We start from the raw sequence: 51,473 nt of genomic DNA, 5'->3' as shown, positions 1-51,473 counted from the left end.
CGCAGCCTCCGAGTCGGAGCCGGGGGAGGTGTGGGTGTCAGTTCTGGTTTGACCTTGGGCGCCGGAGTTGGGGTGGGCCTTGGAGTTGGCCTGGGTGTTGGCGCTGGGATGGGCGTTGGAGTCAGCCTAGGTGTCGGTTCCGGGGTAGGTGTGGGTGTCAGTTCTGGAGTGGGCGTGGGCACAGGGCCAACGCTGATCCTTTCAGGAAAGTTCCCCTGGAAGCGGTTGTTGGCCAAGTAGGCAGCAACTACTGTCTCCGGAGTGCCAGCTACCACTTGAATCCCTACCCCCATGCCTTCACCGCGGGTTATGAACGTATTGTCGGAAATAGTACGAGCTTGGCTTCCTTGCAAAATGCGGATACCAACACTGCCAGCTATTCTGCCAACACCGATCCTATTAAATTGGATGGCCGGTGCCGACCCCGCTCCATCCAGCTGGATCCCAGTTGTGCCGTCGGTAGCTGCTTGCCGAGCCTGCACTGGCGCAGCAGTTGCAGCAGTGTCTGGATCCCCTTCAATCTGGTTGTTACGGAAAACCCCGCCAGAGTTGTCGCTATAGCGAACAGCCAAAGCCCGCACAGCCTGCAGGAGGATTGTGCTGTTTTCAATGGTAGGGTTACTACCTGGCACAGTGCCTATACCCACACCACCAGCTTTGCTGACGGTGGATGAGATGCTCGCGACCCGGCCATTGCCAGAGATCTGCACACAAGGATCCGAAAATTGCCGGCAAAAGATCTGAGCCAGCTGGCCCAGAACCCCCTCCAGAACCGCAGCATTGCCATTGACCAAGATGTTGGAGCGGGGATCGTTGAGAGTTACCTTGCTCGGCTGAAAGTTGCCGTTGTTCACCTGAACGCGCCCACCTTCTAGCACCACATCCACCCCCTGTAGGCTGGTTTGGCTAGCTACAATCAGGTCGAAGGGTCCGGTCAGGATCTCGTAGGCTGCGGAGCTGGTGATGCGAATCCGTCCGCCGTTGGTGCCGTCGCCCCCATCTAGGGCCAGGTTGCCCTGCAGCCTCTCTCTACCTGCCCCCAAAATCTGGATCAGCACCTCTAGTCCTGCTGTGGCATTTTGCAGCCGCTGCGCTTCTGCAACGGCATCAGCCACCTTGGTAAAGGGGCCCCTGGCCGGATCCACTTGCAGGACGACAGATCCACTACCTGGCGACGGCAGAGGGGGAGAGTTGCCTGTGCCTCCTCCACAGCCAAAAGCGATCCCTGCCAACAGAGTCAGCAAAAGGGAACGAACTGGCCAGATAGATTGGGATACTGGGCCGTTTGTAGGACGAAGTCCTTCCATCGGTGGAAGATCCTTGGCAAGTTCCCATCAGTCAAGCCTATCAGAACTGAAGACACCCAGAGCCCCGATAGACCCCTGGGATCAATCTTCTCAAGCAGAGCCTCCTAAAGGGGATCTTGGCAGAGGGTCTGCAGTCAGTAGGGAAATTTGAAGTTCTAGCGTTGTCGGCCAACCACGACCACTTGCAAGCAGCCCAGAGCAGATGCTGAGCCGGTATATCCTAGGAACGGATCCAGATAAGTTACAGGTCAGCCATGTTCTCTTTCATTCGCCCGGTCGCGCGCAACAGCTGGCTGCCCGCTTAAGAGATCCTGGGGCTGCCCCGCTGCAACTCATCGATGTGCGAGAACCGGTAGAGCCAGAGCTAGCCAACCTCAGTGCCCTTGGCTTTAGTACCGAGAGTAGCGCGAGCGGATTCTGGCAGAGCTTGACCGAGATTGCTCAGCTCTCGTCCTCTGCACCCACAACATTAGCGTCGGCATCCACGCCTGGGCTCTTGAGGTAGATCCCAGCCTGCCCCTTATTGAGTTCTACAGCGTCAGGGATTCCACCTTTTGCTCCAACAACTGGGCTAGATCTTGCAAGAAGGCCGCGGCGTGGGCGCCGTAAATGACGCGGTGGTCGCAGGTGAGGTTAACCTGCATTTGGGAGCGAATGGCAATGGCTTTTTCCGGCGTAGCCACCACGGTGGGGCGAGCAGCGCCAATGGCCAAGATAGCCCCTTGGTTGGGGGGCAGGATGGCGTCGAAGCGATCCACCCCAAACATGCCCAGGTTGGAGAGGGTGAAGGTGCCACTGTTGTACTCTTCTGGCTGCAGTTGCTTGCGCCGCGCTCGCTCCACCAGCTCCTTCCAACGCCGTGAGAGTTCGTACAGGTCAACGCGGTTGGCTTGCTTGAGCACAGGGGTAATTAGGCCCCCATCCTCCATGGCCACCGCCACGGCAATGTTGATGTCCGCTTTGTAGTGGATCCCGTTTTCTGTGTAGCTGGCATTGAGGAGGGGGTGCTTTTCTAGAGTGAGGGCCACAGCTTTGACCAAAAGGGCGGTCAGCGTTACCCCCTTGGGCTTCACCTGTTGGTAAAGCTGATCCAAGCTGTCGGTTGTGATGGTGTAGCCGACGTGGAACACTGGCACACCCAGGCTGGCGTTCATGTTGCGCACCACCGCCGCCTGCAGGGTGCTCAAGGGAACCACTTCTCCCAAGGGCGCAGAGACAGGGGGAGGAGCAGCCGAGGAAAAAGCTGCCGCCGGGGCAGAGGCAGCCTGAGCTGCGGCCCGCTCCACATCTTCCGCTACGATGCGGCCCCCTGGGCCAGAGCCGCGCACAGTGCGCAGGTCAACCCCCAAGCTTTCTGCCAGTTTCTTTGCCCGTGGGGAAGCCAGGATCCGCTGGGATCCGGCCCCGTCGGAGCCAGTTGAGGGTGCGGAGGTGGAGATCGCTGCAGGGGCAGAGGCTGGCCGTTGCACTGGGGGGACAGAGGCTGCACTAGGCGTAGCTAGTGGCGCAGCACCCTTAGAGAGGGCCTTAGCTCTCTCTTGAGCCTCGGCCACCTCTGCTTCGGTTTCGGCAATGAGGGCAATGGGCGTGCCCACCGGCGCCGATTCCCCTGCCGGTACCAGGATGCTGGCCAGAATGCCGCTGTGGAAGGACTCCACATCCATGTCCGCCTTGTCCGACTCCACCACCAGGATGTTTTCCCCTTTCTCCACCCGGTCGCCGGGGTTTTTCAGCCAGGCAACGATCTTGCCCGTTTCCATGGTGGAGCTGAGGGCCGGCATGGAAAGTTCGTGGATCATGGCGGGGATGGCAACACAGCAGAGAAGATTGTAACCCAGCCAACGCGATCCCAGCGCAGCCCCCTGAGCCTATTGGGTACCATCGCCTTCCGCCTCAGCCACCACCAACAGAGTTTTCAGCAGGGAATCCGGGTTGAGGCTAATGGAGTCGATCCCTTGCTGCACTAGGAAGCGGGCAAAGTCAGGGTAGTCGCTGGGGGCCTGGCCACAGATGCCAATCTTGCGCCCGTGGCTTTTCACGGTCTGGATTACCTGGGCGATCATCCGCTTGACCGCCTCGTGGCGCTCGTCAAAAAGATGGGCCACCAGGGCGGAGTCGCGATCCAACCCCAGGGTGAGCTGGGTGAGGTCGTTGGAGCCGATGGAAAAGCCGTCGAAGATCTGGCAGAACTCGTCGGCCAGGATGACGTTGCTGGGCAGCTCGCACATGACGTACACCTGCAGGCCGTTTTCCCCTCGCACCAGGCCGTGGCGGGCCATCTCCTCCAGCACCTTGTGCCCTTCTTCGGGGGTGCGGCAGAAGGGGACCATCAAGATGACGTTGGTCAGGCCCATCTCGTCCCGCACCCGTTTCATGGCCCGGCACTCAAGGGCAAAGCCGTCGCGATAGCGGGGATCGGTGTAGCGGGAGGCCCCCCGCCAGCCAATCATGGGGTTTTCCTCGTGAGGCTCGTAGCGGGATCCGCCCAGCAGGTGGGCGTATTCGTTGCTCTTGAAGTCCGATAGCCGCACGATCACCGGCTTGGGGTAGAAGGCAGCGGCGATGGTGGCCACTCCCTGGGCCAGCTTGTCCACAAAGTACTCCGGCTTGTCAGAATACTGGGCGGTGAGCTCTGCCAGGCGCGGCTCCTCCTTGACCGCCTCCTCGTAGTGAACCAACGCTAGAGGGTGCACCTGGATGTGGTTGGCGATGATGAACTCCAGCCGCGCCAGACCTACGCCATCGCAAGGGATCTCGCTGAGGCCAAAGGCTTTTTCCGGGTTGCCCACGTTCATCATCAGTTGGGTGCGGGGGCGGGGCAGCTCCTCGAGGGGGATCTCTGTAACTTCATAGGACAGCAAGCCAGGATAGACGCGCCCTTCCTCCCCTTCGGCGCAGGAGACGGTGATGGGATCGCCGGAGCGGAGTACTTGCGTGGCGTTGCCGCAGCCAACAATGGCCGGGATCCCCAGCTCGCGGGCGATGATGGCCGCATGGCAGGTGCGCCCCCCTTGGTTGGTGACAATGGCGCTGGCCTTTTTCATGATCGGCTCCCAGTCGGGATCTGTTTTCTCCGTCACCAGCACCTCGCCCGCTTGGAACTGATCCGAGCGGCGCACATCCAAAATGACCCGAGCTGTGCCCTGGCCAATGGCCTCCCCCACTGCTCGTCCCCGCACCAGGGGTTCTGGGCGCGCCTGTGGCTGCGTCAAGCGATAGGTCTTGAGGCGGTTGGCCGCCTTTTGGGACTGCACCGTCTCGGGGCGGGCCTGGACGATGAACAGCTCGCCCGTGATCCCATCTTTGGCCCACTCGATGTCCATGGGAGTGAAGCGGCCCCGCAGCGCCGAGTAGTGCTCTTCGATAAGGCAGGCCCAGCGAGCCAACTCCAGGATCTCGTCGTCCTTGAGGGCATATTGCCGGCGCAGGCTTTCGGGGACGGGTACGTTTTTGGTGAAACGGGATCCCTCCTCGTCGTAGACCAGCTTCAGGGCCTTGCTGCCCAGCTTGCGCGAGAGGATGGGCCGCAGCCCCTGCTTCAGGGTAGGCTTAAAGACCACGTATTCGTCGGGGTTGACGATCCCTTGCACCACGTTTTCCCCCAGGCCATAGGCCGCGGTGATCAGCACCGCATCTTTGAAGCCGGTTTCTGGGTCGATGGAGAACATCACCCCCGAACAGGCCAAGTCCGAGCGCACCATCTTCTGTACCCCCACCGAGAGGGCCACCTGAAAGTGGTCAAAGCCCTTGATCTGGCGGTAGGAGATGGCCCGGTCGGTAAACAGGCTGGCAAAGCAGCGGTGGCAGGCATTCAGCACCGCCTTTACTCCGTGCACGTTGAGGTAGGTCTCCTGCTGGCCGGCAAAGCTGGCGTCGGGCAGGTCTTCCGCCGTGGCGCTGGAGCGCACCGCCACATCGGTGTCAGGGCCGTAGCGCTCGCACAGCTTCTGGTAGGCTTCGGCAATGGCCTGCTCTAACTCCAGTGGGAAAGGTGTCTGCAGGATCAAGGTGCGGGCAGCTTTGCCCCGCTCGCGCAGGTTCCGCACATCCTCGATGTCTAGGTCCTTGAAGATCTCCCGCAGCTTCTCCTCGAGGCCGCCAGCGGCAATGAACTGGCGGTAGGCATGGGCGGTGGTGGCAAACCCCAGGGGCACGCGGATCCCTTTGGGGGCTAGCTGCTGCAGCATTTCTCCCAAGGAGGCGTTTTTCCCGCCTACCTGAGCAATATCCCGCAGGCCCACCTCTGTGAGAGACAAAACCAAGGGCGGCTCTGAGCCAAGCTGGCGTTGAGGGGGTTGCTGAAGCTGGGACCCCAGCGCTGCTCCATCCAACATGCCTTGCCTCCTTGTACCCAGCGGACCAACTGTGTAATAAGTGTTGCAACACTTGCGTGTAGCAAGAAACTTTCCCCAGCCAGAATCTGGACCGGCTTTAAGGGGCTATACTCCCACTGTACTGAGGGTTTTTCTCTGGTTAAAATCCCGGCACAGCCCCCTAGAGAAACCTGAGAAGGAGACGACACAGAGCCAATCCTGCCAAGATCCTGCTGAGAAAGCTGACACAAATCTTCGACCTTTTTTACCTAATGCAAAAGTAACCGCTCTGCCACAATGTTTTCAAAGCAGCAGTTTGCGGAAACAGGGCAAATGGAAGACCCCAGAGATCCAGTGGCAGAAATTCGCCGGGTGACGGTGACGGAGAAACAGCAGGGCTTGCGGCTGGATCGCGGGTTGGCAGAACAACTGCCCGATCTATCTCGCTCGCGCCTGCAGCAGCTCATCCGCCAGGGCCAGGTTTGGCTCAATGGTCAGCCCTGCCTGGATAAGGATCGCCCCCTGCAAGCGGGGGATCAGATCGAGGTGCGGATCCCGCCAGCCACCCCAACCTCGTTGCAGCCGGAACCGATCCCCTTGGACATCCTCTACGAAGACGAGGATCTCCTTGTCATCAACAAGCCGCGCGGCCTGGTGGTGCATCCTGCTCCCGGACACGCCAGCGGCACCCTGGTGCATGCGCTGCTGGCCCATGGTTCTCACCTTTCGGGGATCAACGGCGAACTGCGTCCGGGGATTGTCCATCGCCTGGACAAAGACACCACCGGCGCCTTGGTGATTGCCAAGCACGATCAGGCTCACCAGCACCTGCAGGCCCAAATTCAAGCCAAAACTGCCCGGCGCATCTACCTGGGAGTGGTGTTCGGGCGTCCTGCCCAGAGCCAAGGCACTATTTCTGCCCCCATTGGGAGGCACCCGGTGGATCGGCAGAAGATGGCCGTCCTGCCCCCCGGCCAAGGGCGAGCAGCGGTAACCCACTGGCAGGTGCTGGAGCGCCTGGGCAACTACACCCTAATGCAGTTTGAGCTGGAGACTGGTCGCACCCATCAGATTCGGGTGCATGCCGCCCACCTGCACCTGCCCATTGTTGGGGATCCCCTCTACACCCGGAGCAAAACCAGCCCCGTCAAGCTAAGCGGCCAAGCTCTCCACGCCTGGAAGCTCTCCTTTGTTCACCCACGCACTGGCCAGCCACTGCAGTTTACCGCTCCCTTGCCAGAGGAGTTTGAGCGGCTGCTGCGGCAGTTGCGCAGCCAGGTTGGCTAAGGGAGAGGCAAGCAGGATTGCAAAAAGCTAGGGCACGGAGCTCGGCGTTCTTAAACAGAAGCTAACCCAGCTTTCACCAATCCACAACCTCCGTTCGGGGGCAAAAGTGCTTGACTAAAGGCAACTAGCCATTGTTGCGGATCCCTTTACATTTGCCGGCGTCGCTGAGGTTAGCCGTATGAGTTCCCTGAGCTCCCGTCGTTTTTTCCTGCAGTTGTTGATGTTTGGGGGTGGGGCAGCTGCCCTGGCCGCCTGTGGGGGCACCTCCAGTTCTTCTATCCCGCCGCTGGGAGAGCCGGGATTTCCCCAAGGGGTGTTTGCCGGGGATCCCACCCCCGAAGGGGCGGTGCTCTCGACGCGGGTGGTGCCGGCTAGCAGCGTGGATACGGTGGCGGTGACGCTGCAGGTGGCGGAAAATGCTGGGTTCAGCCCCATTCTGCAGCAGGTTTCCCTCACTGCCCGCCGCGTGGCCGGTCGCAACTACCGCACCGAGCCAGGCGACTACATTGTCCGCACCGTCGTCACCGGCCTAAGACCGGCGCAGCGCTATTTCTACCGTTTTGTTAGCGAGGGGTTTACCAGCCCCGTGGGCCAGTTCCGCACCCTGCCAGCTCCAGGCGATGGGCGGCCCATTCGTTTCTTGCACATTAGCTGCGCCAACGAGCCTCCTTTTCCCATCGGGGCGGCCCTGCTGGCAGAGGTCAACCGCGGCGACATCGATTTCATCGCCTTCAACGGCGACACCGTTTACGCGGATCGCTTCTGGCTGGGTCTGGATCCGATACCAACGCTTGAGTTTTACCGCAGCCTCTATCGGGATCAGCGGGATCCCAAATATGCCGGGCCGGAGTTTGCCCAGTTGTTCAGCCGCACGGCTTTTGTTTACAACTGGGACGACCACGAGGTGATCGACAACTACAGCGGCCAGAAGGCCCGCGGCGGTCGCGCCGTCCAGCTCAACGACGCCACCGGGCAAACCCGCGATGTGGAAGATTTCAGGGTGCTGGGCTACCAGGCCTTTTTTGAGTACAACCCCATCACCCCCAACTTGACGGATGTGCCGGGGGTGGATAGCCGGGATCGGCTGTTTCGCAGCTTCCGCTACGGGGCCAATGCCGAAGTCTTCATCCTCGACCTGCGCCAGTACCGCGACTTGGCCGCTGTGACCCCGATCCTGCCCATCTTGCCCCCTGGCCTGACTCGTCAGCGCTTTTTGGAGCTGGCCGGCATCCGCCTCACGCCCGAGCAGGAGACCCTTTTCTTTGGCCCGCCGGGATCCGAGCAAGCCCTGTTTAACCTGCTGCGCCGCACGCCGCGCACCCTCTTGGGAGAGCCGCAGAAGCAGTGGCTGTTCAACGGCCTGCGCAACTCCACTGCCACCTACAAGTTCATCGTCAGCGAGTTTCCCATCACAGTGACCTATTTCCGCTCCAACGACGTGTGGGAGGGCTATTGGCTGGAGCGGCAGGAGGTGATCGACTTTATCGAGCAGAACAACATCCGCAACGTGGTGTTCCTAACCGGCAACAACCACGCCGGTTTCATCGGCCAGGTCAACCCCGGCAGCAGCAACCCCATTTGGGAAGTATGGACTGGCCCCACGGGACGGAGTGTTACCGCTTTAAGCATCGATGAAGAAGGGAATCGCCTTGGGATCCCCAACGCCAGCCGCCTCTACTACCGGATTCTGAATGGCTTTCTCGCCCCTGTGAACCCTGCCAATCCAGAGGTGAGCGGGATCCCTGGCGTCACGACGGGCAACCTGCGCTTTTTGGAGCTGGCGGTGCCCAACTACAACGTCATCGAAGTCTCCGGCAGCCGCTGCACCATTCAGATCAAAGGCCCCACCGGCAGCGTGCTCACCGATCCCCTGGGACGGCGGGGGGAACTGGTGCTGCCGCAGTGAGAAACATCAAGGGCTTTGGGCAGATTTTCTCAGTCTCATTCTGATCGAAATTCAGGGATCCCTGCGCAAGTTGGGATCCCTTTTTTTGTAGCTCTTTTTTGCAACTTGTAAGGAAGATGCTGGATGTGATCGCAATCAACCGGGAAACGAAAATCTCAATGCTAGAGTGTGGGCAGGGGCAGGGATCCCTGTTGCGGCAAAAGAAACTTCATGGAAGGAGGAAAATCCGATGGTTTCTCTGCGGGGCTGGCTGGCAGCGGGCATGATCGGGGCGGCTGCGATCCTGGGTGGTGCCAAAGCGTGGGGCCAAAGTAGCCTGTGGTTACTAAACGGGCAATCGACCTGGGTGAGGGGCTACTTCTACCGGGGCGAGAACATCTGGGCCCAGTGCGATCGCGATTGCCACGACGTGGATCTGGTGCTTTACGATCGCAACGGTCGGGTGGTAGCCGAAGATACGCTCTTGGACGATTTCCCCATCGTCCAAGCTCCCTACGAGGGCGACTTCGCAATCCAGGTCATCATGGCCGGCTGCCGCCACCCGCTTGGCTGTGCCGTCGTCGTCGATTCTGACTACGGCTTCTAGCGCTTCCTTCACCCCTAGCCCCTCTCCCTCTGGGAGAGGGAAAGATGTGCGCCATGCCGTGGGTATTTCGGTTCAGATTAGGACAACTGAATGCGGCTGGCTAGGCTGGTTTGTGGCTGGCTTCTTGCACTTTGGCGTGGGTAAATTTGCTCAGGCCGTGGATAGTTTTTTCCCAGTAGAAGGGCTTGGTAAAAAGCTGCCACAGGGCCATATAGGCTGCGATGGAGTGCAGTTGCCAGTAGATGGGGTTGAGAAGGGCATAGAAGGCCAGATCGTAATAACCCCGCCGAAAAACGGCCACCAAGTTGAGGTAGATCCCGATGGCATTGCCCACCAAGAGGTTAAACAGGCCCAAGTAAATTAGCCAACTGGGGAAGATATTCTGCAGCCAATGGGCGCGGGTAAACAGCCAGTAGAAAAACAGCAGCCACATGATGGGGCTGGTGAGGAAGGTGAAGAAGCTGCCGCCGATAAAGAATTGGTAGGCCAGCCAGTTTTTAAGGCCCAGTTTGCGCAACGAGCGCAGGGGGTGGCGGTTGTGGACTAGCCAAGTCTGCATGTAGCCCTTGATCCAGCGGGAGCGCTGCCGGATCCAGTTTTTGAGGGCGCAATTGGCCTCTTCGTAGGTGGTGGAGTTGATCACCCCCACCGTGTAGCCGTGCTGGCTGGCGCGAATGCCTAGATCGGCATCTTCGGTAACGTTAAAGGGATCCCACCCCTGCAGCTCCCGCAGGCGGTCGGTGCGGAAATGGTTGCTCGTGCCTCCCAGGGGGATGGGCATTTTCAGAGTTTCCAAGCCTGGCAGGAGGTAGTCAAACCAGTAGGAATACTCCAGCGTAAACATGCGGGTGAGGAAGTTCTCGTTGCGGTTGAAGTAGTTGAGGGCAGCCTGGACGCAGACCAAGCTGGGATCCCCTTTTCGGAAGGCAATGACTGCTTTTTTGAGTTGGTCGGGGTCGGGGATATCCTCAGCGTCGTAGATGGTGAGGTATTCGCCGCGGGCAAAGGCTAGGCCATAGTTGCAGGCTTTGGGCTTGGTCTTGGGCTTGCTATCCGGCACGATGAGCAGGCGCACATAGCGGGGGGGCTTGGCGGCCCGAGCAGCTTCGATGGTGGCCTGGTCGTTTTCCTCCAGTAAGATGATCACATCCAAGCGCTCATGGGGGTAGTCCAGCTTGGAGAGGGAGTTGATGAGAATTGGCATCACTTCTGGCTCTTTGTAGACCGGCACCAGGATGGTATAGATAGGCAAGTCGTGATCATCCAAAGCGGCCACTTCCTCATCGGAGATCTGGTGGAAGCGATCGGCGGATCCCACTAGGCTGAGCAGCAGTTTGAACAGGATCGAAGCGACGTAAAAAAGATTGATCAGCAGCACCAAGATCGTTAGAGTCGTCCAGGGAGCAGTGGCCAACCCCCACAGCAACAGCAGCAGCAGGCCATAGCCGACCGCAATTTGGGAGGGGGTAAACACCCGCGAGGCCGATTCCTCCGGCAGACGGGTCAGCAGCTTGTAGACTGCCTCTTGGCTGAAGCGGGATCCCTGGTCTTGGCTGAGCAGTTGCGTGATATCCTGCTCGGTGCCCAGAACTTTTTCAATTCGCAACCCTGGCCGCCAGCTGTAGAGCAGCTCATCCACCGCCCAGTCCAGGGGGTCATTGACCATCACGGTGAGGGTGTTCTCATCCGTCCAGGTCAAGGGGTAGAAGAGGTGGCGCATCATCAGCTCGGGCTCGAACTGGCGGCTCAAGCTCTCGTCGCGGTAAAGCAGCCCTGTCCCCATCAGCTCCGAGACGGAAGGATAGCCCAGCAGATGGGCTAGGATGCTGAGATACTCGGGAGTCGAGAGATAGCTCAGACGGGTCAGCACTTGCCCCAGGTTGGATCCAGTGCGGCGGCGGATGTCCAAAGCCTGCTGCCACTGCTCCAGAGTGAGACGACTGCCCAGCAGTTCGGCGGCCAGCTTGCGCTCAAGGATGACCGTCAGGATCTGCTTTTCAGTGGCCGGGATCTCCCAGAGTTTTTCTGCTTCCGGGCACAGGCGTTTCACAGCCTGCCAAACGCCGGGGTAGCCCGGCTCTTCAGTGGCCACGACAACGGTTTGCGGGTTGAGCCAGCCACAGGGCAAAAAGCGCACCGGCACCAGATCGATAGGCTCGATCAGCCAAGGCAGCTCTAGGTCGAGGGGATGCTCGAGCAACCAGCTCCTCAGCTTGGGCCGATCCAAGATCTGACAGCAGAGGCGAGCAAACTGACGGGGGTGCATGGCCCGCAAGCTCCAAAGAGCCCTGGCCAAAGAGCAGCCCACTGCTTCGCGGTACTCCTCGGCTTCCGCCAGTTGCTGCCGGGTGAGGTAGCCTGTCTGCACCAGCCAGGACTTAATCGACTGCAGCATGGCCTCTAGGTTGGGGTTCGGCTTCAGTCTGGCTTAAGCGCAAGTCCGTGACTAGCCCCCTACGAGGGGGTTGGCGGCTCAGGTCGCCGGGCCAAACGTCGATAGGTGTCCCATGCCCCCACAGCCAGCAGGATGGCCAGCAAAAGCACCAGCCAATAGCGGTACTGCCACAACAAAAGCTGCCAACTGAAGCGACCGGGGTAGCGCACCCGATAGCCTTGGGGTGTGAGATCCCAACTCTGTACCTGGGTGAGCTGGGGGGTGGCAGCGTAGGCAGTGAGCACATTTCCCTGCAGTTGGTTGGCTAGGCGACTGCGCGGATCGGCAAGGCCACGGCTGAGGCGTTCTGCCAAAGCTGGATCGGATCCCCACCAAGACAGCCACAGGGTGGGCTTGCCCTGAACCAAAAAGTACTGCAGCAGGCCAAGGTTTTCTTGTGGTTGAGCAGCCAGGGCCACCTGCTGGTTTAAGGGATTGAGGATCTCAAACTGGGATCCCAGCCGAATGGGGCTATTCAGCTCCACCTGCTCCGGGGCGGCTACCAGGATTTGCCAAGCGAAGTTTCCGCTCTCCAGTTTGCCTCCCTCTTTGGGCAGAAACTTCACGGCGGGCAAAAGCGGTCGGGCGGCCAGCCGGCTCAGGGCCCCAACCAAATAGGCAGCAGCCGGCAGCAACTGCGGATCCCCCAGCCCAACCCGTCCGGATCCCTGCAGCACCGCTGGGATCTCCTGCAGCTCGCCGCTAGGGGCTTGGTAGCCGCTCCAGAGAAGGCCAGAGCTATCGGAACGCACTTGCAAAGTCAGCGGGGTCAGGGATCCCTGGCAATTACCGGGGCTGGCGCCATAGTCAAAGCGGAGCTCCAGTTGATTAAAGCGGCGCAGCAGGCGGGTGGGCAGAGTAACAGTCTCGTTGAGCTGGGTGCGGCCTGTCAGGTTGTAGGTGCGCAACAGAACGCCATTCAAGAACACGTAGCCCGTCAGGCGATCCCCGGCCCGGCCATCCACTGGGTTCATGATCACATCCAGTTGCGCTGCCAGATCCCGCGGGCGCCCCCCCAGTTGAGATAGGTTGAAGTTGAACACCAACGACTGGCTGCCAAACCCCCGCAGCAGGGGATCCACAATCCCCAGCTCACGGAAGCTGAGGCGGTTGGTTCTGAGGGCCTTCTCCAAATCGGCTACTGCTGCCACCTGGATCCCTCGGCTCACCAGACCTGCCCGCTTCCACTCTTCATAGAGGGCAAGAATGGCCTCGCGGCGGGCGGCTATCCGTAGGCGGGATCCCTCGGGGGTAATTTCATGCTGCAAGTGGGGGGTGAAATTGGCCGGTTCTAGGGTAACCTGAGCTCCTGCAACCGGGCGGTTGCTCCAGAGAATAGGGGTCTGGGGAAAGAGGTGGGAAAGCAAACTATAGAGCCAAAGGGCCGCTTCTGCGGCTTCAGGAGTGAGGTTGGCTGGCACCACCAGAGTAAGCTGAGGGTATACCAGGCGCAGAAAGCCAGCCACCGTGGTATCCGGAACGCGGGGCACCAACTCAAAGAAACTGTCCCGCCCCACCGTCAGCAACAGATTGCCGGTGTTGAGATCGGCGCAGATGTCATCGCTGATGCTCAAAAAAGGCTGGACGGAGACAGTAATAAAGCGCTCCCCAGGGGGCAGAGCTGGGATCGGCACCCGCACCACTGGCTCTTGCCGCAAATCTCCCACCAGAAAGATCCCGACCAGCTCGTCGTTAATGAGCACCCGCACGGTGGAAGTCGGCTTCAGCACCGGTGAGGGCTCCAGCCGCAACTGCACAAAGCTGGCCTCGGGGTCAAGGCCGTTGAGGGGGGCAGGGACAGTAACATCCAGGCGCGGGTCGGATCCCTGCAGCAGCACCGAGCGCTCGTAGCCTAGCCTTTGGAACGAAAGAGGCTCTGCTTGTCCTGCCTCTACCGGCACGCAGCACAGCAAACTGGCAACGAGCAGCGCCCATTGTTTTCTCTTCTGGCTCACCCTTTTCCTTGTTTGTTTGGATCCCTAGACATGCACAGACAAAGCCTAGCGCTAAGGTGGGAGCAGCCGCCCAGGCTTCAGAAGTTATTAGCCGGTCACAAGAGAGCTTTCTTGTCTTGGGCCTACCCTATGAGCGAGCGTAGTCGTCCTCGAAGCGTACAATATCGTCCTCTCCCAAATATTCCCCGTTTTGCACCTCGATGACGACCAAAGGGGTAGTGCCAGGGTTTTCCAGGCGGTGCTTGGTACAGGGGGGGATGTAGGTGGACTCGTTGGAGTTGAGTAGCATCACCTCTTCGCCCCGCGTGACCCGCGCCGTACCCCGCACCACAATCCAGTGCTCGCTGCGGTGGTAGTGCATCTGCAGGCTGAGGCGATGGCCAGGCTTGACTTCGATGCGCTTGATCTTATACATCGGCCCTTCATCCAAGACCCAGAAGGCTCCCCAGGGTCGGATTTCTGCCTGGGAGGGCAAAAGCTCCAGCGTTGGAATTGCCGCGTCGTCCCTGTCCCGCGCAGACTGTAGCATTGAGGTCACACCCTGTTCCCGTTCAAAGACCTTCCTATCTTCACCTGCAGCCCAGCAACTTTTCATCGACCATTTTGCTGAACCCAATACGCCAAAGTGCGTAGAAGAAACGCCTCAAAAAAGGGAAAACTAGTCTAGCTTTGTAGGGATCCCAAAACACGTCCATCGATCCCAAATAGTTTTTCTGAAACTTGTTGGCATTAAGTCACTCCTTGGGATTCGATGAGGTGTTCAAGTCTCCTAGAACTAATTGTGAAGTTTAGCTAAGTTTGTTCGTGAAGCATCTATGTTTGCAACTCAGCTTAAAGCCTTCTGGAGGCTCTTTGCGCCCATCGGGATCCCGTTGCTGCTCCTAGCTGGCCTTTTGTGGGGGCTCAAGGAAGGCTGGGGCTGGGTAAGCCTGGAGATGCAGTTTCTTGGCTACAAGGGATCCGTAGCCGCCCTGGGGCCGGATCCGCGCCTGCCCATTGTCGGCACCACTTTCCCCCCCTCCCTGGTGCTGGCCACGGCCATTTTGGGGCGATCGCCGCTGTTGCTGCAGGCCATTTTGGGAGCCCTGTTGTTGGGCTGGATGGGGCAACAGTTGCGCCGTCTGCCCGCCGGCCTGGGGTGGCGCTGGCTGTGGGGCTTGTTGCTGCTACTGCAGCCGGCTTTGATCCTGATGCTGCTGCGTAGCCCCACCTGGACAGCTACCTCGCTTTTGCTGGGGGTGAACATGGCCTTGTTGTTTCCCCTGGCCGATGAGAAACAAGCAGTGGAGAAGGATGAGCTGCCCGTTACGCTGCGGCTGCTGCTCATTGGCCTGACCTTGGGGCCTCTGATGGTGCTGCGCTGGGAAAGTAGCTGGCTGCTGCCCTGGCTGGCGATAGCACTGCTATTGGCTTTTCGCCGCGAATCCTGGGGGTTTCGCTGGGCTTCGCTGCTGGTGGCAGGGTTTATCAGCCTGGCCCTGATGTTGAGCTGGCTGTATGTGAATTGGCTGTCGGTAGGGGATCCCTGGGCTTTCACCTACCAGGTGGGCAGTGGCCTGCGGCTGCCCCAGTTGCGGGAAGACTTACAGCAGGTAGGTGGCTGGCGGGGGCTGCTTGAAGCGGGAAAGTGGCTGGCGCTGCTGGCTCCTGCCTATTTGCTGTTGGGGATGGGATCCCTGTTGGGTCACGGTTTGGGCCGTCGCGTCTGGGCCTTGGTCTGGGGGATGCCGCTGGTCATCCTGCTGGCTTCTCTAGGGCAGGGGCTGTTTTTGCGGGAGCTGAGCCGCTTTGGCCTTTTCTGGGTGCCGCTGCCTTTGCTGATGGGCGCCTACTTGTGTCGCGGAGCCGGCCCCGGCTGGGCTAAGCGCCTGTTGATCACTGCTCTCTTGGGGTTGAACTGCCTCACTGCCGGTTATGGGGTGAGCCAAGAGCCGGGTTTCCTCATGCCCCTGGTGGCTGAGGAGCGGGATCTCTGGGAGCGGCTGGTGGCAGGGGTAGTGCCCCTTAGTGGCGAGTTGGAAGCTGCCCAAAACCTGTATGAAGTAACCTCTGCTGGGCAAGCCCTAGAAGACTGGCGGAGGCTGCGGCAGGAAAAGCGCCAGGTTGGGCAGTATCTCTATCGCCACCTGTTGCCCGGCGAGAGGGTGCTGGTGGACGACGACATCCACTTTGAGGCTATCTTTTGGGCAAGGGATCCCCGCTCTTTCCTTACTCCTCACCAGTACGAGTTTGCCCTGGCCCTTCAGCATCCCCAGGAAAGGGTGGACTACCTCTTGGTAGCGGGGCTGGCGGATCCCTTGCGGAGCGCCGATCGCATCCTGCAATTTTGGCCTGAGCTCAATTTTGAGGGGCTGCCGGGCTTCAGGGAGGTTTATAGCTCCCCCCAAGTGCGGCTGTGGGCCCGCCAGGTAAAGCTTGAGGAGGAGACGGAATGAGCTGGAGACGACGATGGCCGAGGCGACAGGTGCTGCAGATGGGCGGAGCGCTGCTAGCTGCCTATGGAGTTGCCGGCTGTGGTCAAGGCTCCGAAAACGTTGCCCTTGGGAACCTGAACTTGTCAAAGCTGCTGGCCCGCTGGGAAGTGGGCATCGGGGCAGATCCCGGTCGCTTCCTCTGGGAGATTGAGTCGGATCCTCAGGTGGCGGCGGTGGCGCGGGGCTGGGATCCCCATTTCCTGAGCGGCTGGCTCAACAGCTTTGACCACCGCCAGGGGGATCTCTCCTTCTGGCGCAACTGGCACCAGGCCGGGCTTCTGCGGCAGTGGTTTGAGCGGGGCTACAGCCTGCACATCATCACCTGGGAAGACGACACCCACCGCCCCTGCGGCGACTACCACATCTCCCAGCAGTTTATCCAAGACGTAGCTGAGCTGGCGGGGTATATTGCCCAAGCCAACCCCCAAGGCCGCCCCACCTACTGGAGCTTGGCCACCGAGTTCTCCTACTGGCGCATCCCTGCCGATACCTACAACGCCGACACTGCCCCCTACTACCAGGCTCTCATGCGCAACGTCCTAAGAGCTCGCCAGGCCATCAAGGAGCGTTTGCCAGAGGCCGAAGTGGCCCTCTGCTGGGGCGGGTGGATTGCCACCTTCGACGATCCCCAGCGCGGGTCGGGGCGCAGCATGGTGGAGCCCTTTGCCGAGACCATGAGCCAGATGGACGGGATCGCCTTCCAGTCCATGCGCCAGCGGCGGCCAGGGGAGTTTAACCCGGAGCTGAACGGCCCGGATCCGGGCAACCCGGAGCAGATCCGTCTCTGCTGCCGCCTCTTTGCCCCCATCCACCGCAACTTGATGCTGGCCCACTACGAGCCCTCGATCAAGGACAAACATCCCAACGGCGGCCGGGCCGACACCGTCCAGGTGGATTTTGAGATCATGAGCCGGCCCGACTGGCTGCAGGAGGTGTCGCAACTGGGGCTGCGGCGCCTGTCCCTGATGCACTACGGCCTCTACAAAGGGGATCCCTATGGAGCGCTGACGGCAGCGCGGCAATTTCGGGCCCGCGTGGGTTTGCCGGCTGTGGCCCAGGGGGTGTAGGGAAAGCCCTGTGGGCGACGGCCCAAAGCGGCCTTCTGCCGATACAATCCCCCTCGGCGGCGCTGCTGTTGCCGGGAAAAGAAGAGAGGGATCCCTAGATGAAGCCTTTTGCAATTACCAGAAGCTGGCTGCTGGCCCTGGGCCTTGCCCTGGGGGGGTGGGAGCTGCCGGCCTGGGCGGGCTGTGGCTTTCCGCGCGGGGCAGGTCAGACGTTTTTTTCCCTCCAGCCCGAGGTGTACCAACCCCGCACCCGCTTTGACCAGGGGGGACGCCTGCAGCAGGCCCTTTCCGAGTACGGCGAGACCCGCCTCAACCTGTTTGCCGAAACCGGCCTCAGCGATCGCCTCACCCTCAACCTCAACACCAGCTATGTTTTTTTGGAAAATCGCTTTGCTAGCGGCGACCAGCTTGTAACCCAGCGCAACCAGGGCCTGCGGGATCTGGAACTGGGCCTGCGCCATACTTGGGGGAACGGGGATCCCTTCTTCTCGGCTCAGCTAACGGCCTTGATCCCGCCCGGATATGCCACCGAAAATACCCCCCTGCCCTTGGGGTACGGCGTCTTCGGCTATGATCTCAAAGTTGGGGCGGCAGCCAATGTCGAGCTGGGATCCCTGCCTGCCTTTTTCGACTCCTGCCTTACCTTGCGGGATTACCTAGGCTATCCGGGCGACCGCCTCAAAGCCAACTTGACCTTTGGAGCGGATCTCAGCCCTGAGGTGCAGGCCATTGTGGCTCTGGATGGCGACTTTACCCTCGGCAACGGCGCCCCTTTGCTCTTTGGAGATGTGGCAGTGCAGGATCCCGACTACGATAGCCTCAAGCTTTCCGGCCAGCTCAACTGGCGACTAGAGGGAGGGTTAACGCTGGGCCTAGGAGGGTTTCAATTCTTGACTGGTCGCAACACCAACGCCGGCGGCGGCTTCACCGGCTATGTGTGGCTGAGTTACTAAAACCCAACAAAATATTGCAGGATACCCGCCTCGGTAACAGGGATCCGCAGCGCCAGATCTAGGATGAGTCTTGGCAGCTGTTGGCCAGGAGAACGGATCCCATGCCTCGCTTTGAAAACATCATTGCCGCCATCGACGGCAGCGGCCCCACCGAGCAGATGGTGCATACTCTCCTGTCCTTGCCGGCCTTTGCCCAGTGCCACGTGACGCTGCTGCATGCGGTGCCTTCCCAGACTTCTGCCGAGGAGATGCGGGCTGCCTGGCAAAAGGGGCAGGAGCTATTGGCCCAGACGCTGCAGACCTTTCCCCCGCGACCTGGGCTGAAGATCAGCACCCAACTGGTGGAAGGGGATCCCAAGGTGGTGGTGCTGCAGGTGGCTGAATCTCTACCCAATCCACTGATTGTCATGGGATCGCGGGGGCGCAACCGCATCATGGCCATTTTGCAGAACTCGGTGAGCCAATACGTGTTCCAGCTTGCCTCCTGCCCCATGCTGCTGGTCAAGGACGACGCCTACGTCAAATACCCCAGCCACGTCATGGTGGCCCTCAACAACTCCCCCGCCGCCCAGGCCGCCTTTGCCACGGCCCTGGATCTAGTGGCCGGCATCCCGGGAGCCCAGATTTTCCTAGCCTCTGTGCAACTGGATGCCGATGCCCAAGCGCGGGACGAGGTTCTGGATAAAGCCATTGCCACTCTCAAAAGCCGCCAAATCAGCCATCGGGTGTTCACGGCGGTCGGGGATCCGGGCACCGAGATTGTCCGATTGGCGGAAGAAAGCAAGGCCGACCTGCTGGTGATGGGATCCCCAGATCGCCGGCCCAGCATTGCCCGCAGTATCCCCGACTTGGATCGGCTCTTGGGACGATCTGTCTCCGACTACGTGCGGGTGCATATCGGCTGCCCAGTGCTGATGGTGCGCTCTGTCCAAGACTGACCTAGGGCAAGATGGAGCGGTGCTCCGTCACGCGGTCGCTCTGCTGCTGGCGATCTGGGCTGACGGCCCAAGCCTCGAAGATTAGCTCAGGGACGCCGGGAGGGATGGTCATGCGGGTGAGAGCTTGCCACTGCCCCTGCTCGTTGCGGGAGAAGTCCAGCAACCAACGAGGGCCATCCACCAAAGAGCGGGTGCGGCCATGCTTGACCCAAAACTTAATCCACAAGGGAGGCTGCTCGCTCGAGCTACTGGCAGAATTGAGCGAGGCGGGCAAACGCAGCACTACGTCAAAATTGTCACCTGCCCGCAGGTGCTCGGGCACCAGCAGTTGGGGCGCTGGGCACACGCCTGGGGGCAAAGGCAGGGTTTCCGGGTTTTGGTCAGTCACAGCTAAGGGTGGGGTGGGCTGGATCTCGGTTTGGGCTGGCAGGACAGCCTCTTTGCCAGGCGGCTCAGTTGGAAGAGTCCCCACCCCAGGTTGGGCGTTAGCTTTGGCTGCAGCCTCTGCTGGGGAGGCAGGGGAGGCTGGGAGTTCTTCTGGCGGAAGCGGGTCGGGAGCTTCTTTTCCCCCAGAGGCGCTGCGCTGCCAGATGCGCAACAACTTCTGCAGGGTGCGCTCGGGGGAGAGCAAGGTTGTGGTCGAGGCAGGGCTGGCCTCAGGGATGGGTGGCTCTTCTTCCTGGGGCAAAGAGGGTGGCCCTTCCCCCTGGCCGCGGCAGCGAACAGAGAAGGGGGCTCTCAGCAGCTCTGGATGCTGCCAGGAGGAGGGAGCAAGGCACACTTCTCCCCGCAGAGGGCGAGCCCAGGGCTGGCTGGGTAGGGTGAGGGGAATGCTAAACACTGCCGTTCGCGCCTGTCCTGGGAGTTGAATCTGCCGTCGCCCTTGGAAAAGGGGATCCGGGCTCCCCTCCTGCCAAAGCCGTACCTGCAGTTCGCCGCTGCAGCCAATTCGCCCCGTCAACACCAGTACTTCCTCAGGGGATCCCTCCAGTTCGCTGTGCATGAGGGAAAACAGCTCGGGTGGGGGGGCAGGCTCTTTGGGCTGAGGAGCGGATTCGGGCTCTGTTGGCTGGGCCACCAAGGCGGCTGCTGGTTCTGACTGAGCCGGGGCAGGCACGACCTGGAAACGCAGACAATTCTTCAGCTCCTTCTCGCCAAACAGCTCAGCTATCAAGTCGGCATCGCGGCAGTGCAGTTCCCAGGAACCAGGGGCAAGACGAGTGGCCGGCAAGACAATGGCAATCCCCTCCTCGTTGGTGCGCACCGAACGGGTTTGCAAGAGTTCTCCCTTCGAGGCCTTCGCCTCTGCTGGGGCTTGTTCATCCTCTGCTGCCAAAGGGCGGTGGCGAACTTCCACAGTAATGGTGAAGTAGGGCTGGGGACAATGGGCCAGGACAGTGTACGTGTCTTCCTCCAGAACGGCTCCTTCGGCTGGTACTGGCTGCCATTCTTCTTGTCCGTTGCGCCGTACCCAAAAACTCAGCATTGTGCGGTCACCTCTGGGAGAGCAAATACTTCACCAGCTCAGCTTGCAGGAGGGTTTGCTGCTGTCCTGTGGGCAAGTGCTTCAGCTGCACCTCGCCGGCCACCGCTTCCGCATCTCCCAGGACCACAGCCCAAGTGGCGCCGCTGCGGCTAGCCCGCTTGAACTGCTTGCTAAAGGGGCTGCCGCTGAGATCCAGCTCGGTGCAAAAACCAGCTTGGCGCAGGGCCTGGGCAACCTGAAGAGATTGGGCCTCTGCCTTGGCTCCGCGGGAGATCACGTAGACGTCCAGCGGCCTGGCCACCCCCTCTAGCTGCTTCTTTTGCAGCAGCAACACCAGCCGCTCCATGCCGATGGCCCAGCCTACGGCCGGGGTCGGCGGTCCGCCCAGCTCTTCCACTAGACCGTCGTAGCGGCCGCCCCCGCAGACAGTGCTCTGGGATCCCAATTCCGGCGAGACGATCTCGAAAGCAGTGTGGGTGTAGTAGTCCAAGCCGCGCACCAGGTAGGGATCCAGCTCATAGGGAATGTCTAGGGCTTTGAGATGAGCTTGCACTTGCTCGAAGAAGGCGCGTGAGTCCGCGCTAAGGTAATCGGGCAGCTTGGGCGCTTTCTCAACAATGGCGCGGGTGTGGGGATCCTTGCTGTCGAGGATGCGCAGGGGGTTGCGGCCAAGACGCTCCTGGGAGTCCGGATCCAGCTCTTCCTTCAAGGGGGTGAGGTAGTCCACCAGGGCTTGGCGATAGGCCAGCCGGTCCTGCGGATCCCCAAGGGAGTTGAGCCGTAGGGTGAGGTTTTCCGCCCCCACCGCCCGCAGCAGATCCCAGGCCAGAGCGATAACCTCGGCATCGGCGCGGGGATCGCGGCTGCCCAGGAGCTCCACCCCCAACTGATGGAACTGGCGTTGCCGCCCCGCTTGGGGACGCTCGTAGCGAAACATCGGCCCACAGTACCAGAGGCGCTGCACATCGCCCGCCATCTGCAGCCCGTGTTGGATGTAGGCCCGCACCACACCAGCAGTGTTCTCGGGACGCAAGCTCACCTCCTGCTCACCGCGGGTGCTAAAGGAGAACATCTCCTTGCCCACCACGTCGGTGGCACTGCCGATGCTGCGGGCAAAAAGCTCCGTCAGCTCCAAAATGGGGGTGCGGATCTCCTGGTAGTTAGCCCGCCCCAAGATCTCGCGGGCACTGGCCTCCACCTGCTGCCACAGCCTTACCTCCTGAGGCAGGATGTCGCGGGTACCCCGCACCGCGTGGATTTTTCCCATGTCTGTTCCTCTCGCCCAGAGCCCCGCCCTGGGAAGCAAGGGTTCGTGTCAATGCCATAATATCGCCCTGCTGGCGGGGGGCAGAGCTAGCCTCGGCTCAAGGGCTCAAGCTAGCGTAGAAAGCGGCAACTTGGCTGGCAGCGGCCACCGCCGCGGTGGTGGATCGCAGGATCGTAGGGCCCAAAGAAACAGGCACTCCGCCGTGGGCTTCCGCTTGGCGGCGCTCCGTCTCTGTCCAGCCACCTTCTGGGCCAATAGCCAGCGCCACGACGGCACCCCTTAGAGGCGGCAGGACTTGCAGCAGCGGGGGGGCGTTTTGGCGGGCAACCGCTATGCCCCACCAGTTGGCCTTGAGCTCAGCCAGCCAGCGGCTCCAGGAAGTAGGCAGGTCAATTTGAGGCCAGTGCAGCCGCTCACACTGTTCTGTTGCCTCCCGCACAATTTTTTGCCAGCGTTCCTGCCGCCCCGATCCCGGCTCCACCACGCTGCGCTCCGTCAGCAGAGGGGTAATGCGCGCTACCCCCAGCTCGGTAACCTGGCGAAACACCTCGTCAAATCCCGGCCCCTTGACCACTGCTAAGCCCAGATGCAGGTAAACGGGCAATTCCCGCGGCGGGGCCTCTACCTCAGCCACAATTTGGCATTTCTGGGGCTGCCAATGGGCCAGCCACAGCTTGCCGGAGCCGTCCAAAACCAAAAAGGGATCCCCCCCCCGAAGGCGGTGCACCCGCTGCAGGTAGTGCCGCTGCGGGCTGGTTAAATAGATCCCACCGGTGGGATCCCGCTGGGCCGGGTCGATAGCTAGGCGGGGCAGGGAACTTAGAGAGCGCGTGCGTTCAGACAGCACCACTCCCCCCGTCGCCAAAGGGCTGCAACCAACCACTCGTTGGCCTCCAACATCTCCGTAACCAACCTGGCCTGCTCGAGGAGAATGCCGCTGAGGATAAGCCAGCCCCCTTTCTTCACCACTAGGCCAAACCCCGGGATCATATCCAGGATCACGTCGGTCAGAATGTTGCACACCAGTCCATCCACCATCTCCGGAATGCGTTCCAGACTGCCCTGAGCCACCTCGATCCGGTCTGTAAGGCCATTGAGGTCGCGATTGTGGAGTGCTGCCTGCACCGCCAGCGGGTCAACATCCACAGCATAAACCCGCTTGGCCCCTAAGAGGGCTGCCGCCACCGACAGAATGCCCGAACCGCAGCCCACATCGGCTACCGTCACCCCCTCTGTACCCGCTCCTAGGCGCATCTCCAGGGCTTCCAGGCAAAGCTGGGTGGTCGGATGGGTGCCTGTGCCAAAGGCCATGCCCGGATCCAGCTGCAGCAGGAGACGGCCAGGGTGAGGGGGTGGATCCAGCCAGGCTGGACAGATGAGCAGCCTCTCTCCCACTGGCTCAGGCCGCCAGTGTTGCTTCCAACTGTTGCTCCAATCCTCTGCTTCCATTCGTTCCCAGTGCAGCTTGGGAAGGGGCTGGCCGGCCACGAGGGCATCTTGCCGCAGGCGCAGCGCCAGAGCCGCCAAGTCCAAAAGAGTGGCGCGGAAGCAGGGCAAATAGGCGTGAATGCTAATTTGGTCTTCGCCATAAGCCTGGCTGGCCATGCCCTGACAGCCAAAGCTCTCCAGCCGCCAGAAGATCTGGTCTTCCTGCACAGGGGAGGCGAGGATGTGGAGATCCCACCAGGCTCCACCCGGATCCGGCACCTGGGCAGAGGAACGCGAGGAGGGATCGGCAACAGTCCTGCTCACGGCGGGAGTTCTTGAACGGGAAAACAAAAAGGCTGCCAAAGGGATGCCGTTGGCTTGGCCAAACCAGTTCTTGTTCTAATTTAGGATCACCCGCTGCCCTGCAGCTCCCCCTGCTGGGGGGTTTTTGATGCCCTCCTTGATCCCGTGAGATAGAGTTTAATTGGACGCGCGCTTTGCCTCCCCTGAAAGCTCCGTGCGGGTGAGTGGAGTCGGGTTGTGCTTTGTCGAGCGGAAGGGGTGAGAGAGATGGCAGCTGAGCAGTCAGCAGAACAAGACACTCCACCCTCCCTCGAGATGGCTGGGGAAAGTGGGGCTGAGGCTCCCCCTTTGCCCAGGGTCGGCCCTGCCAAGAACTCGATCCCGCTGACCCGAACCGCTCTGATGCGGCGCTTCAACGAGAGTTTTCCACCTTTTTACAGCCAGTTTGTTAGCAGTGAGATCCAGGTGCAAAACTTGCGTCTGGCCTATGCCCTTTATCAAACCCGTAGGGCAGTGGTGCAGATGCAGGACGAGCGGGGCAAGACGGTGGTTTGTCTAGCCTATCGCAACCGGCCTTCTCTGCTCAGCGACCTATTTGGGGTGCTGACGGCCTTCAAGCTTTCGCTGCACGGCATCCATCTCTACGGGCAGATCTACTCGCCCCACTTGGTATTTATCCGCCTCACGGTCTCCCGTGATGGCCACAGCCTTTCCTCTCAAGCCAAGCTCAACCTAGAGCGAGCCATTCACGAGTGTCTGGCCGGGGTGTTTCCTGTTCACGAAACCCTGGCGCTGGAGTTCGATCTCAAAGCCAGCCTGAAAGACGTACAGGTTTCTTTTTACTTTGACCCAGTGTTTCACCTGCCCACGCTGTTGGTGGATGTAGACAACCAACTGGGCGTGTTTTACCGGGTGATGAGGGCCCTGGCGCAGGAGGATTTAACCGTTGTTAACCTCAATTTGATGTTTCGCCGCAACCGAGCGCGCTTTATTTTCTACTTGCTAGGTCCCGACTCAACTCTAACCATGCCGGAATTCCTGAGGCAAAAATTGGCCCTGAACATCCAGCAGCGGCTGCAGGGGGATCCCGTCTAGATCTGCACAGGATTGGGAGGCGAATCGAAAAGGACGGTGCTCAGGTAACGCTCAGCCCAGGCGGCGCCAAAGGCTTTTTCCAAAACACGGCGGGTGCGGTCGTTCTGCTGTTGTTGGCTGCAGTAGCGCTGCTGCCCTTGGTAGTGGAGCAGGATCTGCTGGGGATCCGTCTGCGGGGAGATCTGTTGCGCCAGGTGGCAGTGAATCTCCAGGTAACGGCAAGCAAAGTGCAAAAAGCGCTCGGCCTCTGCTGCATCGCTAGGACGTATGAATAGGCAGTAGGGGGAAAAAATCGTGCCCCAAGGTGGCAACTGGCGCCGGTGTTGGAAAGGGGCTAAATGAGCTCCTACAGCTTCCAGCTCCCGGATGTAGGGATCCGGCAAAGTGGGAGTGACCGGTGAGAGATCGACGATGGCGGCGCTCACCTGGCCGCGACCAGCCACAATGTCACAGCCAAACAGGGGCAGCGGGTACTGCGGCTGTGGAAACATAACACAGTGGAGGATATCCAGGCTTTGGCCAGCCCGGGCCAGCTCCAGGTGCAGCTTGCGGAAGGGCCCCCCCTGGTAGCAGCGGTTTTCAATCTGCAGTTTTTCGCCCTCTAGGCGGCCCTCCACGTAGCTCAGATCCTCTGGCAGGTCGTAAGGGGCCAGGGCAAAGTGGGATCCCCATAGCTCTAAAATCGCCTCCGAGAGGCGCTGGATGAGGGGATGCAGTTGAGCCTGTAACGCAGGAGCCGTGAACACGGAAGGGGTGGGATTCGAACCCACGGTGGCCTTGCGGCCACAACGCTTTTCGAGAGCGCCACAATCAACCACTCTGTCACCCTTCCAGTTTGCATAGCGCTTTACTATCTTAGCGGCAAACGGGCTATCCTGACCGGATCCTCGCCCCCAGAATGCGGAGGATGCGACTCGATGAGATCATAGGAAGTATGGCTGCCCTCTCCATTCACCACTTCCGCCAGGCTAAGCAGACCGGTCAACCGCTGGTGGCCCTCACAGCTGCCGACTACGTCACAGCCCAGATTTTGGATCAGGCTGGGATTGACCTAATCCTGGTGGGCGATAGCCTGGCTATGACCAGCCTGGGCCATAGCAGCACCCTGCCCTTGACCCTGGAGCAGATGATCCACCATGCCCAGGCGGTGCGCCGCGGCGTAGAACGGGCCTTTTTGGTGGCCGACTTGCCTTTCTTGAGCTACCAAGTCTGCAAAGAACAGGCCCTCTTCTCGGCAGGACGGCTGATGAAGGAGGCGGGGGTAAATGGAGTGAAGCTGGAAGGGGGCTACCCGGCCATGGTTGAGACGGTGGCCTTTCTGGTGCAGCGAGGGATCCCCGTTCTAGGCCACATCGGCCTCACGCCCCAGGCCAAACACCAGCTGGGGGGCTACCGCCAGCAAGGGAAAACGCCGGAAGAGGCGGAGCGGCTGCGCCAGGAAGCTTTAAACCTAGAGCAAGCCGGGGCTTTTGCTCTAGTTCTAGAACACATGCCGGCGGACTTAGCTGCCCAAATTACCCAGCAACTCCGGATTCCAACCTTGGGAATTGGGGCTGGCCCAGGCTGTGATGGCCAGATCCTCGTCACCCATGACCTCCTAGGCCTAAGCGAGCGGATCCCACCTTTCGCTAAGGCCTACGCCAACTTAAGACAGGTAATCCGGGAAGCAGTGGAAGCTTTTGCTGAGGATGTTCGCCAGAAAGTATTTCCCCCCTCTTATCCCTGTGGCCAGACTGTGTTATCCAACAAATAAGGAAGCAGAGCTAAGCAAAGACCCCGTAAGGTAACCCTGTGATTCCGGCTGGACTGAAACGCTACGCCGTTCGCTACCCTTCTATGCCCCTGATGGTTTATCGGGAGCTAGCTGCCCACTTGGCTTGTGTTCCCGGGGTAGAAACACAGCTGGAATGGAAAAAAGATCCTAGCTTTAACTACTCCGCTAGCCAAATAGAGGCGCTGCACATTTACCAAGGGCCAGAGGCTGATATAGAGCAAATTCAGCGTATCCTTGACCACTACGGCTCATGGCAGTATAGCCCTCTAGAGGACTAGTTTCCTCTGCTTGCCGAACAGGGATCCCAGAAAGGGATCCCTGGCCTATTTTTAGCTGGGAAAGTTCTGGGGCAGGAGTGCCTCGGAGGGTTACTGGCTTTGAGCTGGTAGGTGCAACTTACGGGCCAAGCCTAGCTGCGCCAGCACCCAAATGACCCAGTAGGTCATGTCAATTTCCCACCAACGCAAGCCTGCTTTTACACACTTTGGATCAGCGTGGTGGTTATTATGCCAGCCTTCGCCGTAGGTCAAAAGGGCAGCCCACCAAAGGTTGCGGGCATTGTCGTTGCTCTCGAAAGTTCGATAGCCCCAAAAGTGACTGGCCGAATTGATCAGCCAGGTGCAGTGCAGCAGCAGCACCGTCCGTACAAAAATGCCGTAGATAACGAACGACCAACCTCCCCACAGATAGAGCACGGCAGCTAGCGGCAGTTGCAGCAGCAACCCATATTTGTCCAGCCAGCGGTAAAAGGGATCCCGAGCCAAGTCGGGTGCAAAGGCAAAATACTTCTCAGGGTTGAAAAATTCTTCCCGCTGGTAGATTAGCCAAAGCATGTGGCTCCACCAAAAGCCTTTGCGGGCCGAGTAGGGATCCTTTTCCTCATCCTCAGTAAATGCGTGATGCTGGCGATGGCCACCTACCCAAAAGATTGGCCCTCCTTGAAGAGCCAGAGTACCGAGCGTAGCAAAGACGTATTCCAGCCACTTAGGCACTTGAAAGCTGCGATGGCTGAGAAGGCGGTGATAACCCAAACAAATCCCCAAGCTGCCAAAACACCAGTGGAAAAATAGGGCCACTCCCAAGGCAGGCCAAGAGAAGAAAAGAATGCCGCCCACCAAAGCAATGGCGTGGAGAACTAGGAAAAAAAGAGCGAATTCCCAAGCAAAGCGGAAAGACTTTTGGGATGCGGAGCCGTCGGAGTTGCCCAAGGACTTGGGGGAAAGAGAGATTGCCATGAACTAGATAAACCTCAAGGTAGAGAAGTAAAGTGGCGCAGAGTCCAATCGCTCCCTGCACAGTTGTCGCCCCCAGCACTAGGAAACGCAGTGTGCCTTCCCCACCCTTGCCAGGGCAAGTTTTAGCAAGGTAGGCGGACAGCAGCAAGAGGGCAACAGAGCAGACGATGTCATCTGGCCTGAGGTTAAGCTTAACGATATTTCACCCCAAGTGCAAGCGATACTTGCAGATTGCTTCTCGTCTTCAGGATCTTCTCTTGGCTCCTTACCCCATCCCCTACCATGGCACGTCCTTCTTCCCGGCAAAGGCTGCTAAAGGCAGCTCGAGAGCTATTCGTCCGACAGGGCATTGCCCAGACTACCACCCGCCAAATTGCAGACTTGGCGGGGGTTCACGAAGTAACCCTGTTTCGCCACTTTGGCAGCAAGCAGGGACTCCTCCTAGCCGTATTCGGTGAGCTGGGAGTTTTCTCCGGGATTGCCGACTTACCCCTGCCGGCGGCTCCTGCCACCTTCCAGAGCTCTGAGCTGCAAGCCATTCTCCTGCGCTATGTCCAAACCTGCTTCCAGGCTCTAGCCAATAACCCTGAGCTGGTGCGCTCATTGGTGGGAGAAGCAGGCTTCTACTCCGAGGAGCATCGCCGCGCCTTGAGAGCAGGCTTCCTGCAGGCCCAAGAGCAGCTAGCCGGCTACCTGCAGCAGATCCCCAGCCCCGAACTCCAGGCAATTGACCCGGAGCACCTTCACGCAGCTGCTGGGGTTCTCCACCTGATGATTCTGGGGACAGCTGTGTTGGCCGTTACCGCTGGCTTGCCTGCCGACGACGGTAACCAGCCCTCCTCTAATCCAGGGGACAAAGGCACTTCTGAAAATGACATCAGCGCCGCCTCTCTTCTCGATATCTGTGTAAAGCTGTGGATGGCGGCCTTGAGGGGGATGAAGGAAACCTAAAAAAAGAGAAGAGATGAGGAGGTTGTAAGCCGGGTTCTGTAGTGGGGTACTCCGAAGAGCAGCCCCCACTGGCGGCCATCTCTCTGGGAGTGATGTTGCCATCACCCTCTAGCGGCTCACCACCACCGAGACCACCCTTCCCCAACCACTTGGCTGAGTACCGTGACCTCGGTGCAGCCGACAGGGGCGAAGAACAGCCATAGTCCTGCGGCTGCGGCCTTGCTTTCCACCGGGGTTTACCGAGCCAGCGCCTCACGACGCTGCTGGTGGGCTCTTACCCCACCTTTGCACCCTTACCTGTGCTGGACTCCCAGCCATCGGCGGTATGTTTCTGTGGCACTATCCTCGCGGTTTCCCGCACTGGGCTTTCCCCAGCGGTGTGTTCTTCTGAAAGCCCGGACTTTCCTCATCCTGCTGTCTAGTGGCGACAGCGAGGACGCGGCCGCCTGCCCCTCCTATCTCTTCATTTCAATTCAATCCTACCGCATCCCCCTAGCGTAGAAAATCCCTCCCTGGGCCTACAGTTCCTTGTCGGGGAAAGCGCTGCATCAGCTCTTGGACAGCCTCGGCATGGTAGGAGCTGCGGGTAAGCGGGGAGGACACCACCTGCAAAAAGCCCAGCTCTTCCCCCACCCGTCGCCAGTGGTCGAACTCCTCTGGGGGCACGTAGCGCTCCACCGGCAGGTGCTTGGGGCTGGGCGCCAGGTATTGCCCAAGAGTGAGGATGTCGCAGCCTACCCGGCGGAGATCCTGCATCACCTGCAAAATCTCTGCCGCAGTTTCTCCTAGCCCCAGCATTACCCCCGACTTGGTGTAAAGGCCAGGATCCCACTGCCGCGCCAATTCTAGCAGCTTAAGGGAGCGCTCGTAGTTCCCCTGGGGGCGCACCCGCCGGTAGAGGCGGGGCACGGTTTCGGTGTTGTGGTTAAGCACCGTGGGGCGGGCAGCGAGAATCTGCTCCAAGGCCTGCCAGTTGCCGCACAAGTCCGGGATCAAGACCTCGATGGTTGTCTGGGGCATGCGGCGGCGGATTTCGGTAATGCAGGCAACAAACTGGCTGGCTCCCCCATCGGGGAGATCGTCCCGGTTGACGGAGGTAATCACGGCATGACGCAACCCCAGCCGTTGCACAGCCTCTGCCACTCGCAGCGGCTCGGTGGGATCCAAAGGCAAAGGGCGCTTGGTGAAGTCGATATCGCAGTAGGGGCAGGCGCGGGTGCAGGCTGGGCCCATGATTAAGAAGGTGGCGGTGCCGTTGGCAAAGCACTCTCCTAGGTTGGGACAAGAGGCCTCTTCGCAGACGGTGTTCAGACCTAAGTCCCGCAGCAGCTGTTTGACGGAGCCTACCCGCTGAGGTGCCTTGGCCCGCAGCCAGGCTGGTTTGCCACTAGGGGAAGCAACGGCACTCAAAGAAAACCCTCCAACTAGCCACCAACGGCAACTCGTGTATCTCTTAGCTTATCCGCCTTGAGGGCAGGGCAAAAGCCCGCAAGCACTTTGATTACCAACTTGTACTAGACTAGGGTTGGCCGATACGAAGCCAAGGGCTTCGTCCCGCTACGCGATTGCCAAGGCGGTGCAGCTTGCTGAGGGGGCCAAAGCGGGGGCAGGTAGCGCCTTTGCAAACCTTTTCATAGGTATTCCCTGCTTTGGTTGGCGGGAGTACCAAGGCATACTGGAAAGCGAGTGTCGAGCGATAGGGATCCCACATGGTTGTTGCTGCTCCTCCCTCTCTGGAACAACTTGCCATCAACACCATTCGTTTTTTGGCGGTGGATGCTGTTCAGAAGGCCAACTCCGGCCACCCTGGCCTGCCGATGGGGGCAGCACCCATGGCCTATGTGCTTTGGCAGCAGTTTCTGAAGTTCAACCCCCGCAACCCCAAGTGGGTGGATCGGGATCGCTTTGTCCTCTCGGCAGGCCACGGCTGCATGCTGCTGTATGCTCTGCTACATCTGACCGGCTTTGACGTCAGTCTTGAAGATCTCAAGCAGTTTCGCCAGTGGGGATCCAAAACCCCCGGCCACCCGGAAAACTTTGAAACCCCTGGCGTGGAGGTGACTACGGGCCCTCTGGGGCAGGGGGTGGCCAATGCAGTAGGGCTGGCCATTGCTGAAGCTCACCTTGCGGCCCGCTTTAACAAGCCTGGCCACACGATTGTTGACCACTACACCTACGTGATCCTGGGCGACGGCTGCAACATGGAGGGGGTGGCCTCGGAAGCGGCTTCCCTAGCTGGCCACCTCAAACTGGGCAAGCTGATCATGCTCTACGACAGCAACCACATCTCCATCGATGGCAGGACGGAAATTACCTTTACCGAAGATGTGGGCAAACGCTACGAGGCCTACGGCTGGCATGTGCAAAAAGTGGAGGACGGCAACCACGACCTGAAAGGGATCGCCGACGCTATCCAGGAGGCCAAAGAAGTTACCGACAAGCCTTCCCTGATCATTGTCGAGACCACCATTGGCTACGGCTCCCCCAACAAAGCTGGCACTGAGAGCGTCCACGGAGCACCGCTGGGGCCAGAGGAGGTGAAGCTCACCAAGCAAAACCTGGGCTGGCCGCTGGAGCCTGAGTTTTACATTCCCGACGAAGTGCTGGCTCACTTCCGCCAGGCCATTGAAAGAGGGGCCAGGGCCGAGGCCGAGTGGAACGAGCGCTTTGCCGCCTACGAGAAGGCCTACCCAGAAGAGGCTGCTGAGTTTAAACGGATCATGGCGGGGGAGCTGCCTGTGGGCTGGAAAGAAGCCCTAGCGCCAATTGCCGAAATCGGCAGGGAGTCCACCCGCAATCTCTCAGGTCTTTGCCTTAACGCCTTGGCCAAGGCGGTACCTGAGCTGCTGGGCGGATCTGCCGATCTGGCCCACTCCAACATGACTTACTTGAAGGGGATCCCAGAATTTCAGGCCGGCTCCTACCACGGGCGCAACTTCCGCTTTGGAGTCCGGGAACACGCTATGGGAGCTATCGCCAACGGCATGGCCCTGCACGGCGGCCTTATCCCCTACGACGCCACCTTCTTGGTTTTCAGCGACTACATGCGGCCGGCCATTCGCTTGTCGGCCCTCTCGCGGGCGCGGGTGCTCCATGTGATGACCCACGACTCCATTGCCCTGGGAGAGGACGGCCCCACCCACCAGCCTATTGAGACGCTGGCCTCCCTGCGGGCTATCCCCAACCTCTACGTCATCCGCCCTGCTGATGCTCGCGAGACGGTAGGAGCCTACCAAGTAGCCCTCGAGTCCAAGTCCACCCCCTCGGTGCTGGTGTTTACCCGGCAGGCGGTCAATCCCGTGGAAGGTACCTCCGTGGAGGGAGTGGCCAAGGGAGCCTACGTGGTGGTGGATGCCCCCAACCCGGAGCTAATCTTGATCGCCACCGGCTCAGAGCTGGAGCTGGCGGTGAAGGCTGCTGCCCAACTGAAGCAGGAAGGCCGGGCGGTGCGGGTGGTCTCCATGCCCTGCATGGAGCTGTTTGAGGCCCAGCCTCAGAGTTACCGTGACTCTGTCTTACCCCCCAGCGTTACTAAGCGCATCTCCATCGAGGCGGGCTCCACCTTTGGCTGGCACAAGTACCTGGGTTTTGAGGGGGTAGCCATTGGCATTGACCGCTTCGGCGCTTCTGCCCCTGGCCCCGTGTGTATGGAGAAGTTTGGCTTCACGGTGGAGAATGTGCTCAATACTGCCCGTCGTCTCCTAGGCTAACCCTTGATACGCCCAGCAGGGATCCCTAGCCTGTAGCGTATGAGCGCCTCAAAGCTAGGCAAAAGCAAGGGTGGGAGGGTAGCAGCTCTATTGGCTGGCGGGATCAGTGGAATGCTGCTCCAGGGATCCCCCTGGGTTGCCGCTCAGCCTGCCCTCCAAACGGTGCCGCTGCCGCGCCTGCCAGTGGGTGTGGATCAAGCGGTCTTTGGCCGGCCAGTGGCTCGCTTCAACCCCACCCCACCTGTTGAGGTGGTAGTCCGCAACCGCACTGGCCTGCCTTTGGAATACGGCTTTACCGATCCGCGCCAGGGTATCTCGGAACTGCAGCCGGGCGAAACGCTGCGCTTGAGCAGCCCGACCCTCCCCAACTGCCTGGCCATCAACACACCCATGTTGGGGCCGGTGGGCTACCAGGTGAGTGTGGATCCCGCGAATGTCATCACCGTGGAGGTGCGCCTAGTCAACGACGTTTCGGGCGATCACTGCCTAGACCTGCAAGAGACAGGCGCCATCTTTGTCAATTGATGTTGGTGGGAATCCCTGCATCTCCAGAGAGCAAAGCCCCCCAGAGGCTCAAGTGTATTGACAGAGGTTGCCAGCTGGAACAGGATGCAGAGAGGAGGCTGGGATCCAGCTTCTGGCTAGGCAGGGGTAAAGCTGCCCCAACTCAACTTTTCCTTTGGACGGTCTCATGAGCAATCAGTGGTGTCCCCGGTTTCGCAGGGTTCTGGTGGCTGGCGCGGCGATTGTGGGGTTGGCAAGCTTGCCAGCAAAGGCCCAGCAAGTTACGGATCCCAGCCCGGCTCAGGCGGCCACCGATGTTGAGCCTACCTCTCCAATCTCGGCTTCTTTTCGCAGCCAAAATGGGGTCAGCGTACGCCCGGAAACGGTGAGGGTTTTCCTGAATGGCAGAGAGGTTACCTCGGAAGCAGTGATCACGCGCGATTTCTTTACCTACCGTCCCCCTCAGCCCCTGCCGTCAGGGCGTCACGAAGTCTTGCTGGAGTTCACCAACACCCAGGGAGTGACCCGCCGCGTCACCTGGAGCTTTACGGTGGGCAGCCCTGTCCGTGCCTCCATTGATCTAGTAGATCACAACGCCGGCCATCGCCCCCTGTCAGCAGGCGAGATCTTGCTGGTAACCGTTAAAGGCACTCCCTCTAGCCGAGTAACCGTTTACCTCGTTCAGGATGGACGGCAGGTGCAAACTCTACAGGCCCGGGAAGTTTCCAGCGGCACTTACGTGGTCAACGTCCTCGTTGAACCGAAAGATGCTACTCGCGAAGGGATCGTCATTGCGCGTTTGGAAAACAACGGCCAGGTGCGCTTTATGACTGCAGAACAGCCAGCTCGCTTGATCGAGGGGGCTGGCGGCGGTATCCAGCGTCTTGCCGCCCAAGAAGTTTCCGCAACTGCCCCTGTCCCCAGCCTAGTGCCCCAGATTACTAACTTGCGGGACGGGGATCGGGTTGCCGGCCCTTCCTTTACGCTGCAAGGCACTACGGCTCCCAATGCTTCAGTGCGGGTAACGGTAACGGCCTCAACTTCAGTGGGGGGCATTCTCAGCGCTCAGCAGACGGTGATGAACCAAACTGTCCAGGCCGATAGGCAGGGCCGTTTTACCATCACCGTCCGACCCCCCATTCCGGCCGCCGGCACGGTGTATCCGGTCAACCTCACGGCTACTTCTGGCAGCCAAACTAGCCCGACAGTAACCCTGCGCCTTACCCAGCAGTAGCGATCCGGCCTATCGTTTGTCTCCGCTAGGGGGAAGGTCAGTCCAGGTCTTTAAGCCCTGCCGTTGGTGGCGAGCCCTGAAGGTCTTGGGTAAGGGTTGGGGAGAGGGAAGAGCGCTGTTGCCAGCGCCACAGAAGGGCGGCCATAACCACAGCAGGGGAAGCAATCATGGTGACCATTACCGGCAAAGTCTTCGGCAAGGCCAGGTAGGGGCCACCGTATTTGATGGCGGCGCTAATAGCAGCAGCAGCTACCATCAATTTTAGGGCCGACCCAAGGGTCTTGGGCTGCATAGCTCTGCCACTCCCTTGCCATCTGGACGCCAGCTCTCACAGGCTAGGCTAGCATTCCCTGCAGGGCACTTTCTGGAGACGAAACAGCGCTAGAGGCTCCGCTGGGTCATGACTCGGCAACTACCGGGATCCCGTCCAGGGCGGGTGATTGCAACCGATTTGCGGGAGGAGATGCAGCGCTCCTACCTAGAATACGCCATGAGCGTGATCGTGGGGCGGGCCTTGCCAGATGTGCGGGATGGCCTCAAGCCAGTCCATCGCCGCATCCTCTACGCCATGCACGAGCTGGGCCTGACGCCGGATCGCCCCTACCGCAAATGCGCTCGGGTGGTGGGGGAGGTGCTGGGGAAATACCACCCGCACGGGGATCAGGCAGTTTATGACGCGCTGGTGCGCATGGCCCAAGACTTTTCCAGCCGCTATCCCCTGGTGGCGGGACACGGCAACTTCGGTTCGGTGGACAACGACCCGCCGGCAGCCATGCGCTACACAGAGTGCCGACTGTCGACCCTGAGCCACAGAGTGCTTCTGGAGCAGCTCTCGGAAGAGGTCGTCGATTTTGCCCCCAATTTCGACGGATCCCACATCGAGCCGACCGTTTTGCCAGCCCGCCTGCCCATCTTGCTCCTCAATGGCGCTTCCGGGATCGCCGTAGGCATGGCCACCAGTATTCCGCCCCACAACTTGGGAGAAGTGGTGGACGGCCTGCTGGCTCTGATTGACCGTCCCAACCTCAGCGCCGAGGAGCTGTTGCGCTGGATCCCGGGGCCGGACTTTCCCACCGGCGGCCAGATTGTCGACAGCCAAGGGATCCGCGAAGCCTATCTCAGCGGGCGTGGCTCCATCACCCTGCGGGGAGTGGCCCACTTTGAGGAGGCTCAGCCGGGCAAAGGACGCCACCGGCGGCCCGCCCTGGTCATCACCGAGTTTCCCTACCAGGTGAACAAAGCCGCCTGGATTGAGAAAGTGGCAGAGCTGGTTGCCCAGGGTCGTCTCAGCGGCATTGCCGACTTGCGGGATGAGTCGGATCGCAAAGGCATTCGCGTGGTGGTGGAGCTTAAGCGGGAGGCCAATCCCCAGGAGGTTTTGCAGCAGCTCTATGAGCTGACCCCTTTGCAGAGCAACTTTGGGGTAATCCTGCTGGCCTTGGTGGATGGCAAGCCGCAGCAGCTTAACCTGAAGCAAATCTTGCAGCATTTTTTACAGTTTCGCGAAGCCACCCTCAACCGCCTGTTCCGCGCCGAACTGCAGCAGCTACAGCGCAAGGTAGAAGAAGTGGCGGGGATGGTGCTGGCCCTGGCCAATCTGCAGGGGGTGATCGAACTGCTGCAGCAAGCATCCGATGGCGCCACCGCCAAAGCCCAACTGCAGGCCCGCTTGGGTTGTACCCCTCAGCAGGCGGAGACCATCTTAGCCATGCCTCTGCGCCGCCTGACGGCCTTGGAACGGGAACGGTTGCAGCAAGAGCAGTCCCAGCTACAGGCCCGCATCAAAGAATTGCAGGGGCTCCTGAGTGACCGCCGCAAGCTTTTGAACTATTTGAAGAAAGAGCTGCGCCACCTGAAGAAAACCTTCGGCGATCCCCGGCGAACCCAGATTCTTTCCAAGGCTGAGCTGAAGGCAGAACAAGCGTAGCACTGGTAGTCAGGGGGGAACGGCTTAGGGAGTTGCACCTGCTCTGTCCGCTCTAGCCGTTGCAGAAGGGCGCTAGGCCAAAGAGGTTTTGTCGGCGGCGGGATCGACCTCTGGCGCTTCAGGATGGCGGGCAGATTTGGGAAGGGAGCCACCTGACTGGAGAACTAAGCAGCGCACGGTCTGGTGCAGTTCCTCCAGCAAGATGTTGAGGGCAGAGCGAAAGTCGCGATGGTCGTCCCGCATGTGTTCCAGAATGGCGCGGATGACTTCCTTACAATCCTTGAGAATGTGCTGCTGCTGGGCAATGATCTGCACCAGCTCACTGTGTTCTTTGAGCAGATCCCGCAGGCAGGTGCGCAGATCGTCTACCTGGCTTTGCCAGAAGGCCTGTCCCTCCCGCAGCTCCATGACGCTAGCGCGCAGGTCAACGATGGCGTCGCGCAGAGCTTGGCTTTGGCGGCACTCGGCCTCCAGTTGGCGCTGCAGCTTCTCTTGCTGTTGGCGCAACTCGGCATTGGCCTGCAAGTTGGCTTCAGCGGCTCTAAGCAGTTGCTCAAGGCGGGCCTCGACAAGAGCCCAGCGCTCCTGCCCTAGCGAGGATTGACCCCGACGGACTTGCCTGCTGAAGTACCTCACAGTCGCTTCCCCCTGTCTCCTAGGCAAGGGCATCCTGCAAGCTGGGGCTTGCCAGCCCTACCGATCATACTGCCTCTTGGGGATTCCCCTCGCTTGCGGAAACGGCTTTAGGCATTTTTGAGGTTTTCTTTGCCCGAGATGATGCGGGCGCTTAGAATGCGATCCCCCAGCTTAATTTTGCGCAGCACCTCGGTGCCTTCAGTAACATACCCAAACACAGCGTAGCGGCCATCCATGAGGTTGAGGCCGGCGGGGGTGAGATCCGGCTCGGCCATGAAGATGAAGAACTGAGAAGAGGCGCTGTTGGGATCCTCTAGATAGCGAGCCATAGCCACTGTTCCCTCGGCAGAAAAAGGCAAAGCCGGCTCCACATCCCAGAGGCCCAGTTGCTCAAAAGTCTGGCCGTAGCGGGGCATTAATTCACCTTTGGCGCGAATCTCCAGAGGAATGGTGCGAACTTTGCCCGTGGCCGGATCCACATAGCCGTCGGCAGGGCCAGGAGGATCCCCGGCTTGCACAAGGAAGAATTTCTCCACTCGATCAAAGGTCAGGCCATCGTAGAAGCCCCGCTGCACCAAGTCAGCGAAGTTGCCGGCAGTGATTGGAGCACTATAGCCATCGAGGGTGATCACCATACGCCCAGCGGTGGTGTTCAGCTCCACTTCTGCTCGGCCCAGGAGCTGAGGCTTGTCGGCATACTCCTGCGGGATCTCGTAGGGGAAAGCCCCCACCCACTTGCTCTCCAGGGATCCCAGTTTGTCCACCAGACGGTCGTAGGCGGCGCGAGCCTCTTCTTTGCCCTTGGGTTTGCGCTCCGTGGCCTGGTTGATGGTTTGCAACTCCTGCCGCAGAGCGGCAATTTCTTCAGAGGCGGCAGCAGCTTGCTCAGGGGGCAACTCCGCCAGCAGGGGATCCGTATAGCGGTCCAGAAGCCGCTCCACCTGGCGCACATCCCCCCGCACGGCTGACCAGCGGTTGTACTTCAGGTCCGCCTCGATCTTGGTAATGGCTTCATCGATTTCCCAAATCCGACTGTCCTGGATGGGCAGGGCCCGCCGCAAGAGAGTACGCGGATCGGTAATGGCATCCCCTTGGGGCAGCGCCAGCGCCGGGATCCCACCCAGCCAAACCGCCCAAAGCAATACAGCGGCCAAAACCAGCCGGAGCGATTTCCTCCCCCCCTCCCACCGCTCGGCCCTGCCGCCAACTGGGGATCCCTGCTGAGCACGCTGTGTCATGTCTTCACCCATTGCCAATGCTGCTTTTGCTCTCAGCCTGGCATTCTACCCTCGCCGGCGGCAAGCGCTGCGTGGTCAGAGCCCTTGCCTCGTAGCGGCAGCGGCGGAAGTAGGCTCAGCTGACTCTAGCTCGACCAGCCGCTTGGATCCTAATAGGGGGGCTGAAGTCTGTCTTGTGCGAAGGCGGCTCCGACTTTGCCAATGATGGAGAGCTTGATCTCCGGCTGATCGTCAAATGAGGCCAGCGCTTTCTTCCATGGCCTATAGTGCATAACAGCTTGTCAATTCAGGTGAAGGGATCCCGTCATTGGACAAGAGGACGGCTAGAGCATGGCGGCAAAGCAACTGAAGTTCTACTGGAGCCCTCAATTCCAGCTCTTTAGCTGCGACGGCGCCAAACTAGAGGGACATGGCTTTATTCAAACCAACCCTTCCCACGACCTGGTGCACCTATTTATTGCCGCCAACGGCAACATGCCCTGGCAGCCAGTGGAAAGCCGCGAGCAAACCTGCTTTGCCGAGTACAACGCCGTGCTGCTGGAGCACCTTTTGGTTAACTGCTTCAACGCGGCAGTGCTGGAATCCATGGCCCCTGAGCAAATTGTTCCAGAGGCCCGCAAGTTTTTGAAGTGGTTTGTCTCCGAGCACTATGCGCCTTTTCCGGTCTCAGAAGAAGAGGCTTTTCGCCGCTTTGCCGAGGCTTTGGATATCGATTGCATCGTGCGGCTATTTCCCTACTTCTACAGTTTGCGGGCTTGGGAATGCTTCAGCCCCATCTACCGCAGCGAGGTTTATGATTTGGAGTTTACTTCCGAAGATGACCCGGTCAGGGAAGCGCCAGAATGGGCAGCAGATCCCAATATTTTGCAAGCCCAAGAGCTGGTAAGACAAAAGCTCACTGAGGCATTGGCCGAGGCCAGATCAAGCTGATCCAGGCCAGAGTCGGTTTTCTCAACAACTCTCCCGACTTCACCACCCTTCAAAAAACCTGGCCTTGGCTTCAAGCCTGCCCGTGCTCGGTGAGGGAATTACCCACCACCAGCCGCCGGAAAGCCTTTTTGCCCACCTGCAAAACCCGCCCCGCTAGCTCCGAAGCGTTGGCAAACTCCAGGTTGGGATCCTCCACCTTTTGACCGTCCAGCCGCACAGCGCCCCCTTGAATCTGCCGACGGGCCTCGGCAGCGCTCTTGCACAGGCCGGACTCGCGCAGGATGTAGCTGAGCTTAACCGGATAGGACAAGCCCTCGACAGCAAAGGTGGGGATGGAGGCGGTCTCGACAAGTTCACCTTGCAACACCAGGGCTTGGGCGGTGCGCTGGGCCTCTTCTGCCACCTCAGGGGAGTGAAACTGAGCCACTAGGGTTTTGGCTAGGAGAATCTGGCGCTGACGGGGATCCGCCGGCAGCTCCGACAGGGGCACCGAGGTCAGCAGCTCAAAATAGCGCTCCACCAGGTGATCCGGCACCTTCTCCAGCTTGGAGTACATGGTGAGGGGATCCTCGGTCAGGCCCACGTAGTTGTTCTTGGACTTGGACATCTTCTGGTAGCCATCCAAGCCCTCCAAAAGAGGCACCGTTAGGCAAAACTGCGGGGTTTGCCCTTTCCAAAGCTGTAGCTCCCGGCCAACTAGGAGGTTAAAGCGCTGGTCAGTTCCCCCCAACTCCACGTCCGCCTCCAGTGCCACCGAGTCGTAGCCTTGCAGGAGAGGGTAGAGAAATTCGTGCAAGTAGATGGGCGTTCCCGAGCGGTAGCGCTGGGCAAAGTCTTCCTTGGCCAACATCTGCCCCACTGTCATCTGGGCTTGGAGCTCAATGAGCTCGCTGAGGGTGAGGCGGGCTAGCCACTCGCTGTTGCGGCGCACCTCCAGCCGGCCAGGGGTCTCAAAGTCCAAGATCTTGGCAGCCTGCTCCAGATAGGTGCGGGCATTCTCCTCCACTTCTTCTGGGGTCAGGCGGGGACGGGCCTCCGATTGGCCGGTGGGATCCCCGACCAGGGCCGTAAAGTCACCGATGAGCAAAATAGCCACATGGCCGGCATCCTGGAACTGGCGCAACTTGCGCAAGACCACCGCATGGCCCAGGTGCAGATCCGGCCGCGTGGGATCGATGCCCAGCTTGACCCGCAAGGGGCGATCGGTTTTGGCTAGGCGCTCTGCCAGAGCTGCTGCTCCCCCTGGAAAGATCTCGGCTACCCCCCGCTGGGTGATCTCGGCAATGCGGGGATCCTCTAGAGCGGAAGAGATAGGAGTTGGCTCCATCTCTGCACTGAGAGGCAACATGAGCCATTTTATTCCCTTGCCTAGAGGCGGCGAGGATCCCCTGCCGGCCCAGGAAGCGCCGCCCTATAATGGGGCAAACTTGGGGTTCTCCGCAACGCTGAAGTGACGGAGTTTTTGACGTGACCTACGGTCGCAGACCCTCGAGAGCTCCGCGGCACTCTTCCAGCCGCCCCTTTCCCCACCTGGACTACGACGAGTATACCGCTGACATCCCGCCCACCCGCTTCTCCTGGCTTGCTCAGGTTGCGGGCACGGTGGGCAAGCTGTTGCTGGGATCCCTGCTTTTGGGCTCTACGGCAACGGCTGCTGGCTTGTTGGGGTTGGCCATTAGCTTCCGCAACCTGCCCGATGTGCGTCAATTGCGGAACTACGTGCCGGTGGCCACCACCCACATTGTCGATATCCACGGCGAGCCCATTGCTAGCCTCCACGGGGAAGCCAACCGGGAGGTGATCTCCCTCGAAGAAGTCTCCCCGGAGATGAAGAAAGCGCTGCTGGCTATTGAAGACAGCCATTTCTACACCCACCCCGGCATCAACCCGGTCAGCTTGGGCCGGGCACTCTTGGGCAGCGTCGAGGGGGGATGGGGCTCGGCGGGGGGTGGATCCACCCTGACGATGCAGTTGGTGAAAAACCTTTTTCTAAAGCCGGAGCGCACCCTCAGCCGCAAGGTGGCCGAGATTGTGCTAGCGGTGCGGCTGGAGCAGGTCTTCACCAAAGACGAGATCCTAGAGATGTACCTCAACCAGGTGTACTGGGGGCACAATCTCTACGGCATTCAGGCGGCAGCCCGCAGCTACTTCAACAAAGATGCGGCGGAGCTCAACTTGGCGGAAGCAGCAATGCTGGCCGGGATCCTGCCGGCGCCAGAAATCTTCAGCCCCTTTCGCAACCTGGAGGCAGCCAAGCGGCGCCAACGGCTGGTGCTGGATCGCCTGGTGCAGCTCCAGTGGATTACCCCAGAAGAGGCGCAGGCAGCGCGAGAGCAGAAGCTGACTTTTGGCCGCATCACCTCTTTCCAAAGCAACGCGCCGGCGGTTACCGACGCCATTGAGGCAGAGCTGCGGCGCCGCTTTGGCGAGCAGGCCATCCTCCAGGGGGGGCTGCGGGTTCAGGCCACTATCGACCTGCGGCTGCAGCGCATTGCCCAGCGCATCGTCAACGAAGACGGGCCTCGCCTTACCGCCACTCGCCGGGCTGATCAGATGGCTCTGGCGGCGGTGGATCCCCGCACAGGCTACGTCAAGGCCCTTGTGGGCGGCATCAACGCTCGGCGGGGCCAATTTAACCGCGCCACCCAAGCCTTTCGCCAGACTGGCTCCACCTTCAAGCCCTACGTGTACTATGCGGCCCTGGCTAGCGGCCGCTACACACCCTACAGCATCCTCTACGACACCCCCGTCACCTATCCCGGCTCTCCTCCCTACAGGCCGAAAAACTATGACAACACCTTTTACGGCCCCCTCACCTTTGCCCGCGCCTTGGAGCTCTCCCGCAACGTGCCCACCGTCAAGCTGGCAGAGGAAGTCGGGATCCACAACGTCATTGCTGCAGCCCAGGCCACCGGCCTCAGCGCCGAGATGCCCCCCAACTTAACCACTGCCCTGGGGTCGGCCAGCGCCAGCCCCCTAGAGATGGCAGCCAGCTATGCTGTGTTTGCCAACGGCGGCTACTGGGTGGAGCCGACGCTCCTAGCCCAGGTGGTGGGTCGCGACGGCCAAGTTCTCTTCGAGGCCAAACCCCAGCCGCGGCAGGTTTTGGATCCCTGGGCGGTGGCCACCCTCAACCAGATCCTCAAAGGGGTGGTAACCCAGGGCACCGGGACGGCAGCCCGTCTAGACGATGGGCGACCGGTGGCTGGCAAAACGGGCACCACCTCGGATTTCCGCGACGCTTGGTTCATCGGCTATGTGCCGCAACTGTCCACTGCCATCTGGATTGGCAACGACAACAACTCTCCCATGCTCCCGGGTACGACAGGAGGCGCTTTTGTCGCTCCTACCTGGAAGCGCTTTATGACAGAGGCCCTGCAAGGGATCCCGCCCCAGGATTTCCCCAGCCCCGATTACTTTCCCCCTCCCCAACCATGAGCGATAGCGAGGAGCGGTTGGCGCGCATTGAGCGCACTGTCGAGGCCAACGCCCAGGCCATCGCCCAACTGGCCCGGCAAAACCAAGAGCTGCTACAAACCATTGCCGGCACCGAGGAGCGCATTGCCAGTGCCGAAGAACGCCTGGAGGCGGAAGTCAAACGCTGGGACGAGCGCTTTTTCCAGCTCAGCCGCGACACCCTCAACTTCACCCGCAATGGGGTTACCATTGCCGCCATCACCGCGGCTTTGATGTTGTCCCCCTGCTGATCGAGCTGCTGGGGCAGGGATCCCGCTGGTTTGGGCTTTCAGGCCAAGGCAAACAGGGCGCTGGGGCACCAGATCCCCACCGCCATGACTGGGGGATCCAGAGCGTAGTGGTTCTGAGTTACACTAAGACTGCAAAGAAAGGTAACGCCTTTGTCTGGTTTAGGCTTGCCTTCCCGGCGTCCTTTCTTGCATCTTTCGCACAAGACCCAGAGGACAGACGACTATGGCCTTTGAACTCCCACCTCTGCCCTACCCGGCCGACGCGCTTCAGCCCTACATGTCGGCAGAAACCTTCTCCTACCACCACGGCAAGCACCATGCGGCCTATGTAGCCAACCTAAACAAGCTGATCGAAGGCACCGAGCTGGCCAACAAGTCCCTGGAAGAAATCATGAAGACTACGTTCGGGGATCCTGATAAAGTGGGCATCTTCAACAATGCCGCCCAGGTTTGGAACCACACCTTTTTCTGGGAATCCATGAAGCCAGGCGGGGGCGGCGCGCCGACAGGGCCCATTGCCGACAAGATCAACGCTGATCTAGGCGGCTACGACAAGTTTGTGGAGGCTTTCAAAACGGCGGCGGCCACCCAGTTTGGCAGTGGCTGGGCCTGGCTGGTGCTGGACAACGGCACCCTGAAAGTGACCAAAACCCCCAACGCGGAAAACCCGCTGGTCCACGGCCAAGTTCCCCTGCTAACACTGGATGTGTGGGAGCATGCCTACTACCTGGACTACCAGAACCGGCGGCCTGACTACATCACCGCCTACCTGGAGCACCTGGTGAACTGGGATGCTGCCAACGCTCGGCTGGCGGCAGCCTGAGTGTATCTGTTCTGGGATCCCTGGACAGGGGATCCCCTTGAAGACTAGCTCCGCCTCTGCCAGCTAGGCAGACCTCTTTTGATGGGATTCGAGGGATCCTCAGCAACTGGGGATCCCTTTGCTCTTTTTGCAAGGCACCTCGAACCTGGAAGAATCTGATAGACTCAGGCGGGCATCTGGTTGCTGTCCTTTGGGTATCTATGCTGGCTAGCTGGCTGCAAATTTCAGGGATCCCTCTAGCCGTAGTCGGCCCGGTGAAAAACCCGGTGCTGGTATTCCTCATCATCCTGACGATCATGCTGGTGGCCCCGCTGCTATTTGAGCGACTGCGCCTGCCGGGGATCATCGGCCTGATCTTGTCCGGGTTGGTGGTGGGGCCCTACGGCTTGGGGATCCTGCAGCGGGACGAGACCATCGTCTTGTTGGGCACGGTGGGGCTGTTGTTTCTCATGTTCATGGCCGGGCTGGAGACCAGCCTGGAGGATTTAAAGCTCAACGCCGGCAAGGCCAGCATCTTCGGGGCGTTTACCTTCCTGTTGCCCATGCTCATCGGCACAGCAGCCATGCTGGCCATTGGGTATGACTTCCTGGCGGCGGTGCTGGTGGCCTCCTGCTTTGCCTCCCATACCCTGATTGGGCTGCCCATTGTCTCCAAGCTGGGGTTGATGCGCCTGCAGACGGTAACGGCTACCTTGGGGGCCACCCTTATCACGAATGTCCTGGCCTTGTTGGTGCTGGCGGTGGTGGTGCGCGCCCACCAAGGGGAGCTGTCGCTGCGCTTTTGGCTGACGTTGATCCCTTCCATTGCCCTCTACACGTTTGCCACCCTGTGGGGGGTGCCTAAGCTGGGCAGTTGGTTCTTTCAACGCTTTGGTCACGACGAGGGAGCAGAGTTTACTTTCGTGATCGCCACTTTGTTTGTGGTGGCCTACGGAGCGGGGTTGATCGGCATTGAGCCGGTGGTGGGAGCCTTTCTGGCCGGGACGGCCATTACCCCCATCATCCCGCCTCTCAGCCCCCTGATGAACCGGATCCGGTTTATCGGCAACACCCTGTTTGTGCCTTTTTTCTTGATCTCGGTGGGGATGTTGATCAATCCCGGCATTCTCTTGGGAGAGCCGCGCACACTGCTGGTGGGCGGGGTGATGATCGCAGCGGAGGTGGTGAGCAAGTTTCTGGCGGCTTGGATCCCGGCGCAACTGTTTGGCTGGCGCTTGGCCAGCGCTATGGTCATGTTTGGCCTGTCGATGGCCCAGGCGGCGGCTACCCTGGCGGCAATCACGGTGGCTTTTCAGGTGGAGTTGGTGGATGAGCTGACGGTGAACGGCACCATTGCCATGATCCTGGTGACCTGTGTTGCCTCGCCTTGGATTGTGGCCCGCTGGGGAGAGCAAATGCAGCCAGCCGAAGTGGCGGCAGAGTCCACTGAATTGCCCAAGCCAGCCTGGGGATCCCGCGTCCTGGTGCCGGTAGTCAACCCCGAGACTGAGAGCAACCTGCTGCGGTTGGCTCTGATTCTGGCCAAGAAAGAAGGGGGAACACTGCTGCCGCTGCATGTTTTGTCTGACTGTGCTGGGATCTCGCCAGCAGCCCTGGCCCGGCAAGAGCAGTTGTTGTCCTTTGCCGAGTCCCTAGCCCACAGCGCTGCAGCGCGGGTGGAAGCCATTCGCCGGGTGGATGACTCGGTGGAAAAGGGAATCGTCCGCTCGGCCCTGGAGCGGCAGGCGACCTTGGTGATCCTGGGCTGGAAGGGCTACTCCACCTACGCGGAAAACTTCTTCGGCAGCACCATTGACGCCGTGGTGCGGCAGGTGGAGATCCCGGTGCTAATCGCGCGCTTCCCTGTTCCGCTCGAGACGACGCGGCGCATCCTTTTGGCAGCCCCAGAGTTGGAAGTGTCTCCTGGATCCCTGCAGCAGACGATTGGGCTGGCGCAGACGCTGGCTGGGGAGTTGAAAGCGGCGCTGCAGCTTCTCTTAGTGCAAACCCGACCGCTGCGGGAGCGCTCTCCGGGCCCGGGGGCGGCAAGCTATGCCCATCTGCCGGTACAGCGGGTGCAGGGGGGGTTGGTGGCCGAGGTGCTCAAAGCCCTGCAGCCGGGGGATATGTTGGTGGGAGTGCTCAGCGAAGCCCGCAGCCGCTTTCGCCTAAGCCGCGAGCCGGAGATCATCGCCCGCCATCGTCCCGACCTCCCCATGATCGTGGTGCATCTGCCTGCTGCCCACCCGCCGCGTTTGCAGGAGAGTGTTCTGGCGGCAGGAGACTCCACTTGGTACTAGGGCTAGTGAGACTGGCTCAAACGGCAGCCCGCTTCCCCTGCTAGACTGAGAAATCGCGATCAACACCCACCCTCGCCGAGGAAAGACGTCGCTAGCGCCGGGCGGAGCCTATGGTTGCCTATTTGCTGGAAGTTGGCTGTGAGGAGCTGCCAGCTAGTTTTGTGGATTCGGCCCTAGAGCAGTGGAGGACGGGGATCCCGGCCTCTTTGGCAGAAGCCCATCTGCAGGCCGAGCAGATGCAGCTTTTCGGCACGCCGCGGCGCCTGGCAGTTCTGCTGCAGGGGCTGCCCACCCAACAGCCGGATCGCCTTCTGGAGGTGAAGGGGCCGCCAGTTCAGGTGGCCTACCAAGACGGCCGGCTTACCCCTGCCGGGGAAAAGTTTGCCCAGAAACAGGGGGTGGATCCCGCCAGCCTGGAGATCCGGCAGGTGGGGAAGGGCTCCTTTGTCTTTGCCGTGCAGCGGGTGCAGGGACGTCCAACAGCAGCGGTGCTCCAGGAATTGGCGCCCACCTGGATCACCTCCTTGAGCGGCAAGCGGATGATGCGCTGGGGCTACGGGGAGTTCAAGTTTCCCCGCCCCATCCGCTGGCTGGTCTCCCTCTGGGACGATCAGGTGCTGCCTCTGCTCTGGCCTACCCCTGACGGCAATCCTCCGTCGGGCTTAGTGGCTGGTCGGGTAAGCCGTGGCCACCGCGTCTTGGGATCCCCGCAGGTCGTCTTGGAGCGGGCCGAGAGCTACGTTCAGCAGATGCAAGCAGCAGGGGTAAACCCCGACCCGGCAGCGCGGGCAGCGCACATCCAGGCGGAGGTGACCCGGCTAGCCAAGCAGGTGAACGGGCAGGCCCAGATCCCCTCTGCTCTGCTGCAGGAGGTGGTGCAGTTGGTGGAGTGGCCAACGGCAGTTCTGGGGCGCTTTGAGCCGGAGTTTTTGCGCTTGCCCCCTGCGGTCATTGAAACGGTGATGATTGCCCACCAGCGCTACTTTCCCGTGCGGGATGGGCGGGATCCCGGAAAACTGCTGCCCTACTTCATCACCATCTCCAACGGCGACCCCCGGCAAGCGGAGCGGATTGCGGCAGGCAACAGCCGTGTGGTGCGGGCCCGCTTGGCCGATGCCCGCTTTTTCTACGAGGAGGATCGCCGCCTCCCCTTGGCCCAGCGGGTGGAACGTCTCCAGGCGGTTACCTTTGCCGAGGGGCTGGGATCGATGCGCGACAAAGTAGAGCGCATCCGCCACATCAGCCGCCTCATTGCCACTGCCTTGAACTTGGATCCCCAAGAGCAGGCCTTGGTGGATCGCACGGCTTACCTGTGCAAGGCAGATTTGGTTACCCAAATGGTGTACGAGTTCCCAGAGCTGCAGGGGATCATGGGCGCCGAGTACGCCCGCCAGGACGGCGAGCCTGAAGCCGTGGCCGAGGGGATCGAGCAGCACTACTGGCCTTTGGGGGCAGGGGAGGCTCTGCCCACCTCTTTGACCGGGCGGGTCGTGGGCTGGGCAGATCGCCTAGACACCCTGGTGGGCATGTTCCACCTGGGGCAGATCCCTACGGGCTCTTCGGATCGCTTTGCCCTGCGGCGGGCTGCCAACAGCCTGGTATTGATTGCCTGGGAGGCTGACTGGAGGTTGGATGTCAATGAGCTCCTGCGCCAGGTGGTGCGGGACTACGCGGCGGGAGACGAAAGGACCTTAAAGGCCTTGCAGGAGTTTCTTGCCCAGCGGCTGCAAATCCTTCTGCAGGAGGAAAAGCGAATTGACTACGACTTGGTCAGAGCCGTGGTCGGGGATCCCGAGTCTGTCCACGGCAAGGAGCCCCAGAAAGCGGAACTGACCTTGCGGGCTTTGAGCAACCTGCCTCTCACCCTGCTGCGGGCCGAGTACCTGCAGCATCTGCGAGCGACTGGAGAGTTGGCAGATCTCTACCCCACCCTCAACCGCTGCGCCCGCCTGGCCACCCAAGGGAATTTGGACTACGCCGTGCTGGATCCGGCGGCTGCAGTGAATCCTAGGCTGTTTCAGGAGACGGCAGAGCAGGAGCTGTACGAAGCCTGTCAAAGGGTTTACCGGCTGGGCGTGGGGCCAGCCTGCCAAGGAGACTTTACCCCACTGGTGGAGAGCCTACAGGCAGCAGCCCCTGCAGTGGATCGTTTCTTCGAGGCGGTTTTGGTCATGGAGCCGGATCCCAGCCTGCGAGCCAACCGGCTGAACCTGTTGGGGATATTGCGCAACCAGTCTCGCCTGCTGGGAGATATGGGGGCTGTGGTCATGGCCGGGGAAGCGACGCCAGAGAAGAGCCGCTAGCCGCCGGCTGGCTATCCCAGTAACTAAGCGTAGGCGAGGGAGTAGAACAAGACTATGCAAGAAAGCGTAAGCATTGCTGCAAGGCCCGCTGCACTGAGCCCAGGTAGCCCTCTCCAAACAAGTTGAGATGGTTGAGCCAGTGGTAGAGCTGGTAGAGGGGCTTGCGGTGAGGATACCCCTCGTCCAGGGGATAGGCCTCTTGATAGGCCCGGTAGAACTCCGCCGGGAAGCCGCCAAAAAGCTCAGTCATCGCCAGATCCGTCTCCCGATCCCCGTAGTAGGTGGCTGGGTCGAAAATGACCGGCGAGCCATCGGGCAAGGCGCCGTAGTTGCCGCCCCAGAGATCCCCGTGTAGCAGAGACGGGACGGGCCGGTAGTTGCGAAAGAAAGTCTCTAGCTCCGCCATTACCCGCTCGGCTTGCGTCACCCAGGCGCCGCGGTAACCCCGCTGACAAGCCAGCTTGACCTGGTAGAGAAGTCGCTGTTCTCGGTAGAAGTCCACCCAGTTCTGCCGCCAACTGTTGATCTGCGGCGTCGAACCAATGGTGTTGTTGCGATCCCAGCCGTAGTTGCCGTTGGGGGAGAGCGTGCGGTGCAACTGGGCCAACTGGGATCCCAGCAAACTTCCCGTTTGGGGGCGGGGCGAACTCAGCTCCAGGTATTCCAGCACCAGGTAAGCCTGCCCATCAAAGGATCCCCAGGCAATCGGCTGTGGCACCCGCACGGCATTGGCCGCCGCCAAGGTTTGCAGGCCCGCCGCCTCTGCTGCAAACATCTCCAGCGCTCTTTCTCCTCCCCCCGCCACCTTGACAAAGTAGTCCCGTCTTTCCTGGCCAGAAGAAGCCTGAAGCACACAGGAAAGCTGGTAGGCGGCGTTGATGCTGCCCCCGCCCAGGGGACGGTAGTGTAGAGGATGCAAGGGATCCCCTGTGGCTTCAGAGAGGTGCTGGGCAACGGCCTGCCAAAAGTTCTGCATCAATACTGGGCTAGCTGGGCTAGTGGTTTAGATGCACTATCGGTGTCAGTCCGGCAACCGACCCAGCTACCAGCGTAGCAAAGCTGCCTGCCGCGTCCATTTCTCGCTTGGGCGATAACCTCCGCCGCCTTTCTGGCCGCCTGGCGAGAGCCCAGAAGCTGCTATTCTCCTTCTACCGCTGCCTCAGCATCCCAAAAGTCGAGTTCAATGGCTTGGGATCCCCCCACTGCCAACAGCTCCAGCAGGGATCCCAGCCGCCACCAGATCAGTCCTGCTGTGCTGAAGACAAGGATCCCGCCGACCAAGGCCGCCAAAGCCAGAGATAGGCCAAAAACGTGTAAACAGGCAGCTACAAAGCCAAAGGCAAACAGATTGCAGAGGGTGTAGCTGAGGATGATCCCCGGCGTGCGGTAGCGGATCTGCCCCTGGCCCTCTCGGTTCTGCTGCCAAAGGGCTACCTGGTATTCCAACTTGTCTTTAAAGATGATGCCGAAAATAATAGCCAAGAAGCTGAGCAGGGCAATGGCCGAGTAGATAGGGGGGTTGACAAGGCTACGGGAAAACTCGCCGCTGAGGTAGAGGGACTCCATAAGACTTAGCTGACCCAACTCCCCCTAGCTTAACATTTCTTAGCATCTTCTGCTGGGACAACCACCTGGGGCATCAGTTGCTCAACCAATAGGAGCAGCGTGTTGGCCACAGAAGCCGGCTCTTGAGCATTTAAGGTCGTGTGGGGAATTGAGCCGTCTTGGTTGTTCAGGATCAGCAAAATGTCTTCCGGATCCCAGGCATTGGGGTGATCGACGTGGGTGATCCCAATAACTGAGGGAGCACGGGTTCTGGACCTCATAAAGGCTTGAATGGCCTGGGCATTGCGAAACTGGCTAGGCAGGTGGGCAGGCACCAGAAGAACGTAGCCATGAGCGCGCTGGATTAAAATATCCCACATAAAGCTAAAGCGGGCCTGGCCGGGCGTGCCGTAGAGATGCAGCCACATCTCTTCTTCCTCTTCGCCAATTCTCAGGCGGCCAAAGTCCATGCTGACCGTTGTGCTTTGCTTTAGCTCTGCCACCTCATCGGTGGCCTTGCAATCGGTATCGACCACCTCTATCTCGCTGATGGTGCGAATAAAGGTGGACTTTCCAGCGCCCACGGGCCCGGTGACAACAATGCGGAGAATATTGTCCATAGTGAGCTTCCCCCCACGAAAGACCAGCCCGCTCAAACCCAATTGGTTAGGAAGAAGCTAAACTGCTAGCTCCGCTAGCGATCAAGCGTTTAAACAAGGTCTCGCTCATACCCGTTTCCTGTTGCACAGCGTTGTAGGCCACCTCAAGGTAGGCTTGCTCAATAAAAGAAAGGTCGATCATACAAACTTTGCCTAGGCTCACCCGCAGTTCCTCGGGCTTACCTTCCTTGACTAGCCGACGACTCACCTCCCGAACCACTGTGGCCATGGCGGGCACCACATGCTGAGGGCCAATGCCAACGCGCACGTGAACTAGGCCAATTTTCCAGCGGCGCTCAGCGTACTGGGGGCCCCAGTTGTCCATACCTGTAAACATTTCCCTAAACCACTCGGCAAAGGTCTGGCCCAGCCGCTGCCGGTTGTGCTTGGCTATGACTGCCGCCATCTCAGGGTCGCGATCCAGGTAGTTGTAAAAGGTATCCGACATCTCTGAGGCAATGCTGCTGCCCCAGTCGGCATTTTGCTGCAAAATCTTCTTATCTTCATCCGTAAATTCGGTACGCGAGATCAAGACTTGCAACAGCTCCAGAGGTTTGATGGCCATAGTTCCCTCAAAATCAGGTCAAAGTCAAACTCAGCCTATCTACTTCATGGCTTCCGCAATGCTTGCCGCAGCTCGCTTCATCTCCAAAAACAGCAAGCCCTGCTTTACCTCGTCGCTAGCAATCGTCAGCAAGACAGCATCGGGGCCGCAGCGGGTTAAAACTCCATATCCCTTTTCTCCCTGCACAAAGACCCTCTCTATAGTTCCACGACCCAGCTCTTTCCCGATCCTCTCCCCCAAAGCAAGCATGGCAGCAGACATGGCAGAGGTTCTTTCCTCGTCCATGCCTACGGGCAGTGCGGATGCCAATGGCAACCCATCGGGAGTGACCACAGCCGCTCCTTGAATTCCTGGCGTGCTGGAAATGTAGTTCTGGAGAACTGCCTGCAAAGAGGATAAGTTAGCCATGCTTTCTCTCCTTGCTTTTTATCTTCCCGCCTATTTGCTGATGCTCCTGTCTGATGCAGAAGATACTGCCACAAAACTACTTATCACGGACTGCCTTCAGCAAAGTAGCCAGTCGCGCAACCAACGAGGGCTTGACCTGGCCGCTTTCCTCCGAGAAAGAGGGTAGCTTGGCGCTCAGCTTTTCCTTCCCTGTCAACTTATCTGAAGCAGGCAAAGAGGGAGCAATAGCCGCTGGGCCCTCACAAG

42 protein-coding genes, 1 tRNA gene, 1 other RNA gene and 1 pseudogene (1 of these 45 only partly in view) are annotated in these 51,473 nt (G+C 60.2%); 20 read left to right on the top strand and 25 right to left on the bottom strand.

The genetic code is table 11. The annotated features are described in order from the left end of the window. From NW814_RS04620 to ppsA, 3 genes are all read right to left on the bottom strand, one after another. Positions 1-1,115: right-handed parallel beta-helix repeat-containing protein (locus NW814_RS04620; RefSeq protein ID WP_414405373.1), on the bottom strand; the 1,115-nt coding region annotated here is incomplete at its 3' end. 722 nt (positions 1,116-1,837) lie between these two features. Then, on the bottom strand, positions 1,838-3,106 hold the full coding sequence (locus NW814_RS04615; RefSeq protein ID WP_414405372.1) for a dihydrolipoamide acetyltransferase family protein: 1,269 nt from the start codon (positions 3,104-3,106) through the stop codon (positions 1,838-1,840). A gap of 69 nt (positions 3,107-3,175) precedes the next feature. Then, positions 3,176-5,641: a phosphoenolpyruvate synthase gene (gene ppsA / locus NW814_RS04610; protein ID WP_414405371.1), complete on the bottom strand. Its 2,466-nt coding sequence runs from the start codon at positions 5,639-5,641 to the stop codon at positions 3,176-3,178. A 312-nt stretch (positions 5,642-5,953) separates the two neighbouring features. Here ppsA and NW814_RS04605 point away from each other — a divergent pair, with 312 nt between their 5' ends. From NW814_RS04605 to NW814_RS04595, 3 genes are all read left to right on the top strand, one after another. Next, positions 5,954-6,907 (top strand): RluA family pseudouridine synthase, encoded by a 954-nt coding sequence (locus NW814_RS04605; protein ID WP_414405370.1) that lies wholly within the window; start codon positions 5,954-5,956, stop codon positions 6,905-6,907. A gap of 178 nt (positions 6,908-7,085) precedes the next feature. Then, positions 7,086-8,813 (top strand): alkaline phosphatase D family protein, encoded by a 1,728-nt coding sequence (locus NW814_RS04600; protein ID WP_414405369.1) that lies wholly within the window; start codon positions 7,086-7,088, stop codon positions 8,811-8,813. Between the two features lie 229 nt (positions 8,814-9,042). Beyond that, positions 9,043-9,399, top strand: coding sequence for a hypothetical protein (locus tag NW814_RS04595; RefSeq protein ID WP_414405368.1), 357 nt, complete (start codon positions 9,043-9,045; stop codon positions 9,397-9,399). A 100-nt stretch (positions 9,400-9,499) separates the two neighbouring features. Here the strand turns inward: NW814_RS04595 and NW814_RS04590 are convergent, their stop codons facing one another. From NW814_RS04590 to NW814_RS04580, 3 genes are all read right to left on the bottom strand, one after another. Continuing rightward, positions 9,500-11,794, bottom strand: a complete 2,295-nt coding sequence (locus tag NW814_RS04590; protein WP_414405367.1) for a glycosyltransferase family 2 protein — start codon at positions 11,792-11,794, stop codon at positions 9,500-9,502. A 59-nt stretch (positions 11,795-11,853) separates the two neighbouring features. Further along, on the bottom strand, positions 11,854-13,788 hold the full coding sequence (locus NW814_RS04585) for a cellulose biosynthesis cyclic di-GMP-binding regulatory protein BcsB (protein ID WP_414405366.1): 1,935 nt from the start codon (positions 13,786-13,788) through the stop codon (positions 11,854-11,856). Positions 13,789-13,915: 127 nt separating this feature from the next. Beyond that, entirely contained in the window at positions 13,916-14,317 is a 402-nt protein-coding gene (locus NW814_RS04580) for a cupin domain-containing protein (protein ID WP_414405378.1), read from the bottom strand. A 286-nt stretch (positions 14,318-14,603) separates the two neighbouring features. Between NW814_RS04580 and NW814_RS04575 the strand changes: the two genes are divergently transcribed. From NW814_RS04575 to NW814_RS04560, 4 genes are all read left to right on the top strand, one after another. Further along, on the top strand, positions 14,604-16,223 hold the full coding sequence (locus NW814_RS04575; RefSeq protein ID WP_414405365.1) for a hypothetical protein: 1,620 nt from the start codon (positions 14,604-14,606) through the stop codon (positions 16,221-16,223). Then, positions 16,220-17,329, top strand: coding sequence for a hypothetical protein (locus tag NW814_RS04570; RefSeq protein ID WP_414405364.1), 1,110 nt, complete (start codon positions 16,220-16,222; stop codon positions 17,327-17,329). The genes NW814_RS04575 and NW814_RS04570 overlap by 4 nt, the downstream gene beginning before the upstream one ends. A 98-nt stretch (positions 17,330-17,427) precedes the next feature. Beyond that, positions 17,428-18,282 carry a hypothetical protein gene (locus NW814_RS04565; protein WP_414405363.1) on the top strand — a complete coding sequence of 285 codons (855 nt, stop codon included), beginning with the start codon at positions 17,428-17,430 and terminating at the stop codon, positions 18,280-18,282. Positions 18,283-18,383: 101 nt separating this feature from the next. Further along, the gene (locus NW814_RS04560; protein WP_414405362.1) at positions 18,384-19,220 is read left to right on the top strand and encodes a universal stress protein; all 837 of its coding nucleotides are present in this window, start codon (positions 18,384-18,386) and stop codon (positions 19,218-19,220) included. A gap of 1 nt (position 19,221) precedes the next feature. On the opposite strand, the gene NW814_RS04555 is transcribed toward NW814_RS04560, so the two are convergent. The 4 genes from NW814_RS04555 to prmA all read right to left on the bottom strand — a co-directional run bounded on the left by NW814_RS04555 (position 19,222) and on the right by prmA (position 23,680). Then, positions 19,222-20,706 carry a hypothetical protein gene (locus tag NW814_RS04555; protein ID WP_414405361.1) on the bottom strand — a complete coding sequence of 495 codons (1,485 nt, stop codon included), beginning with the start codon at positions 20,704-20,706 and terminating at the stop codon, positions 19,222-19,224. A 7-nt stretch (positions 20,707-20,713) separates the two neighbouring features. Next, positions 20,714-21,973, bottom strand: coding sequence for a histidine--tRNA ligase (hisS, locus tag NW814_RS04550; RefSeq protein ID WP_414405360.1), 1,260 nt, complete (start codon positions 21,971-21,973; stop codon positions 20,714-20,716). A gap of 97 nt (positions 21,974-22,070) precedes the next feature. Next, entirely contained in the window at positions 22,071-22,823 is a 753-nt protein-coding gene (locus NW814_RS04545) for a 16S rRNA (uracil(1498)-N(3))-methyltransferase (RefSeq protein WP_414405359.1), read from the bottom strand. Then, positions 22,793-23,680, bottom strand: coding sequence for a 50S ribosomal protein L11 methyltransferase (gene prmA, locus NW814_RS04540; protein WP_414405377.1), 888 nt, complete (start codon positions 23,678-23,680; stop codon positions 22,793-22,795). Before prmA ends, NW814_RS04545 begins: the two co-directional genes overlap by 31 nt. Before the next feature lie 291 nt (positions 23,681-23,971). Between prmA and NW814_RS04535 the strand changes: the two genes are divergently transcribed. Next, positions 23,972-24,799 carry a hypothetical protein gene (locus NW814_RS04535; protein WP_414393616.1) on the top strand — a complete coding sequence of 276 codons (828 nt, stop codon included), beginning with the start codon at positions 23,972-23,974 and terminating at the stop codon, positions 24,797-24,799. Here NW814_RS04535 and NW814_RS04530 read toward each other — a convergent pair. Together NW814_RS04530 and NW814_RS04525 are read right to left on the bottom strand one after the other, a co-directional pair. Continuing rightward, positions 24,796-25,545, bottom strand: a complete 750-nt coding sequence (locus NW814_RS04530) for a phycocyanobilin:ferredoxin oxidoreductase (protein WP_414405376.1) — start codon at positions 25,543-25,545, stop codon at positions 24,796-24,798. The two genes, NW814_RS04535 and NW814_RS04530, sit on opposite strands and share 4 nt — an antisense overlap. After that, positions 25,545-25,631 (bottom strand) — tRNA-Ser (locus tag NW814_RS04525). The genes NW814_RS04530 and NW814_RS04525 overlap by 1 nt, the downstream gene beginning before the upstream one ends. Positions 25,632-25,733: 102 nt before the next feature. Here NW814_RS04525 and panB point away from each other — a divergent pair. Continuing rightward, positions 25,734-26,552, top strand: a complete 819-nt coding sequence (gene panB / locus NW814_RS04520) for a 3-methyl-2-oxobutanoate hydroxymethyltransferase (protein WP_414393617.1) — start codon at positions 25,734-25,736, stop codon at positions 26,550-26,552. Between the two features lie 389 nt (positions 26,553-26,941). Here panB and NW814_RS04515 read toward each other — a convergent pair whose 3' ends face one another. After that, positions 26,942-27,808: an acyl-CoA desaturase gene (locus NW814_RS04515; protein WP_414393620.1), complete on the bottom strand. Its 867-nt coding sequence runs from the start codon at positions 27,806-27,808 to the stop codon at positions 26,942-26,944. 282 nt (positions 27,809-28,090) lie between these two features. On the opposite strand from NW814_RS04515, the gene NW814_RS04510 reads away from it, so the two are divergent. Next, positions 28,091-28,759 (top strand): TetR/AcrR family transcriptional regulator, encoded by a 669-nt coding sequence (locus tag NW814_RS04510; protein ID WP_414405358.1) that lies wholly within the window; start codon positions 28,091-28,093, stop codon positions 28,757-28,759. Positions 28,760-28,768: 9 nt separating this feature from the next. On the opposite strand, the gene rnpB is transcribed toward NW814_RS04510, so the two are convergent. Both rnpB and lipA read right to left on the bottom strand, forming a co-directional pair. Further along, positions 28,769-29,217: RNase P RNA component class A (gene rnpB / locus NW814_RS04505), an RNA gene on the bottom strand. Positions 29,218-29,251: 34 nt separating this feature from the next. Then, positions 29,252-30,169 carry a lipoyl synthase gene (lipA, locus tag NW814_RS04500; protein WP_414393624.1) on the bottom strand — a complete coding sequence of 306 codons (918 nt, stop codon included), beginning with the start codon at positions 30,167-30,169 and terminating at the stop codon, positions 29,252-29,254. Positions 30,170-30,468: 299 nt separating this feature from the next. On the opposite strand from lipA, the gene tkt reads away from it, so the two are divergent. The 3 genes from tkt to NW814_RS04485 all read left to right on the top strand — a co-directional run bounded on the left by tkt (position 30,469) and on the right by NW814_RS04485 (position 34,207). Further along, positions 30,469-32,469 carry a transketolase gene (gene tkt, locus NW814_RS04495; protein WP_414405357.1) on the top strand — a complete coding sequence of 667 codons (2,001 nt, stop codon included), beginning with the start codon at positions 30,469-30,471 and terminating at the stop codon, positions 32,467-32,469. Positions 32,470-32,508: 39 nt separating this feature from the next. Beyond that, positions 32,509-32,994 carry a hypothetical protein gene (locus NW814_RS04490; RefSeq protein WP_414405356.1) on the top strand — a complete coding sequence of 162 codons (486 nt, stop codon included), beginning with the start codon at positions 32,509-32,511 and terminating at the stop codon, positions 32,992-32,994. A 166-nt stretch (positions 32,995-33,160) separates the two neighbouring features. Then, complete coding sequence (locus NW814_RS04485; RefSeq protein ID WP_414405355.1) at positions 33,161-34,207, top strand: hypothetical protein; 1,047 nt, start codon at positions 33,161-33,163, stop codon at positions 34,205-34,207. Positions 34,208-34,244: 37 nt separating this feature from the next. Here the strand turns inward: NW814_RS04485 and NW814_RS04480 are convergent, their stop codons facing one another. Continuing rightward, positions 34,245-34,499, bottom strand: coding sequence for a hypothetical protein (locus NW814_RS04480; RefSeq protein ID WP_414405354.1), 255 nt, complete (start codon positions 34,497-34,499; stop codon positions 34,245-34,247). A 108-nt stretch (positions 34,500-34,607) separates the two neighbouring features. On the opposite strand from NW814_RS04480, the pseudogene NW814_RS04475 reads away from it, so the two are divergent. Further along, positions 34,608-36,125 (top strand): annotated as a pseudogene (locus NW814_RS04475) (DNA gyrase/topoisomerase IV subunit A); the annotation flags it as partial. Positions 36,126-36,206: 81 nt separating this feature from the next. On the opposite strand, the gene NW814_RS04470 reads toward NW814_RS04475, so the two are convergent. After that, positions 36,207-36,770 (bottom strand): hypothetical protein, encoded by a 564-nt coding sequence (locus NW814_RS04470; protein WP_414393635.1) that lies wholly within the window; start codon positions 36,768-36,770, stop codon positions 36,207-36,209. Positions 36,771-36,877: 107 nt separating this feature from the next. After that, on the bottom strand, positions 36,878-38,008 hold the full coding sequence (locus tag NW814_RS04465; protein ID WP_414405353.1) for a peptidylprolyl isomerase: 1,131 nt from the start codon (positions 38,006-38,008) through the stop codon (positions 36,878-36,880). Positions 38,009-38,338: 330 nt separating this feature from the next. On the opposite strand from NW814_RS04465, the gene NW814_RS04460 reads away from it, so the two are divergent. Next, positions 38,339-38,938, top strand: a complete 600-nt coding sequence (locus NW814_RS04460) for a hypothetical protein (RefSeq protein ID WP_414405352.1) — start codon at positions 38,339-38,341, stop codon at positions 38,936-38,938. Positions 38,939-39,008: 70 nt separating this feature from the next. On the opposite strand, the gene tyrS is transcribed toward NW814_RS04460, so the two are convergent. Beyond that, a complete protein-coding gene (gene tyrS, locus NW814_RS04455) occupies positions 39,009-40,265 on the bottom strand; it encodes a tyrosine--tRNA ligase (RefSeq protein ID WP_414405351.1) in 1,257 nt (418 codons plus the stop codon). 140 nt (positions 40,266-40,405) lie between these two features. Between tyrS and NW814_RS04450 the strand changes: the two genes are divergently transcribed. From NW814_RS04450 to glyS, 5 genes are all read left to right on the top strand, one after another. Then, positions 40,406-42,376 (top strand): transglycosylase domain-containing protein, encoded by a 1,971-nt coding sequence (locus tag NW814_RS04450; protein WP_414405350.1) that lies wholly within the window; start codon positions 40,406-40,408, stop codon positions 42,374-42,376. Next, complete coding sequence (locus NW814_RS04445) at positions 42,373-42,645, top strand: hypothetical protein (protein ID WP_414405349.1); 273 nt, start codon at positions 42,373-42,375, stop codon at positions 42,643-42,645. The genes NW814_RS04450 and NW814_RS04445 overlap by 4 nt, the downstream gene beginning before the upstream one ends. 223 nt (positions 42,646-42,868) lie before the next feature. Then, complete coding sequence (locus NW814_RS04440) at positions 42,869-43,468, top strand: superoxide dismutase (protein ID WP_414393646.1); 600 nt, start codon at positions 42,869-42,871, stop codon at positions 43,466-43,468. Positions 43,469-43,668: 200 nt separating this feature from the next. Next, complete coding sequence (locus NW814_RS04435; RefSeq protein ID WP_414405348.1) at positions 43,669-45,747, top strand: cation:proton antiporter; 2,079 nt, start codon at positions 43,669-43,671, stop codon at positions 45,745-45,747. Between the two features lie 110 nt (positions 45,748-45,857). Beyond that, the gene (gene glyS, locus NW814_RS04430; RefSeq protein WP_414405347.1) at positions 45,858-48,050 is read left to right on the top strand and encodes a glycine--tRNA ligase subunit beta; all 2,193 of its coding nucleotides are present in this window, start codon (positions 45,858-45,860) and stop codon (positions 48,048-48,050) included. A gap of 52 nt (positions 48,051-48,102) precedes the next feature. Here glyS and NW814_RS04425 read toward each other — a convergent pair whose 3' ends face one another. The 6 genes from NW814_RS04425 to NW814_RS04400 form a co-directional block, all read right to left on the bottom strand. Further along, complete coding sequence (locus NW814_RS04425; RefSeq protein WP_414393655.1) at positions 48,103-49,026, bottom strand: fructosamine kinase family protein; 924 nt, start codon at positions 49,024-49,026, stop codon at positions 48,103-48,105. Between the two features lie 161 nt (positions 49,027-49,187). Further along, positions 49,188-49,616 carry a hypothetical protein gene (locus NW814_RS04420; RefSeq protein ID WP_414405346.1) on the bottom strand — a complete coding sequence of 143 codons (429 nt, stop codon included), beginning with the start codon at positions 49,614-49,616 and terminating at the stop codon, positions 49,188-49,190. 29 nt (positions 49,617-49,645) lie between these two features. Next, complete coding sequence (locus NW814_RS04415; protein ID WP_414405345.1) at positions 49,646-50,215, bottom strand: GTP-binding protein; 570 nt, start codon at positions 50,213-50,215, stop codon at positions 49,646-49,648. 46 nt (positions 50,216-50,261) lie between these two features. Beyond that, positions 50,262-50,819, bottom strand: a complete 558-nt coding sequence (locus tag NW814_RS04410) for a protoglobin domain-containing protein (RefSeq protein ID WP_414405344.1) — start codon at positions 50,817-50,819, stop codon at positions 50,262-50,264. A 39-nt stretch (positions 50,820-50,858) separates the two neighbouring features. After that, the gene (locus NW814_RS04405; protein ID WP_414405343.1) at positions 50,859-51,227 is read right to left on the bottom strand and encodes a roadblock/LC7 domain-containing protein; all 369 of its coding nucleotides are present in this window, start codon (positions 51,225-51,227) and stop codon (positions 50,859-50,861) included. Between the two features lie 76 nt (positions 51,228-51,303). After that, positions 51,304-51,473, bottom strand: the 3' end of a protein-coding gene (locus tag NW814_RS04400; RefSeq protein WP_414405342.1) for a DUF4388 domain-containing protein. 688 nt of this gene lie beyond the right edge of the window; 170 of the gene's 858 nt are visible here — the last part of the coding sequence; its start codon lies off the right edge, out of view — the gene reads right to left on this strand; it ends in the stop codon at positions 51,304-51,306.

Origin of the sequence: Synechococcus sp. R65.1 (assembly GCF_047461755.1) — a bacterium.
Lineage (GTDB): Bacteria > Cyanobacteriota > Cyanobacteriia > Thermostichales > Thermostichaceae > Thermostichus.
This window is presented reverse-complemented; position numbering and strand designations above follow the sequence as displayed.

What these genes read in the sequence shown, in the direction of transcription:
- NW814_RS04615 (WP_414405372.1), bottom strand. Translation starts at nt 3,106, where the DNA reads ATGATCCACGAACTTTCCATGCCGGCCCTCAGCTCCACCATGGAAACG.
- ppsA (WP_414405371.1), bottom strand. Translation starts at nt 5,641, where the DNA reads ATGTTGGATGGAGCAGCGCTGGGGTCCCAGCTTCAGCAACCCCCTCAA.
- NW814_RS04605 (WP_414405370.1), top strand. Translation starts at nt 5,954, where the DNA reads ATGGAAGACCCCAGAGATCCAGTGGCAGAAATTCGCCGGGTGACGGTG.
- NW814_RS04600 (WP_414405369.1), top strand. Translation starts at nt 7,086, where the DNA reads ATGAGTTCCCTGAGCTCCCGTCGTTTTTTCCTGCAGTTGTTGATGTTT.
- NW814_RS04595 (WP_414405368.1), top strand. Translation starts at nt 9,043, where the DNA reads ATGGTTTCTCTGCGGGGCTGGCTGGCAGCGGGCATGATCGGGGCGGCT.
- NW814_RS04590 (WP_414405367.1), bottom strand. Translation starts at nt 11,794, where the DNA reads ATGCTGCAGTCGATTAAGTCCTGGCTGGTGCAGACAGGCTACCTCACC.
- NW814_RS04580 (WP_414405378.1), bottom strand. Translation starts at nt 14,317, where the DNA reads ATGCTACAGTCTGCGCGGGACAGGGACGACGCGGCAATTCCAACGCTG.
- NW814_RS04575 (WP_414405365.1), top strand. Translation starts at nt 14,604, where the DNA reads ATGTTTGCAACTCAGCTTAAAGCCTTCTGGAGGCTCTTTGCGCCCATC.
- NW814_RS04570 (WP_414405364.1), top strand. Translation starts at nt 16,220, where the DNA reads ATGAGCTGGAGACGACGATGGCCGAGGCGACAGGTGCTGCAGATGGGC.
- NW814_RS04565 (WP_414405363.1), top strand. Translation starts at nt 17,428, where the DNA reads ATGAAGCCTTTTGCAATTACCAGAAGCTGGCTGCTGGCCCTGGGCCTT.
- NW814_RS04560 (WP_414405362.1), top strand. Translation starts at nt 18,384, where the DNA reads ATGCCTCGCTTTGAAAACATCATTGCCGCCATCGACGGCAGCGGCCCC.
- NW814_RS04555 (WP_414405361.1), bottom strand. Translation starts at nt 20,706, where the DNA reads ATGCTGAGTTTTTGGGTACGGCGCAACGGACAAGAAGAATGGCAGCCA.
- hisS (WP_414405360.1), bottom strand. Translation starts at nt 21,973, where the DNA reads ATGGGAAAAATCCACGCGGTGCGGGGTACCCGCGACATCCTGCCTCAG.
- NW814_RS04535 (WP_414393616.1), top strand. Translation starts at nt 23,972, where the DNA reads ATGGCAGCTGAGCAGTCAGCAGAACAAGACACTCCACCCTCCCTCGAG.
- panB (WP_414393617.1), top strand. Translation starts at nt 25,734, where the DNA reads ATGGCTGCCCTCTCCATTCACCACTTCCGCCAGGCTAAGCAGACCGGT.
- NW814_RS04515 (WP_414393620.1), bottom strand. Translation starts at nt 27,808, where the DNA reads ATGGCAATCTCTCTTTCCCCCAAGTCCTTGGGCAACTCCGACGGCTCC.
- NW814_RS04510 (WP_414405358.1), top strand. Translation starts at nt 28,091, where the DNA reads ATGGCACGTCCTTCTTCCCGGCAAAGGCTGCTAAAGGCAGCTCGAGAG.
- tkt (WP_414405357.1), top strand. Translation starts at nt 30,469, where the DNA reads ATGGTTGTTGCTGCTCCTCCCTCTCTGGAACAACTTGCCATCAACACC.
- NW814_RS04490 (WP_414405356.1), top strand. Translation starts at nt 32,509, where the DNA reads ATGAGCGCCTCAAAGCTAGGCAAAAGCAAGGGTGGGAGGGTAGCAGCT.
- NW814_RS04485 (WP_414405355.1), top strand. Translation starts at nt 33,161, where the DNA reads ATGAGCAATCAGTGGTGTCCCCGGTTTCGCAGGGTTCTGGTGGCTGGC.
- NW814_RS04480 (WP_414405354.1), bottom strand. Translation starts at nt 34,499, where the DNA reads ATGCAGCCCAAGACCCTTGGGTCGGCCCTAAAATTGATGGTAGCTGCT.
- NW814_RS04465 (WP_414405353.1), bottom strand. Translation starts at nt 38,008, where the DNA reads ATGACACAGCGTGCTCAGCAGGGATCCCCAGTTGGCGGCAGGGCCGAG.
- NW814_RS04460 (WP_414405352.1), top strand. Translation starts at nt 38,339, where the DNA reads ATGGCGGCAAAGCAACTGAAGTTCTACTGGAGCCCTCAATTCCAGCTC.
- tyrS (WP_414405351.1), bottom strand. Translation starts at nt 40,265, where the DNA reads ATGGAGCCAACTCCTATCTCTTCCGCTCTAGAGGATCCCCGCATTGCC.
- NW814_RS04445 (WP_414405349.1), top strand. Translation starts at nt 42,373, where the DNA reads ATGAGCGATAGCGAGGAGCGGTTGGCGCGCATTGAGCGCACTGTCGAG.
- NW814_RS04440 (WP_414393646.1), top strand. Translation starts at nt 42,869, where the DNA reads ATGGCCTTTGAACTCCCACCTCTGCCCTACCCGGCCGACGCGCTTCAG.
- NW814_RS04435 (WP_414405348.1), top strand. Translation starts at nt 43,669, where the DNA reads ATGCTGGCTAGCTGGCTGCAAATTTCAGGGATCCCTCTAGCCGTAGTC.
- glyS (WP_414405347.1), top strand. Translation starts at nt 45,858, where the DNA reads ATGGTTGCCTATTTGCTGGAAGTTGGCTGTGAGGAGCTGCCAGCTAGT.
- NW814_RS04425 (WP_414393655.1), bottom strand. Translation starts at nt 49,026, where the DNA reads ATGCAGAACTTTTGGCAGGCCGTTGCCCAGCACCTCTCTGAAGCCACA.
- NW814_RS04420 (WP_414405346.1), bottom strand. Translation starts at nt 49,616, where the DNA reads ATGGAGTCCCTCTACCTCAGCGGCGAGTTTTCCCGTAGCCTTGTCAAC.
- NW814_RS04415 (WP_414405345.1), bottom strand. Translation starts at nt 50,215, where the DNA reads ATGGACAATATTCTCCGCATTGTTGTCACCGGGCCCGTGGGCGCTGGA.
- NW814_RS04410 (WP_414405344.1), bottom strand. Translation starts at nt 50,819, where the DNA reads ATGGCCATCAAACCTCTGGAGCTGTTGCAAGTCTTGATCTCGCGTACC.
- NW814_RS04405 (WP_414405343.1), bottom strand. Translation starts at nt 51,227, where the DNA reads ATGGCTAACTTATCCTCTTTGCAGGCAGTTCTCCAGAACTACATTTCC.